The sequence below is a fragment of the Burkholderia sp. MSMB1459WGS genome (assembly GCF_001534535.1).
Classification (GTDB): Bacteria; Pseudomonadota; Gammaproteobacteria; order Burkholderiales; family Burkholderiaceae; genus Burkholderia.
The window spans coordinates 57188-114131 of record NZ_LPMU01000070.1; the positions used below are offsets into that span (position 1 = coordinate 57188).

Genomic DNA, 56944 nt, shown 5'->3' on the forward strand with positions numbered 1-56944 from the left:
GGTGACCGGATTGCCGCCCGTCGATGCGAGCAGGGCGCCGGCCTGGTTCAGCCCGTTGCCGACCGTGCCGAGCAGCGTGTTGACCGGCGCGCCGAGGCCGGTTGCCGTGCCGATCGTCTGGGTCGTCTGGCCGACCATCGTCGTGATCGGCGTGATGGCTGAGCTGACCGTTTGCGTGACCTGCTGAATCGGACCCGTCGACAGTGCGTTGGTGAGCGTGGTGCCGCCGTTCGACACGGCGCCGCCGAGCGTCGATACAAGGCCGCCGACCGCGCCCGTGACCGGCGCGAGCGGCGACAGCGGGCCGCTGCCGAGGCTCGTGACGAGGTTGCCCGTTTGCGTGACTGCGCCGCCGAGCTGATTGACCACGCCGCCCGTGCTGGCGACCGTGGTGCCGACCGGATCCTTCGTCGCGCCGAGTTGGCCGAGCCCGCTGCCGAGGCCGTTGCCCAGCGCGGTGACCGCGCCGCCTACGCTTTGCACGATGCCGCCCGCGGCTTGCGTGGTGGCCGGATTGACGCCCGGCAGCGTCTGGCTGCCGATGACGGAGCCGAGACCGGAGACGGTGCTGCCGGCATTCGTGATGATGTTGCTGCCGCTTGCGAGGACATTTCCCACCGGGTTCGCCGACACACCGGAGGTGCCGGACGTACCGCTCGTGCCCGAGGTTCCGCTGGTACCGGAGGTGCCGCTCGTGCCCGAGGTGCCGCTGGTGCCGCTGGTGCCGCTCGTGCCCGAGGACCCGCTCGTGCCGGAGGTGCCGCTCGTACCCGAGGTGCCGCTCGAGCCGTTGCCGCCGGACGTGGAGATCGTGTCACCGCCGCCCGAGCTGGAGCCGCCGCCGCCGAGACCCTGGCTGATGGAGCCGGAGCCGCCGCACGCGGAGAGGGAAAGCATGGCTGCAACGGTGGCCGCGATCAGAGTCGTCCGGAACACGCCATGAGGGATAACCTTAATGTCCATTTCTTCCTCGCATTAAAAATGTGTTGTGAGCTGCATTGTGTTGAGTGGTGCGAGGACTACTCTGCAACTGTCGTGCCATTTCGATACCCGATGGGGCGGCAGCGGGTTTTAAACGAGGCAATTCCTTGTCGGAGAAGGAAATTAGGGGGATCGAAAGATTGTTGAATCTGTTTAAGTGCGGGTGAATGAGAACGGTTTCGGCCGTTTCGTAACGTAACGTCACAACATTGGCGTTACGCGTGCGGCGTAACGTGGGGCTCACCCAGGCTTGGTGGACGAGGCAACGGTTTTACTGGTGGATTAGGTGTGCACATCTAACCTATCGTAAATCCTATGTGTAAGTCGTACCGAAACGCCGTACAAATATGTTGCGCTTCGGTCATTTTTTCGATCCAGGTTGGTAAAAAAGGAGTTGGAAGTTAAATCGGATCAGATATAGAATCCGGAGCAGATGTAAGCAAATGTACGGTTCGGTACACTACGTTCGAGGAGGGCCACTATCGCGAATGTTAACTTGCATCAAATCGTGAGCAATGCCCTTCGGGGCGACCTATAAAGAAAGCGCACCCGGTTGTCGTTGCAGCAGATGTGGCGAACGGCTGGGGCAAACGGCCAGATATGCGGGGACGTATACGTATAAAAGGCCAGAAAACGTAAATACAGGCACGAGGAATAAAATGAAAGCAATCATCAAGCGTTTCCTTAAGGAAGAAGACGGGGTTACTGCAGTCGAGTACGGACTCATCGCCGGACTTATCGCCGTCGCTCTCGTCAGTGCCATGAGCACGTTGACGGGTGGCATCTCGGGGGCGTTCAACTACATCGCCAGCAAACTGCCGGCGGCATAACGAACGAGCTTTGCTCATTTCCCTGTTGTTAGGGGCGCGGATTGCTTCGGCAATCCGCGCGGTAAGTTTTGCCGTTCGGGGTGTAAATGATCCTGCTAACTGGCGTCGGGGTTTTCCTCGCGTGGGCAATGCTTGTCGCGCTCGAGGACATCCGTCATAGGCGTATACCGAATTCACTGGTGATCGGTGGATTCGCATCTGCATTTGTACTCGCCGGGCATAATCCGTTCGGCATATCCGTGAATCAGGCGCTCATTGGCGTACTGGTCGGTTTTCTGAGCCTTTTCCCCTTTTTCGTGCTGCGCGTAATGGGTGCTGCGGATGTCAAGGTATTCGCGGTGCTGGGCGCGTGGTGCGGCCCGCATGCGCTGCTGTGGCTCTGGATCATTGCGAGCCTGCTGGCATTCGCGCATGCCGGCACGCTGATCTTCGCCACCCGTACGCCCGTGTCGGCGTTGTGGCAGCGGCGTTCCCCGACGATGCAGATCGCCGGTTTCCGGGCGTCGCCGTATGCCGCGTTCCTCGTGATCCCCGCAGCGCTGTGGTGCCTGTATCGGATCGTGACCGGGGGGATGCAATGACGGTCGTTTGTCCGGTATCCGGCATGCGACGTCGCGAGCGCGGTGCGACGGCGATCGAATTTGCGCTGATGCTGCCGGTGTTCTTCCTGATCCTGTACGCGATCATCACGTACGGGATGATCTTCGCGGCCCAGCAGAACCTGACGCTTGCCGCAACGGAAGGCGCTCGCGCCGCGCTGAACTATCAGCAGGTCGGTGCGGCCGCGTCGGTGCAGGCAGCGCAGCAAGCCGCGTTGGCGGCGCGAGCCCAGGCCGCATGCACGGCCGCGACGAACCTGACCACGTGGCTGAAAGGGTCGACATGCTCGCCCACGCAGCAAGGCAACTGTTCGTACGACCCGACGATGCTGTGCGTGCAGATCACGCTGACCTACCCATACTCGCAGAGTCCGCTGATCCCATCGTTCCCGCTGCTCGGTTCGCTGTTGCCGGTGCCGTCGACACTCACCGGAACCGCGATGGTCCAGATCAGCCCGGTCAACATCATATAGACGACAGCTACGGTGTCGTGCCGGGTCGAGGGCGCCCCGGTCGGCAACGTTGCGCGGAGAATTCAATCGTGAGTAGCGGGGAAACATAACAACATCATGGCCAACAACCTGACGAAGATCATTGCGGGTTTGCTGATCGCGATCGCGATTCTGCTCGGCGTCTATGCATGGATGCTCGGTCGCAAGCCGGCCGATGTCGCGCCGGTTGCCTCGACGGTCGCGACGCAGAGCGTGCCGGTCGTCGTGACGACTCGGCCGTTGCAAGCCGGCCAACCGATTCCGGCCGATGCGCTGAAGGTCCAGCAGTCGACCGCCGCGCCGCAGGGGGCGTTCGCCGATCCGTTGCAGCTGGTCGGTCGCACCCCGGCAGCCGACATTCCCGCACATGCGGCCGTCGTCGCGAGCGCATTGTCGTCCGGTCTCGCCGAGCAGATCGCACCGGGAGAGCGCGCCGTCGCGATCAAGGTCGACGAGACCAACGCGGTGGGTAATCGCGTGCGCCCCGGCAACTATGTCGACGTGTTCGTGAATCTGAAGCGGGACGGGACCGGCGTGGCGATCGGCGGGACGTCGACGGCGGAGATCGTGAATACTCAGGCGCGGCTGCTGATGTCGAAGGTCCGCGTGCTGTCGTTTGGCGATGCAACGACCGAGCGAGACAGTTCGAACGGCTCGGTGGTCGGGATGCGGACCGCGGTGCTGGCCGTGCCCACTGCACAGGTCGACGCGCTGGCGCTTGCCGAACAGAGCGGTCGGCTCCTGCTCGCGCTGCGTAACCCGCGCGACGACGATGTCGCGGCGCAAACCGTCGCGGTTCGCGTCGGCGACGACAAGAGCCCGTCGGCGGTTGCCGCTGCCGGCATGGTGCTGGCCGAGTTGTCGAAGAGTGCGATGGCGCCGGCTCCGCGTGTGGCGCCGCGGGCGGTCGCGCGGCATCCGAGCGGTGGCAGCATCGAAGTGATTCGGGGTGGGCGGACCGAAACGGTCGCTTATTGAGCGGGACGAAGACGGCAAAACAATGAAAAAGAAACTGATTGGTTTGGCTATTGCATTGAGCGCGCTGGCGATGCCGCCGCTGTCGGACGCGGCCGACACGAGCGGGACGATCAGCCTTGCAGTCGGCGCGCAACGGCAGCTTGCGACGGGGCGTGCGCTGCAGCGGGTCGCGGTCGGCGATCCGTCGGTGGCCGACGTGCTCGTCGTGAAGGGTGGGCGCGGCGGCGTGCTGCTGGTGGCGAAGAATGCCGGCGCGACGAACGTGATGATATGGGAGCGCGGCCGCGACGAGCCGACCGTCTACAACGTGAACGTCACGAGCGGCGCGGCGCGGGCTCTCCTCGACAGCGCGTCGCCGAGCGTGAACACGTACGGCGGCACGACGGTGATCGGCGGTACGTCCGGAGCGCTCGACGGGCATCAGCGGGCAGTGCATGCGGCAAGGACAGTCGGCGGCAAGGACGGGACGACGCTGGATGCGTCGACGATCTCCGGCAAGAATGTCGTGCAGGTCGACGTGCGGGTCGTCGAATTCAGCCGCTCGGTGCTGAAGCAGGCGGGGCTCAACTTCTTCAAGCAGAGCAACGGCTTTGCGTTCGGGGCCTTCGCGCCGACGGGGCTGACATCGATTACCGGCTCGCCGAACAGCTCGCTCACCTACAACACGAACGTGCCGATTTCGTCGGCGTTCAACCTCGTCATCCATTCGATGTCCCGCGGGTTGTTCGCTGACCTGTCGATTCTCGAGGCGAACAACCTGGCCCGGGTGCTCGCGCAGCCGACGCTCGTCGCGTTGTCAGGTCAGAGCGCGAACTTCCTCGCGGGCGGCGAAATTCCGGTGCCGGTGCCGCAATCGCTCGGCACGATCTCGATCGAGTGGAAACCCTACGGCGTCGGGCTCACGGTCACGCCGACCGTGCTGAACCCACGACGGATCGCGCTGAAGGTCGCGCCTGAATCGAGCCAGCTCGACTTCGTGCATTCGATCACGATCAACGGCGTGCAGGTGCCCGCGCTGACGACGCGGCGCGCGGACACGACGGTCGAGCTCGGCGACGGCGAAAGCTTCGTGATCGGCGGCTTGATCGACCGCGAGACCACGTCCAACGTCAACAAGGTGCCGTTCCTGGGTGATCTGCCCATCATTGGCGCGTTTTTCAAGAATCTGAGCTACCAGCAGAACGACAAGGAGCTCGTGATCATCGTGACGCCGCATCTCGTTGCACCGATCGCGCAGGGCGCACCGCTGCCGGCGACGCCGGGCGAGCTGTCCGAGCAGCGCGACGGTCCGGTGTGGCGTTCGTACCTGGGCGGCATGGCATCGCCGGACGCAGGGCCGGGGTTCTCGAAATGAGCGCGCCGAATCGTTACCGGACCGCGCAGGCCGTCGCGCATGATGCGATGCCTTGCTTCATTGGGAGTATTCAAGATGAATGCGAGAACCTATTCCTTGGCTGAGCCCGCCGTCACCGACCACTTCGTCTGCGCATCCTCCCTTGCCGAGCATGTGCATTGGCTGTCGCAATCGCTGGTGTCCGCCGGCGCGGTCGAAGGGGTACCGCTCGACGGTGCCGCGCTGTCGCAGCGTATCGGCGTGTTGAATCCGGCGCTGGTGTTCATCGATTTTTCCGGTGATTGCGCGGCTGCAAGCACGGTGGTATCCGCGGTACGCGCGGCGCATCCGGGCGTGCCGGTCGTCGCACTGGGCTCGCTCGCGCAACCCGAAGGAGCACTCGCCGCGCTGCGCGCGGGGGTGCGCGATTTCGTCGATTTTTCCGCACCGGCCGACGAGGCGCTGCGGATCACGCGGGTGTTGCTCGACAACGTCGGCGAGCCGGCGAATCGCCACGGGAAGGTCACCGCATTGCTCGGCGCGCGCGCCGGGATGGGTGTGAGCACGCTCGCCGCGAACCTGTCGGTGCTGATGCAGCGACGGCAGGCCGCCCCCGCACACACGGCGGCGCTCCTCGATCTCGGGCTGCCGGCCGGCGACGGCGCGTTGTTTCTGAACACGCGCTGCGAATTTCATTTCGTCGAGGCGGTGCGCAACCTGCGCCGGATCGACCGCACGTTCGTGACGACTGCGCTCGCGCGCCACTCGAGCGGCGTCGCCCTGACGACGCTGCCGCCGAATCTCGCCGAGCTGCGCGACGTGGCGACGGCGTCGTGCGCGGCGTTGCTGAACCGGCTACGGGCGTTTTTCGATCACCAGATCGTCGATCTAGGCGGCTTTCCGAATCGCGAATTCATCGCGCAGGTCGTGAACCTGGCGGACGAAGCATGGCTGGTTTGCGATCAGGGCGTGGCGTCGGTCGTGTCTGCCGTCGAGATGCTGGACGGGTTGCGCGAGGCCGGTGCCGCGATCGACCGGATCCGGCTCGTCGTCAACCAGTTCGACGCTGAGCTCGGGTTGATGCCCGCGCAGATTGCCGAACGGCTCGAACTGTCGCTGGTTGCGACGCTGCCGTCGCGGCGCGTGTCGATCGGGCATGCGGCGAACCAGGGCAAGTTGATCGCCGAGGTCGCTGAACGCGATCCGTACGTCCGTGCGCTCGGGCCGCTGGTCGAGCGCCTCGCGGGCGCGCCGGCGCCCGGAGCGACCCTGCGTGCGGCCGGCGGCCTCTCGGCGCTCAGGCGCATCATTCAATCCTCAACGAAGCGGTCGTAAGCGATGGCACACGACATTCAATTTGCCGACGGCGCAGCGCCGTTCTCGCAAACGCAACAGTTCCACGACATCAAGAATGCCGCGCACGAGCATCTGCTCACGCGGATCGAGGAACTGGGTGCCGAATTCGGCCGTTGGTCGCGACAGGCGATCAATCAGTTCGTCGATCTCGAAATCGACAGCTTCGTGCGGCTGCGGCGCATCCCGCTCAACGAGAGCGAGGTACGCGCGGTGGCCGAAGCGCTGACGAAGGAGCTCGCCGGCTTCGGGCCGATCGAAGACCTGTTGGCGGACCCGCATGTCGAGGACATCCTGATCAACGGCTACAACGACATCTACGTGTCTCGCCACGGGATCCTGTCGAAGCTGCCGATCCGCTTTACCGACAACGCGCATCTGCTGCGGATCGTGCGGCGGATTCTCGCGCCGGTCGGCCGGCGGCTCGACGAATCGAATCCGATGGTCGATGCGCGGCTGCCCGACGGCGGGCGGGTCAACGTCGTGATCGAACCGCTGTCGATCGACGGCCCGGTCGTATCGATCCGGAAATTCCGCAAGGATCCGCTGAAACCCGAGGACCTGCTGGGCAACGGCACCTACAACGAGGAAATCGGCCGGCTGCTCGAAGCCGCGGTCGACGCGCGCTGCAACGTCCTCGTGTCGGGCGGCACCAGTTCGGGCAAGACGTCGCTGCTGAACGCGCTGGCGTTTCACATCCCGATGGCGGAACGCGTGGTGACGATCGAGGATACGGCCGAACTGTCGTTGAATCACCCGCACGTCGTGCGGCTCGAGAGCCGTCCCGGCGGGTTCGACGGCAGCGGCATCGTGACGATTCGCGACCTGCTGCGAAACACGCTGCGGATGCGGCCGGACCGGATCATCGTCGGCGAAGTGCGCGGCGGCGAAGTGCTCGAAATGCTGCAGGCGATGAATACCGGCCATGACGGATCGATGGGTACCGTGCACGCCAGCTCGCCGCGCGAATGCCTGTACCGGCTCGAGATGCTGGCCGGTTTTGCCGGTTTTCAGGGCACCGAAGCAAGCCTGCGGCGGCAGATCGCCAACGCGATCGACTTCATCGTGCAGATTGGGCGGTTGTCCAACGGCCGCCGCCGCATCCTGTCGATCACCGAAGTCACCGGCATGTCGGACAACATCGTATCGACGCAAGAGCTGTATCGCTACGAGGCGCGTGTTACGCCGGAGGGCGAAGAGATCGATCATTGGGAGTCGCTCGGCATTCATCCGCATTCGCCGAAGTTGGCACGTTTCCGCAGCACGCTGGTGTCCGCGGGCGGCGGCGGGTTCGGTGGCAACTTCGGGCGAGGCGGAGGCTTCAATGTCTAGCGCCGCCTTGCTCGCGCTGATGTTCGCGCTGATCTGCGCGGCGGCCGGATTGCTGCTGTGGCGTGGAAGTCAGGTGCGGGAAGGGCGTGCGCATACGCAGCGGTTCTTCGACAGCCGGGTAGGACAGGGCGCCCGACCGTCGGTTCCGTCTGGCGATACGCGTACAGCGCGCACGCCGGCAGCCGGTACGGCGAATGCGCAGGAGTTCGAACAAGGGTTCGCACGCTGGCGCGCGTCGGCGTTCGACGCGTGGACCGTGCTGTCCGACCGTGCGGGCCTCGATGAAGCGCGCACCGGCCTCGCGATGGTGCTTGCAGTCATCGTGCTGCTCGCGTTGTGGGCCGGCATGGCCGGCGGCGTGCTCGCCGCGGCGGCGGCGGCCGTGGCGGGCGGTGTGCTCGTCGTTCTGTGGGTCACGTCGCGCATCAGCCGGCGCCGCCTGAAGATCGTCCGTCAGTTGCCGTCGTTTCTCGACGGGATCGTGCGGCTCGTGACGCTCGGGAACAGCGTGCCGGCGGCGTTCCAGTCGGCGCTGCAGACGGCCGAGATGCCGCTGCGCCGCTGCCTCGACGACGTGTCGCAGATGCTGCGCTCCGGTGTCGAGATCGATCGTGCGATGCTGCACATCGCGCATACCTATCGCATCCGCGAATTCGAACTGGTCGGCGCGGTGCTGCGCCTGTCGGTCCGCTACGGCGGGCGGGCGGACGTGATGCTCGACCGGATGTCGACCTTCATGCGCGATCTTGAGCAGGCGGAACGCGAACTGTCCGCGATGTCGGCCGAGACCCGGCTGTCCGCCTGGGTGCTGGCGCTTTTGCCGATCGCAGTCGGCAGCTTCGTCATCGCTACGAGCCCACGCTACTTCACGGCGATGTGGAGCGACGATAACGGACGTCAGCTGATTTACCTGGCGTTCGCGCTGCAGGCGATCGGCGGTCTCTGGCTGTTCCGGCTTGCGCGGCTGAGGTGAATCGATGGATGCAAACCGTTTAGTCGCACTTGCGCTGGCGCTCGGATCGATCGGCGTGCTGCTGCTTGCCGCGCTCGCGATCGTTCGCGTCGTGCTCGTGCAGCGTGCCGAGCGCGCGCTGGCACATGCGCTCGACCGCCGGGCCGCCGCAGTCGAAGCGGCTGCCGCGCGCGCAGGCTCCGCCGAAGCGGCACGCGAGGCGGTGACGCCGCCCGCGCCGCGTGTCCGTTTCGCGGGGTTGCGCGAACGTTTCGAAAACGTCGGGATGCGATGGCTCGATACCGGCTTCAGCAGATATCTGATCGCCGACGAAGATCGCCAACTGCTCGAACAGTGCGGTTTCGTCGACGTGCGTGCCAGAGCGCTGTTCGTCGGCGCGCGCATCGTCTGCGCGATCCTGCTGCCGGCGCTCGCGGTGCTGGTATTGATCGGGCGCGGGCAACAGACGCGCTGGCCGCTGTGGATATCTGTCGCGCTCGTGACCGGATACATGCTACCGAAGATCTATGTGCGCCGGCGCGCCGCCGCGCGCCGACAGAGCATTGCAGCCGAACTGCCGCTGCTCGTCGACATGTTGCGGTTGCTGCAGGGCGTCGGCCTGTCGCTCGACCAGAGCATCCAGGTCGTCACGCACGATTTTCAGACGATGTTGCCGGTGCTGTCGTGGGAACTCGGCGTCGCGCAGCGGCAGTTCGCGGCAGGGCGCACGCGCGAGCAATCGTTGCAACGCCTGACGAACAGTTTCGACAACGAAGATTTGCGCGCGATCGTGCGCTTGCTGATCCAGGTCGACAAGCATGGCGGCGCGGTGCAGGAGCCGCTGAAACAATTCGGCGACCGTCTGCGCGAAGGGCGGCGCGCGACGCTGCGCGAGCAGATCGGTCGCCTGACGGTGAAGATGACGGGCGTGATGATCGTCACGCTGTTGCCGGCACTGTTGATCGTGACCGCGGGGCCGGGGATCATGACTGTGCTGTCCGCGCTCGCCGCGATTCAGCGTTGATGCGGCATGAGGGGAAGGAGCGACACAAGATGAATCGATTGGGGTGGGTTCGCACGCTCGCAGGCGCGACGGCGTGCGCGTTGCTTGCCAGCGGGTGCGCGATGTTCAAGGAATCCGGATACGGCGTCGGAGCGCAGGCCGAACGCGGCGCACTGATGCAGGCCGCCGCCGACAAGAATGCACCGCCCGATACGCCGGGCATGTATCTGGGCCTGATCGAACGGATGCAGGGGCAGGGGCTGTATTTCGCGTCGCTGGCCCACATCGACCAGTACGAGAAGCAATATGGCGCATCGCCGGACACGATCCTGCTGCGTGCCGACGCGTTGCGCGCGACCGGCCAGTACGACGCCGGCGTGGCCGCCTATACCAAGTTGCTGACGACGCCGCTCGCTGCGCGCGGCTATCGCGGGCTGGGCCTGACCGCCGGCGCCCGCGGCGATTTTGCGCTGGCCGCGCAGCAACTCGAACAGGCGACGGTGCTTGCGCCGACCGATGCGGCGACGTTGTCCGACCTCGCGTATTCGAAGATGCGTGAAGGCGATCTGGCAGGGGCGCGGGTACCGCTGCTGAAGGCGGCCGAACTCGAGCAGAAGAACCCGAAGATCCTCAGCAACTTCGTGCTGTATCTGCTCGCGACCGGCCATGCGAAAGATGCGCGGCGGCTGATGGATCAGCAGAAGCTGTCGCCCGCGGTGCGCGGCCAGATTCGTGACGACGAGACGAAGGTTGCGGCGGCGATGCGCGCGAAGCAGCGCGCCATCGCATATGCGCCGGCCAGCGTGTCCGTGCCGTCGGTGGCGAGCAGCGACAATTTCGATCTTGCCGTGCCGCTGCTGCAGCGTTTCGCGCGATAACGACGATATTCACGGAGGCCATCATGTTTCACCTTTCCTCAATCCGCGTGCGGGCCGTGGGCATCGCGTTCGCGTGCTCGCTGGGCGCGGGCGTCGCGCATGCGCAAAGCGACACGCCGGCGTCCGAAATCGGTCATGCGACCAGCGCGCTGCTCGACCTGCAGCGCTCCAATCGGGCGGCCGCTACGCCGCAACCGATCGACGGCACGGCCGGGACGTATGCGTATCAGCGCTATATCGACTCGTTCAAGACGCCGATTCCGCAGTGGTTCGGCACGATGTCCGCGTCGGGCGGCGGCAGCAGCGGCGGCAGCGGCAGCGGCGGGCTGTCCGGCGGCGATCTTGCGCGCTGACGGAGCAAAACGGTGACTACCCGGCACAGTGGCGGCACGATCCGCCGCGCGTCACGACAGCGCGGCGCGTTCTCGGTGATGGCGATCATCGCGATGCTGATCGCCGTCACCACGCTTGGCGCCATTGGCGTCGGTAATCTTTTTTACCAGCGTCGAGACGTGCAGCGAATTGCCGACATGGCTGCGCTCGCGGCCGTGCAGCGGATGGACGACGCCTGTTCGCAGCCGACTGCCACCGCGACCAGCAATGCGCAGTCGAACGGGCTCAATGCGTCGAACGGCGACACGCTCAACATCGAATGCGGCCGCTGGGATACGTCTGCCAATCCGGCACCCAGCTACTACGCCGCCGCGACATCCGGGACCACGCAGTTGAACGCCGCCAAGGTGGTCGTCACGCGCCAGGTGCCGTTCTTCTTCGTCGGACCGCCGCAGACGGTGTCCGCGGTATCGACCGCGCGTTCGACGAACATCGATACGTTCTCGGTGGGCGCGACCCTTGCCGCGCTCGGCGGGGTTGGCTGCTCGGGAGGATCGGCACCGACGTCCGGCAATCCGGGGCTCGTCAACGGGCTGATCGGCGCGCTGCTCGGCGCCAACCTGAACCTGAACATCGCGTCGTATCAAGCGCTTGCGTGCACCAACGTGACGGTCGGTGACCTCGTCGTGGCGGCGGGCGTCGGCACGGTCGATCAACTGCTCGCGCTGAAGCTCACGCTGCCGCAACTGATCCAGTTGATGGTGAAGGCGGCCACGCAGACGTCCGTCGTAAACGCAAGCCTGCAGGCGAGCCTGGCCACGCTGCAGGCGATCCTGAACGCCAACGTTCCGGGGACGTCGATCGGTCTCGGCGGCGCGGGCGGGTTGCTGAACGTCGCGCTCGCGGATACGCAGGCGGCCCTCAACGCGCAGGTCGATCTGCTCGACCTGCTGATGGTCGGCGCGGAGATTGCGGCAACCGGCAAGCCGGCGGTCACGGTCAATGTGCCGTCGGTGAATCTCGGCGGGCTGACGGGAACGCAGCTGCAGGTGCAGATCATCAGCCCGCCGTCGATCGGCGTTGGCGAGGGCGGGATCGATCCGGCGACGGGGACGTGGCGTACGAAGGCGTCGACGGCGGCAGTGGGCGTGTATCTGAATGTCTATCTTGGTACGGCGCAGTTGCCGTTGGTCGGGCCGTTGCTGGGCGCGCTCAACGTGGGCGTCGATGTCAATCTGCCGATTTATCTGCAAGCCGGCACCGGTACCGCGTGGCTGAACTCGACGCAATGTGCTGCCACACAGGCAGCGAGCACTGTCGTTATTACCGCACAGCCGGGTGTTGCCAATCTGTGTATCGGCCAGCCACCGCTTGATTCGTCAGGCAAGATCAGTTTGTCGTCGGCATACAGCTGCACGTCACCCGCGCAGGTGATCAATGCGACTGTCCGTGGCCTTGCCGGACTAAAAGTGTCAATGTCCAACGTATCGGTGCAGGTGCAGGGAGCGGCGCAACAGCACACGTTCAATGGCGTGCCCGGAATCGACGCCAACTACTGGACGGTCAATTCGAATGCGCTCGGCTCGTCGCTCAGTTCAGCGCTCGCGCAACTCGCGGCTGCGAAGATCACCGCTACGCTCAGTTTGCTCGGCGCCGATCTGCTGTCGATCCCCTCGACCTTCGTGTCGACTTTGCTAGGTTTCCTGACCAGTCTGCTCGGCCCGCTCCTGTCGAGCCTTGACGCAGTCCTCGTTCCGCTGCTGAATCTGCTCGGCGTCCAGGTTGGCGCGGCGACGGTCCATCAGATCTCGCTTAATTGCGGGGTCGCCCAAACGGTTTACTGAAGAAGCAGATCAGATGAGAAATACGCCCGCAATCGAAGAGCTCGACCTGTACGTCTGGGAAGGCAAGGCGGACATCGTCGACCGCGTCGCCCGATGCATGGCGAGCTTCGACGTCGAAGTGATCCGCGCCGACAACGCGGCGGTCTCGCCCGAGCGCGCCGCGATGCGGCGGTCGCTGGCGATCATCAGCGTGACGATGATCGAAGGCGGCGCGGCATTCCTGCGCGACTGGCAGGCCAACATCGGCATGCCGGTGGTGTGGGTCGGCGCGGCGCGCGACCACGACGCGTCGCAGTACCCGCCCGAGTATTCGCACATCCTGCCGCTCGATTTCACGTGTGCGGAATTGCGCGGCATGATCGGCAAGCTCGTCACGCAACTGCGTGCGCACGCAGCCGAAACGTTGCAGCCATCCGAACTCGTCGCGCACTCCGAATCGATGCAGGCGCTGCTGCACGAAGTCGATACATTCGCCGACTGCGACACCAACGTGCTGCTGCACGGCGAAACCGGCGTCGGCAAGGAGCGCATCGCGCAACTGCTGCACGAAAAGCATTCGCGCTACCGGCACGGTGAATTCGTGCCGGTGAACTGCGGCGCGATTCCGGACGGCCTGTTCGAATCGCTGTTCTTCGGCCATGCGAAAGGATCGTTCACGGGCGCGGTTGTTGCGCATAAAGGCTATTTCGAGCAGGCGGCCGGCGGCACGCTGTTCCTCGACGAAGTCGGCGATCTGCCGCTGTATCAGCAGGTCAAGCTGCTGCGGGTGCTCGAGGACGGCGCGGTGCTGCGGGTCGGCGCGACGGCGCCGGTGAAGGTGGATTTCCGTCTGGTCGCGGCGAGCAACAAGAAGCTGCCGCAGCTCGTGAAGGACGGGCTGTTCCGGGCCGATCTCTACTACCGGCTCGCGGTGATCGAGCTGAACATCCCGTCGCTGGAGGAGCGCGGCGCGGTGGACAAGATCGCGCTGTTCAAGTCGTTCGTCGCCGAGGTGGTCGGCGAGGAGCGGCTCGCCGAGCTCTCCGATCTGCCGTACTGGCTCACGGATTCGGTCGCGGACAGCTATTTCCCCGGCAACGTGCGCGAACTGCGCAACCTCGCCGAGCGCGTCGGCGTGACGGTGCGGCAGACGGGCGGCTGGGATGCCGCGCGGCTGCAGCGGCTGATCGCGCATGCACGCAGCTCGGCCCAGCCGGTGCCGGCGGAGAGCGCGGCCGAGGTGTTCGTCGATCGCAGCAAGTGGGACATGAACGAGCGCAGCCGCGTGATCGCGGCGCTCGACGCAAACGGTTGGCGTCGTCAGGACACGGCCCAGCAGCTCGGTATCAGCCGCAAGGTATTGTGGGAAAAAATGCGCAAATATCAGATCTTCGACGAAGAGCCCGAGACCCGCGAAAGCGAGTAATTAATGAGATAAAATCGCGGTGAATTACAACGACTCGGGCGGGAATAAAATTTCATGAGCCATATGACGGGGTTGGGGCGGGTGAGCGTGTTGCTCGCCATGATGGGAGGTATGCAAGGCGCGTTCGCGCAGGGGCTGGCAGGCAGCGATTCGTCGACGGTGCAGCAGGCGCCGGCGGTGCAGCAGGCGTCGGCGCCGGTGGCCGCGATTCCGGTGATCGATTCGCAGGCGCAGACGTCGGTGCAGCCGCAGGCCGGCGAGACGACGGGGCCGAGCACGGTCGACGATTTGCAGCGTCAGATCCAGGCGCATTCGCTCACGGAAATGCGCACGAGCTACAACGGCAGCTACGGCGCCAGCCTGCTGTTCAACGTCAAGGACGGTGCGTACTTCATCGCGTTGTTCCAGCAGAAGGCGTTCTGGCGCGTGATCAAGACTTACGACGAAACGCGAGCGGAAGCGATCTATCGCGATTTCTCGCATCAGGCGGAGCGGCTGGCCGTCAACGAACTGCGGGCGGCGAAGCTGGAATCGCAGAAGGCGCAGATGGACAAGCAGATCGAAGTTACGCAGGACCGCGCGCGGCGTTTGCAGGCGGATATCTCGATCGCCCGCCAGCAGCAGGCAGCGGTGGCGGATCGGCAGAAGAGCGTGCGGAGCGAAACGGCGGCGCTGCAGGCGCAACAGGCTCAGCTGCAGTCGCAACTGCGGGCGTTGCAGCAGCAGGTGCGTTCGCTGCAGCGCGAGGCCGACGCGGGCCTGCCGACGACGGCCCGCTGAACCCGGTGACGGCGGCGCGGCGACGCGCCGCATCGGTCGTACCAGTGAAAAGGGCAACGGATGGCTTGCCCTTTTTGTTTTACTGGCCGTCCGGCACGATTCGCCGGCGGCGCGTCACGATGACTGGCCCGTTGCCGCCGCGGGAATCCGACGGCGCGGCGTTGCCGGAGGCATCGCCGGTGTCGCGCGGCGCGCCGTAGCTTTCACGCGGCTCGCGCGGTGCGCCGTAGCCTTCGCGCGGCTCACGCGAACCGTAGCCTTCACGCGGCTCGCGGGAGCCGTAGCCGCCGTCGCCGCGCGATTCGCGCGGGCCGCCATGCGAGCCGTACGGGCTGTGACCGCCGCCTTCGCGGCCGCCGGGGCGACCACCGGTGCGCGGGCCGCGGGGGCCGCCGCCGGGGCGCGAGCCGCCGGTGTCGAGCTGGATCGTGGAAATCGCACGCTTGTAGATGCCTTGCAGACCCACGGGGGTGCGCAGCATCACCAGATACTGGTCGAACGACTCGATACACCCCGTCAGACGAATGCCGTTGACGAGATAGATTTCAACACGCTTACGTTCCTTGCGTGCCGAATTGATGAAGTCGTTTTGTGGATGGGATTCTGCGGGATTGGCCATTGAGGTGCGGCAGGAGCCTGCGTCAGAGAATATGTTGTGCGTGTGTGTGGCGTGTTCGTCCACAAGGCGTTTGGCGGAATTCTACCTTGTTCGATAGGGAAGCGCGCAGTCGTGATTGTGTCGAACCGTAACCCACTATAGACGTTCCGGCGCATTTTCGCGATTAGGCCGAACGGCCAAAGTCGTTTCGTTACGTCGCGTTACGACTCTCGCAGCCCCGTATCACCTCGCTGCAGGCGCCGCGCTTACATTAATCGCGCGAGCCGGGCGGGCCGGCTTATCAGGGATCCGGAGCATGAACAAGAGGCAAGTGGCAGGGATGATCGGGAGCATGGCGTTGCTCGTTTCCGGTAGTGCAATGGCGGGGCACGTGGATCTGTCGGTCGGCATCGGTGTACCGGTCGCGCCGGTCTATGTCGAGCCGGCGCCGGTCTATGTGGCGCCGCAGCCCGCCGTCGTCGCCTATCCGGGCTACGGATACGGCTATTACGGCGATGACGACGACGATCGCTACCGCAAGTGGCGCAAGCACTATTACAAGCACTGGCATCGGCACCACGGCGACGACGATGACGATTGAGCCCGTGCTGGCCCCCGCCGGCGCGTATCAGAACGCGTAGTCGGGGTTTTTCGGGTCGAATGCAGTGTCGTCGAGCGGCGTCGGTGCGATTTTCTCGATGACGATCCGCTCGAAGATCCTGCCGTCGTTGTCATAGGATTCGACGGTCCGAAAATAGGGTGCGTGCAGGTCGAGCCCCAGCACCTCCTTTTTCGCATAGAACTGCGGCCGGCCGGTCGGCGTTTCGTAGGTCAGCGCGACGACGCGCACGCCGCCGATCGTTCTGGCTTCCACGTCGGTCGGCCGCTGCACGCCGGCTTCCAGGTATTTCTTCCCTTCGGTCAGGTACAGGTTCGCGATGAACTCGGTGCCGAGATCCTTCACCTGGTGATTCGACTGGGCGCGCGCGAGCGCGCCGTCGATCGCCGTCCATAACGGAATCTTGCCGAGCAGGCCGCCGAGATGGCCGTACATCTCGTCCTTGCGCTGCGTCGTGTCGTAGATCGTCTCCTGTCCGGCATGTGCGCCGCCCGGCAGCCATTTCGCATACACGCGCAGCGGCTCGCGGGTCGTCTTCACGAGCATGCGGTCGGGCGTGTCGGACCATTTCCCGTTGATGCGCTCCTGGCGCACCATCGTGAACTGGTAAGACGGATAACCGCTGGGGCCGTTACGGATATAGAGCGGCACGGCCAGCGGATCGAGCGCCTTGAAGAGCGCCGTGAGCGTCGCATTGTCGAGTTGCGCGAGCGTGCCGCGCTGGGCCGCCGTGCGCAGCCAGCGCGCCTGCTGCGCGGGCGGCTCGTGCGTGACCTTCGCGAGATCCGCGGGGAGCGCGGCGGCCGGTGCCGCGCTCGCGGCGGCGGCCTGTTCCTGTGCATGCAAGCCCGCCTGCGCGAGCGACAGCACGCATGCGACGGCTGCCGCGGCGGCATGCCGCGCGCGGCGCTTCGTTCCTTCTTTCATCGATGGCGTCTCCCGGAGCGAGGGGGCGTTCAGTCTTGCTTCGCCGCCTGGATTTTGGCGAGTTCCTCGTCGCGCAGCGCTCGGCGCAGGATCTTGCCGACGTTCGTCTGCGGCAGTGCGTCGCGGAACTCGACGAATTTCGGCATCTTGTAGCCGGTCAGGTTCTTGCGGCAGTGCGCGAGTACATCCTCGGCCGTCAACGACGGGTCGCGACGCACGACGAACACCTTGATCCGTTCGCCCTGCACCTCGTCCGGAATGCCGATCGCCGCGGCTTCGCTGATGCCGGGATGCATCACGAGCACTTCCTCGATCTCGTTCGGATACACGTTGAAGCCCGACACGAGGATCATGTCCTTCTTGCGATCGATGAGGCGGATGAAGCCGCGCTCGTCCATCACGCCGATGTCGCCGGTGGCGAGCCAGCCGTCGGCGTCGATCACCTTGGCCGTCTCGTCGGGGCGCTGCCAGTAGCCGCGCATCACCTGCGGGCCGCGCACGCACAGCTCGCCGGGCTCGCCGATCGCGGCCCAGGTGCCGTCCTCGCGACGAAAGCGCACTACGGTCGACGGCGCGGGCAGGCCGATCGAACCGCTGAACGCGGCCATGTCGTTCAGGTCCACGGGATTCATCGTGACGATCGGCGAACACTCGGTGAGGCCGTAGCCTTCGACCACCGGGCGGCCCGTCACCTGCTGGAAGCGCTCGGCGACCGCGCGCTGCATCGCCATCCCGCCCGCCATCGCGAGCTTGAGCTTCGAGAAGTCGCGCTTGCGGAATTCGTCGTTGTCGAGGAACGCGTTGTACAGCGTGTTGATGCCGGTGATCCCCGTGAACGTCTCGTGGCGGATGATCTTCATCACCATCTTCATGTCGCGCGGGTTCGCGATCAGGATGTTGCGCCCGCCGAGCCCCATGAAGATGAACGCGTTCACCGTCAGCGAATAGATGTGATAGAGCGGCAGCGGCGTGAGCACGGTTTCGACGTCGCCCGACACCTGATCGGCGATCCAGGCCTTCGCCTGCAGCAGGTTCGCGATCAGGTTGCCGTGCGTGAGCATCGCGCCTTTCGCGACGCCGGTCGTGCCGCCCGTGTACTGCAGGAACGCGAGATCGTCGCGCGTGGTCTGCACCGGTTGCGGCTTGCCGCGCGCGCCGAGCGCGAGGGCGGAGCGCAGCCGGATCGCCTGCGGCAGGTGATAGGCCGGCACGAGCTTCTTCACATGCTTCAGCACGAAATTGATCAGGCGTCCTTTCGCGTTGAAACCGTCGGAGAGCAAATCGCCGAGCGCGGTGACGACGATGTGTTTCACCTGCGTTTCCGGCAGCGCGTCCTGCAGCGTGCGCGCGAAGTTCTCGAACACGACGATCGTCTGCGCGCCGCTGTCCTTCAACTGGTGCGCGAGTTCGCGCACGGTGTAGAGCGGATTCACGTTGACGACGATCGCGCCGGCCTTCAGCGTGCCGAACAGCGCGACCGGATACTGGAACGTGTTCGGCAGCATGATCGCGACGCGGTCGCCGGGCTTCACGCCGAGGCTTTGCAGATACGACGCGAACGCGTCGACTTTGCGCGCGAGCGTGCGGTAGGTCATCGACGCGCCGGCGCTCACGTAGGCGACGCGGTCGGCGAAGCGGGTCGTGCATTCGTCGAAGAACTGCACGAGCGACGCGTATTGCGTGACGTCGATCTCGTGCGGGACGCCGGGCGGGTACGACGCGTACCAGATGGCATCGGTGTTCGGCGGAATGTGGGCCGAGGTGGGTGCTGCGGAAGATGACATGACGTGTCTCCGGTCTTGGCGCTCGGCGAGGGTCGGCGCGCCAGCGCCAGCCCATGCCCCGTGCTTCGCGGCCGGTTGACGCGGGCGCCTCGACGCCGCGCACGACCGCGCGTATCAATCAAATCGTGAACAGGAAGCCGCGCGTGGCCTCGCGCGCTCAGTTCGTGGAATGCAGCGGCGCCGTCTCGGCGGCGGTCGGGCCCGACTGCGGCAGTCCGAATGCTTCGCTTGCGCCGGCGTCGTCGAGCACCGCCGCGAAGATCGACAGTTGCGCGCTGTCGGGCATCGGCGCCTTCAGCGCGGCGACGATCAGCGACGACAGCCGCGCGATCATCTGCACGTCGTTCATCGTGCGGCCTTGCGAGAATTCGTCGATCAGGCTTTCCGTTTCGGCGCCCGCGAGCGCGCCGGACAGCGCGCCGATCGCGAAGTGCAGCCGCCAGCCGAGCTCAGTGCGCGGCAGGTGCGGCAGCGCGCGCTGAAAGGCGTCGAAGAAGCGGCCCGCGACGCTCGCGTAGTGCGCGGTCAGGAAGTTGCGCACGAACGGCGAAGGATCGGTGTAGGCGCGGCCGATCAGCCGCAGAAACCCCGGCCCGCCGCGTTCGGGATCGCGCGATGCTTTGAGCGCCGGAATGAACATCGCGCCGAGCACGTGCTCGCAGGTAATGTGCGTGCCGAGCTGCGCATCGAAGCGGTCGAGGATGCCGAGACGCTCCTGGTTCAACTGGTCGAGCCGGCGCGACAGCATCGCGTGGATGAGCGCTTCCTTGCTGCCGAAGTGGTAGTTGACCGCGGCGAGATTGACCGCCGCGCGCGAGGTGATCTGCCGCATCGACATCGCTTCGAAGCCATGTTCGATGAACAGATCCTCGGCCGCATCGAGAATGCGCGCCTTCGTCCCGCCGGTCTGCCGCGTGCCGGATGACCGCGCCCCGGACGACCGTCCCGCAGATGGCCGCCCCTCCTGACTTACTGCCATGTTCCGCCTCCCATGCCGGTTGCCCGGCCGCGAACAGGTGATTTGATTATCTGATTCAAACAGTCGTTTTCATTAAGATAAAAAAACGCGGGCGGACCGGGCAAGCGCGGAATCTGGACCAATTCCTCTAGTTCGATGTGCAGGTGCGGAAAGCGCTGCACTCGCTCCCGGCAGGGCGGGGCGCGCGCGATGATGCGATGCCGCAACGTGCGGGTTCACACGGCGGTGGTACGCGTATTGACCGATTGCGTCATGTCGATACCGCGCCGCTCGCGGCTGAACAGGATCAGCACGGCGATCGCGACGGCGACGATGCCGGCCACGAGCGCGAGCGCGAAGCCGTAATCGTTGTGGTTCGACACGGCGAGCGACGCCTGCATCGTCGCGTTGCCCGACGCGAGCAGGTTGCCGAGCTGGTAGACGACGCCGGGGAAGGTCGCGCGGATCTCGTCGGGCGAGATCTCGTTCAGGTGAACCGGTATCACGCCCCACGCGCCCTGTACCGAGATCTGCATCAGGAACGCGCCGGCGGCGAGCGCGATCGCGCCGCTCGAGAACGCCCACAGCGGCAGCACGGGCAGCGCGATCAGCGCGGCGATGAAGATCGCGCGGCGTCGGCCGATCCGCTCCGAGATCGCGCCGAACGACAGGCCGCCAACGATCGCGCCGATGTTCAGCACGATCGTGATCCACGATACGGTATGCGGATCGAAGCGATGCTGCTCGCGCAGGAACGTCGGATAGAGATCCTGCGTGCCGTGCGAGAAGAAGTTGAACGCGGTCATCAGCACGATCGCGTAGATCGTGAGCTTCCAGTTCTGCTTCAGCGTGGCGCCGAGGCTCGGGCGCGGGCGCTTCTCCATCTGTTTCCATGCCGGCGATTCGGGCACGTGCGCCCGCACGTACAGCACGAGCAGCGCGGGCAGCACGCCGACCATGAACATCCCGCGCCAGCCGATGTATTGGTAGAACAGGCCGAACACGACGGATGCGAGTAGATAGCCGCTCGGATAGCCGGCCTGCAGCAGCCCCGACACGAAGCCGCGCGCGTGGGTCGGCACGGTTTCCATCGTCAGCGCTGAGCCGACGCCCCATTCGCCGCCCATCGCGATGCCGAACAGCGCGCGCAGCACGAGCAGCGCGGTCAGGCTCGGCGCGAAACCCGACGCCAGTTCGAGCAGCGAATAGCACGCGATGTTGACCATCAGCGTCGGGCGGCGACCGAAGCGGTCGGCAAGTCGGCCGAAGATCAATGCGCCGAGCGGGCGCATCGCGAGCGTCAGCGTGAGCGCGAACGCGACGGCGGGAATCGTCGACGAGAATTCCGCGGCGATGTCCTTCAGCACGAAAACCATCAGGAAAAAATCGAATGCATCGAGCGTCCAGCCCAGGTAGGCGGCGATCGTGACGTTGCGTTGCTCGCGGGTCCAGCTCATGTCCGGGGTCTCCTCGTTGGCTTGCGCGCTCGCGATTTGCATGCGGATGCCGGCCCGGCTCGCGCGCGGCGCGGGGGCACTGATCGAGTGTAGGCTTGCGCGCTGCGCGATGTGGAGCGCGATAACCGCGAATCGGGAATAATCCCTACGAAATGCACTGTTTCGGAAACGGAAACGCGCGACGCACGCTACAGGTATCTGTATCCTTTCGGAAGGATTTTTGTATCAGTTCTGTAATGCGCTCGATGCGCAACGCCACCGCATCAGGAGTCCCGATGAATGACCGTTCCGCCGACACGTTGCCCGTGCTCGAAACCGCGAGGCTGTGGCTGCGGCCGCGCGTGCTGGCCGATCTCGATGCATGCATCGAGATGGATCGCGATCCCGAGGTCACGCGCCACATCGCGGGCCCGTGGCATGACCCCGACGAGCATCGGCGCTTCGTCACGCACCGGATCACGCGCGACTATCCGCCGGGCCTCGGCTACTGGTCGATCTTCGAGAAGGCCGCGCCCGAGGCGTTCATCGGCTGGATCCTGCTGATTCCCGACTATCAGGACGAGGCGCGCGACGTCGAAATCGGCTGGCGGCTCGTGCGGGCGACGTGGGGCCGCGGCTTCGCGAGCGAGGCCGCGGCGGCCGTCGTGCGGCATGCGTTCGACACCGTGCGTCTGCCGCGCGTGATCGCCGATATCGCGCAGGCCAATCATGGCTCGCTGAACGTGGCGCGCAAGCTCGGCATGCGGCGTGTCAGCGTCGTGCACGACGGCATTCCTTACATTCGTCATCGTCTCGAACGCAACGATTTGCGCGCGTAGTGCGACGTCGTGCGGCGTCGTGCGCGCGGGCAGGTGTCGGAGATCGTCAACCGGACGCACGTCGCGTGCCATGAGGGATTAACGGCTTGCGCGATCAGGAGTATCGTTGCCGGAAATTCGCAACATGGGGTACGACCATGGCATTCGGCAACGACGTTCATCTCATTCCCGTCAGGCTCGACGCGCTGCGTCCGACCCAGATGACGGTCGGCTATCGCGAAGTCAAGGCAAAGCGCAAACACTGGAAGGCGCTGAACAAGCGCGCGCGCAAGGCCGCGATCGAATCGCACTGGTTCCCGGCCGTCCTCGGCCCGGACGGGCTGCACTACATCACCGATCACCACCATCTCGGCCTCGCGCTGATCGAGGAGGGCGAGGCGCGCGTGAACGCGATGCTGCTGAAGGATCTGTCGTGGCTCGACGACACGATCTTCTGGCGGATGATGGAACACAACCAGTGGGTGCATCCGTTCGGCCCGGACGGTTCGCGGCGCGGCTATGCGCATTTGCCGAAGGCACTGACGGGGCTCGAGGACGATCCGTACCGCAGCCTCGCCGGCGAGCTGCGCACGGCGGGCGGCTATGCGAAGGACGCGACGCCGTTCAGCGAATTCCTGTGGGCCGACTATCTGCGCCAGCACGTATCGCTCGACCAGATCCGCAAGAACTTCGCGAAGGCGCTCGATATCGCGCTGCAGCGTGCGCACGACCAGGACGCGCGCTATCTGCCCGGCTGGTCGGGCGTGATCGCCGTCAAACCCTGACCGGCGCCGACCGCCTCATGACGACCGCCCCGATCCGCCCCGACGCCGGCCCGCAGCGTCCGGACCATTTCGCGGCGCTCGACGCGCCGCCCGCACCGCGCATGCGGCGCGTCGGCCTCGATGCGCTGGCCGGCCTGTCGATTGCCGGCCTGCTGATTCCCGAGGCGGTCGCGTATGCGGGGCTCGCCAACCTGCCGCCGCAGGCCGGCCTCATCGCGCTGCTATCGGGGCTCGTCGTCTATGCGCTGACGGGCAGCAGCCGCTTTGCGATCGTGTCGTCGACGTCGTCGTCGGCCGCGGTGCTCGCCGCGACCGTGCTCGCCGAATCGGGAATGGCGCTGGACGCGCAGCTTGCGCTCGCGGCGGCGCTCGTCGCGATGACGGGCGTGCTGTTCGTCCTGGCCGGCGTCGCGCGGCTCGGCGGCATGTCGGATTTCGTCGCGCGGCCCGTGCTGCGCGGCTTCACGTTCGGTCTCGCGCTGACGATCGTCATCAAGCAGCTCCCGAAGATTCTCGCGATTGCCGTGCAGCACGGCGATGCGCCGCACGTCGCGCTCGACCTGCTCGCCGGCGCGCCGCACGCGAATCTCGCGAGCGCGGTGCTCGGCGCGACGGCGCTCGCGTTGCTGTTCGTCCTCGGCCGCGGCTCGCGCGTGCCTGCGACGCTCGTCGTGATCGTGCTGTCGATCGCGGCGGGTTACGCGATCGACTGGCAGCGGTACGGAATCGCGGTCGTCGGCCATATCGATTTCCGGCACCTCGAATTCGGCTTGCCGTATCTCGACCGCAACGCATGGATGCAGACGGTCGAGCTCGCATTCGCGCTGATGCTGATCCTGTATGCGGAGTCGTACGGATCGATCCGCAACTTCGCGCTGAAGCACGGCGATACCGTGTCGCCGAACCGCGACCTCGTCGCGCTCGGCTGTGCGAACCTCGTGTCGGGCCTGCTGCACGGGATGCCGGTCGGCGCAGGCTATTCGGCGACCTCGGCGAACGAGGCGGCCGGTGCGCAGTCGCGTGTGGCCGGCCTGTGCGCGGCTGCCGTGGTCGCGCTGATCGTCTGGCTGCTGCTGCCCCAGCTCGCGCGTACGCCCGAGCCCGTGCTCGCGGCGATCGTGATCTTCGCGGTCAGCCACTCGCTGCATCCGTCCGTGTTCCGGCCGTACTGGGCCTGGCATCGCGACCGGCTCGTCGTGATCGCGTCGCTGCTCGCGGTGCTCGCGCTCGGCGTGCTGCACGGGCTGCTCGCGGCCATCGGCGTGAGCCTGCTGCTGACGCTGCGCAAGCTGTCCGAACCGAACGTCAGCGTGCTCGGCCGGCTGCGCGACAGCCACGATTTCGTCGACGTCGCGAGCCATGCCGACGCGAAGCCGGTGCCGGGCGTGCTGATCGTGCGGCCCGAGGCGCAGTTGTTCTTCGCGAATGCGGACCGGATGCTCAATCGCGTGCGTGCCCTGATGAAGGCCGCGCCGGACACACGGACCGTGATGTTGAGTCTCGAGGAAACACCGGATGTCGACGGCACGACGATCGAATCGTTGCGCACGTTCGCGGCCGAATGCGCAGCGCGCGGGCTGCGGCTCGCGCTCGTGCGGCTCAAGGTGCACGCGCTGCATGCGCTGCGCCGTGCGGCGGACGACACGCTGCACGACGTTGCGATGTCGGAACTGAGCGTCGACGAGAGCCTGCAACTGCTGCAGGCCGGCAGTCCGCCGAACGGCAGCGACGGCACGCCTGCCGCGTGACGGCGCGGCGCGTCGGCGCCGTCTATCGCGAAAGCGCGGCGCCGGCGGCGGTGCGCTCGATCATGTCGGTCACTTCCGCGGCCGTCGGCGCATAGGCGCCCGCATGCGCACAGGCGACGGCCGCGCACGCGGCCGCGTAGCGCAGATGCTCGGCTGCCGACGCTTCGGGCCGTGCAAGCTGGCTCGCGAGCCAGCCGCCGATGCTCGCGTCGCCGCAGCCGACCGTGTCGGCAACTTCGGTCGGGAACGCGGGCTGGAACAGCACGGTATCGCGATGCAGCAGTTGCATGCCGGCTGCGCCGCGCGTGACGAGCATCGTCGCGTCGGGCGCCCACGCGCACAGCTGCGCGAGCGCGGCCGCTTCGTCGAGTTCCGGAAACAGCCCGCGCAGATCCTCGTCGGATACCTTGATCCAGTCGGCGAGCGCGGTCAGCCGGCGTAGCGTGTCGCGATACGACGGCGCGGCCATCGGCGCGCGGAAGTTCGGGTCGAACGAGATTCGCTTGCCGGCCGCGCGCGCGGCCTGCGCGAGCGCGATCAGGCGCGACGCGAGCGGCTCGCGCACGACACCGAGCGAGCCGACGTGCACGATGTCGGCCGCGTCGAAGGCGCCGGCGGGCAAGTCGGCCGGATCGAACGCGAGATCGGCGCTGTTTTCGCCGATGAAGAAATAGTGGGGCGGCTGCTTCGATACGACCATCGCGAGCAGCGGTGCGCGGTCGACCTGCCGGATGAAACGCATGTCGAGCCCGGCGTCGGCGCTCTTGCGCATCAGTTCGTCGCCGAAGATGTCGCGGCTCACCGTGCCGGCGAAGGCCGTCGGCGCGCCGAGTCGCGCCGCGACGCGCGCGACGTTCCAGCACGAGCCGCCGGCGATGCTGTGCCAGTGCCGTGCGTCGTCGCGGATGAAATCGGTCAGCGCTTCGCCGAAAACGATCAGGCGGGGAAACGTCGTCGTCATGTTGAAACCTCGTGCCGCGGCGTCGCGTGCGGCCGTACGGCAGTTGATCTGAATCCGAACAGGCGGGCAGTGCCGGCGCGTCGCGCGGCGACGCGGCCCGGCCCGGCACCGCCCGGCCTCGCGGGCGGGTCGCCGCGATCAGCGCGGGGAACTCCAGCCCTTGTAGGTCTTCACGTTGTCGCGCGTGATGAGCGTCGGCTCGATCAGGATCATCGGGTTGGCCGGTTTCTGGCCGTTCATGATTCCGTAGCCGACGTTGACGGCCTGCTGCGCCATCGCCCACGGATCCTGGCTCGACGACGCCTGCACGAGCGTGTTCGACTTCAGCGCCGCCTCGATGTCGGGCGCGCCGTCGACCGACGTGATCACGATGTTCGGGCGGTTCAGCTGTTTCGCCGCGAGATCGCTGCCGATCGCCTGCGGGTCGTTGATCGTGAACACGCCGTCGAGCTTCGGAAAGCGCGTCAGGTAGCCCTGCATCGCGTTCATCCCGCCTTCGCGCGAGCCCTTGCCGTCCTGGTCGCTCGACAGCAGCTTGATGCCGGGATTCTTCGCGAGCACGGCCTTGCAGCCGTTCACGCGATCGATCACGGCCGACACCTGCGGGCCATTCTCGATGATCACGTTGCCCTTGCCGTTCAGCTTCTTCGCGAGGTAGTCGCACGCGAGTTCGCCGGCCTTCACGTTGTTGGTCTGCACGGTCGCGTTCGCGCCGGCCGCCGCGACGTCCACCGCGACGACCGTGATGCCGGCTGCCTGCGCCTTCTTCACCGCCGGCTCGATCGCCTTCGGATCGGTCGCGTTGAGCAGGATCATGTCGACGTGCGCGGAGATGAAGTTGTCGATCTGCGTGAACTGCTTGTTCAGGTCGTAGTCGGCCGATACGGCCGTGATCTTCGCATTGGGGTTGAGCTGCTTCGCGCGCGCTTCGGCGCCCTTCACGATCGTGACGAAGTACGGGTTGCCGAGCGACCCGACCGTGACGCCGATCGATTTCAGCGGCTTGTCGGCTGCATGGGCGGCGCCGGCGCCGAAGGCGAGTGCGCAGGCGGCGGCGGTCAGGGCGGCGGTGTGCTTGAACATGTCGTTGTGTCTCCGTGAGGTCTGTTGGCGAACGGGCGCAGGAGCACCTGCCTGCGCGCCGATGGTTGAGCGATGAGGAAAGGGTTGTCAGGTCCGGGCCGAGTCGCGCTGGCGATAGCGGTCGAGCGCGACCGCACCGATGATCACCAGCCCCTTGATGATGTACTGCCAGATGTCGGACACGCCGAGCAGCACGAGGCCGTTGGTCAGCACCGCGATGATCAGCGCGCCGATCAGCGTGCCGACGATCGAACCGACGCCGCCGACGAAGCTCGTGCCGCCGAGGATCACCGCGGCGATCGCGTCGAGCTCGTACGACTGGCCGAGCTGCAGGCCGTTGGCCGCATACAGGCGCGCGGCCGACATCACCGCGCCGAGGCCCGCGAGCAGGCCCGACGCCGCATACACGAACATCTGGATCGCCCGCACGTTGATGCCGGACAGGCGTGCGGCTTCCGGGTTGCCGCCGACCGAATAGATCCGCATCCCGAGCACCGTGCGGCGCAGGATGAACCACGAGATCGCGATCACCGCGCATGCGATCACGACGAGCCACGGCACGCCGAGGATCGAGCCGTTGCCGATGAACGCGAACGGCAGTTGCGGATTGAACACCGTCGTGTCGTTGCCGATCAGGCGCGCGACGCCGCGCACGGCCGTCATCGCGCCGAGCGTGACGATGAACGGCGGCAGGCGCAGGAACGAGATCAGCCCGCCGTTGATCGCGCCGAACACGAGGCCGACGGCGAGCGCGAACGGCACGCCGAGCCACCCCCAGCCGGGAATGGTCGACGCGAGCAGCGCCGCGACGGCCGCGGCGGCGAGCACCGAGCCGACCGACAGATCGATGCCGCCCGTCAGGATCACGAAGGTCATGCCGGCGGCGAGCACGATGTTGATCGACGCCTGCTGCGTGACGATCGACAGGTTCTGCAGCGTGAAGAAGCCGTCGGTCAGGAAGCCGAAGCCGACGCACAGGACCAGCAGCACCGGCAGCATGCCGGCCGTGCGGATCAGCGATTGCATACGGGCGCGATGATCGGCGCCGCGCATCAGGGGCGTGCGGTTGGCGACCGGATGGGCGGTCGCGGAAGCGAGGTTCCGCTGCTTGGTCGGGTTGATCATTTCGGTACCTTGAAAGAAGAGGGAAATGAAGGGGCCGTGGTCAATGCGCGTCGGCCAGTTCGGCCTGCGAGCCCGTGGCGAGCGCGATGATCGCTTCCTGCGTGATCGGCGTCTGCGTGTGGCCGCCGAGTTCGCCCGCGATCTCGCCTTCGCGCATCACGAGCACGCGATCGGCGACGCCGATGATTTCCGGCAGCTCGCTCGAAATCACGATCACGCCCACACCGGCACGGGCCAGTTCGTTGATGATCCGGTAGATCTCGGATTTCGCGCCGATGTCGACGCCGCGCGTCGGTTCGTCGAGGATCAGCACGCGCGGCTTCGTTTCGAGCAGGCGCGACAGCAGCACTTTCTGCTGGTTGCCGCCCGACAGCGCGCCGACGTTGACGTTCGCGTGCGGTACGCGGATCGACAGCGATGCGATCGCGTCGCGCGCGCGTTCGGCGCCGCGGGCGAGATCGAGCGCGCCGAGCCGGGCATCGCGGTTGCACACCGAGATGTTGATGTTGTCGCGCACGCTCATGTCGAGGAACAGGCCCTGGCGTTTGCGGTCCTCGGTCAGGTAGACGAGGCCCGCGTCGATCGCGTCGCGCGGCGAGTGCGCGCCGAACGTGCGCTCGCCCAGCTTCACGTCGCCGCGCACGCGCGGCTCGGCGCCGAAGATCAGCCGCGCGAGCTCGGTGCGGCCCGCGCCGACGAGGCCCGCAATGCCGAGCACCTCGCCCGCATGCAGGTCGAGGCTGCAGCCGCGCACGCGCGTGCCGTCGGCGATGTCGCGGACCGACAGCAGCAGGTGGCCGGGGTCGTAGGGCGCATGTTCCTTCTTGTAGAAGCCGGAGATGTCGCGGCCGACCATCATCGCGACGAGCCGCTCGGCCGACAGCGCCGCGCGCTCCAGCGTGCCGACGTACGCGCCGTCGCGCAGCACCGACACGCGGTCGGACAGTTCGTAGATCTCCGCCATCCGGTGGCTGATGTAGATGATCGCGAGGCCTTCCTCACGCAACTGGCGGATCAGGCGGAACAGGTGTTCGGTTTCGCGCGACGACAACGGCGTGGTCGGCTCGTCCATCACGAGGATGCGGGCGCGGGTGTGCACGGCGCGTGCGATTTCGACGAGCTGCTGTTCGGCGATCGACAGCGTGTCGACGAGCGTGTCGGGCCCAAACGGGGCGCCCAGGCGCGCGAGCACGTCCTGGCAGCCGCGCGCCATCGCCGCGCGGTCGATGGTGCCCCAGCGCCGGTTGCCGCGGCGCAGTTCGCGGCCGACGTAGATGTTTTCCGCGACGGTCAGGTTCGGCGACAGGCACAGCTCCTGGTAGATCACCGCGACGCCGGCATCGCGCGCGGCGAGCGGGCCGTCGATGTCGATGCGTTGGCCGTCGATCAGGATTTCGCCGCCGGCGTCGGCTCGATAGGCGCCCGACAGGATCTTCATCAGCGTCGATTTGCCCGCGCCGTTCTCGCCCATCAGCGAATGGATCTCGCCCGGATAGACGGTCAGGCTGACGTTGTCGAGCGCGCGCACGGCCGGGAACGTCTTGCTGATTCCGCGCATCTCGAGCAACGGACGGGGCGACTCAGATCGCGACATGGTTGACCTCCTGCGAGTCGGTGCGGGCGCCCTTGAGGATGCCGGCCCGCGGGGAGAAGTTGAAAAACATCGGCAGCGTGGCGGCGCCGATCGCGCCGGCGTCGGCGCCGAACGTGCCGCGCACGAGCACGGGTGTACCGCGTGCCTCGGGCGCGGTGGCCACGAGTGCCGCGCGCAGGCGGGTCGTGACTGCGTCGAGCAGGCCCGCGTCGGTGTCGGCGTCGATCACGACCACCGGCGCGTCGATCACGCACAGCACCGCGCGCAACGCCGGCGCGAGCGCGTCGACGCAATCGTCGATCCATTCGTCGACGGCCGGCAGGCCACGGGCGATGCATGCTTCGAGATCGGCGCGGTTCTCGACCGTCTCGCCGCGATGGCGCAGGTGGCGCACGAGCGCATGCAGCGAGGCGCGCGCGAGCAGGATGTCCCATTGGCCGCGCGGCGGCGGCGCGGACGCCAGCCGGCTCGGCGGCACCGGAATCACCGCGATGTCCCCCGCGTTGCCGGTCACGCCGCGCAGGCAGTCGCCGTCGATCGCGATCCCGCCGCCGATCGCCGGCCCGATGAACAGGTAGACGAAGTCGTCGCACTGCCGGCCGTACCCGTAGAACAGTTCGGCGATCGCCGCTGCGTTGCCGTCGTTTTCGCCGAAGACGGGCAGCGACAGCGTGCGACCGAGGTCGGCCGCGAAATCGACGTCTTCCCACGCGCGGAACGTGTCGGGCGCGAGGCCGAGCTCGCGCATCCACGCGCCGAGGTTGTACGGTTGCGCGACGCCGATGCCGGTCAGGCGGGCGCGTTCATGGTCGGGGAGCAGGGCCTGCATCGCATCGATGTCGTGACGCACGATCTCGAGCACGTCGGCGGGCGGGGGAAGCAGCGTGTCGTGCGAGCGGCGGCCGAGCACGTCGCCCGCGAAATTGACGAGCGCCGTCTCGATGCGCATCCGGTCGAGATGGACGCCGATGCCGAACGCGCCGCGCGGATCGAGCCGGATCAGCGAAGCCGGCTGGCCGCGCTGGCCTTCGGTGCGGCCGGCGAATTCGATCAGCTTCGCGTCGGCGAGCGACGCGATGATGCTGCCGACCGCCGTACCCGTCATGCTCGCGAGACGGGCGAGATCGGCCTTCGATGCGCTGCCCGCGCGGCGCAGCGTCTTTAGCAACAGGCGCTCGTTGTAACGGCGCACGTTGGCCGAATTGCTTCCCTGGCCGAAGTGCGGGCTTCTCATGGCGTCTCCTTCCATGTCGCACCGCTCGGCGGTGCATTAAATAAATCACGTTGATTTATTTAACCGCGAGAGCGAGGACCTGTCAGCCTAGGGAAATCCCGGTTCTGTTTCGTGAAGGGCGAGGGAAAGGGGGCGGGCGCGGACACCCGAAATCGGGGAGGGATTGCAGATGGCCTGCGATGATTCCGGGGCCGGAAATGAAAAAAGGCCGGCTAAAAGCCGACCTTTTCAAAAACAGATGGTGCCCAGGAGAGGACTCGAACCTCCACGGTGTTGCCACCGCTAGGACCTGAACCTAGTGCGTCTACCAATTCCGCCACCTGGGCACGTTTCGCTTGCTGCGATGCGAAGACCGCTATTGTAGCGTGTCTTCACGGGCTGTCAACATAATTTTAGGACGCGAACCAAAATAACGGGCATCTTGGTAGATGCCGAAGCCCGTGCCGAACATGCGCATCGATTCGGAGGCTCGAAATGAAAAAAGGTCGGCTGAGAGCCGACCTTTTTAAAAAACAGATGGTGCCCAGGAGAGGACTCGAACCTCCACGATGTTGCCACCGCTAGGACCTGAACCTAGTGCGTCTACCAATTCCGCCACCTGGGCACGTTCGCTTGCTGCGATGCGAAGACCGCTATTGTAGCGTGCCGGGAAAGTCTGTCAATACAATTTCATCCGGCCACATAAAAATATTTTGCCGCCCTGGCGGGGCGGCCCGGCCTCTCACACGCCGACCGGCTCCGCGCGATTCGCCGTGAAATTCCAGCGCTGCGCTTCTTTCGTGTCGACCCGGGTCGGCAATACCCCGGCCGCGAAGAACGTGTCGGCGATCTGCTGCTGTTCGCCGAAGTTTTGCACGATCACCGGCCGCACGAGGTAGCTGCGTCGCGCATTCGCACTTGCGATCGTCGCGGCGTCGAGGCCCCAGATCGGCGCAAGCGTGTTCGCGGCTTCCTGCTGGTGATCGCGCAGCCACGTGCCCGTCTGCGACAACCGGTCGAACAGGATCCGCACGGCGTCCGGGTGGGCGGCAGCGAAGCCGCTCGATGCGAGGTAGTAGCGCTGATACGATGCGAGTCCGCTGCCGTCGGCGAGAATCCGCACATCGGGATGCTGGTCGACCGACGCGATATAGGGATCCCACGTGATCCAGGCGTCCACGCTGTCGCGCTCGAACGCCGCGCGGCCGTCCGCGGGCGTCAGGTAATGGATCGCCGTATCGGCGGGCGCGAGCCGCGCGCGTGCGAGCGCGACGAGCAACAGATAGTGGCTGCCGGCGGCCTTGGTGACCGCGATACGCTTGCCCTTCAGGTCGGCGAGGGTGCGCAGTGCGCCGTCCTTCTTCACGATGATCGCCTGTGCCTTCGGCGACGGCGCTTCCTGCGCGACATACACGAAACGCGCATGGGCGGCCTGCGCGAAGACCGGGACCGTGTCGGCGACGTCGGCGCTGAAATCGACGGCGCCGACGTTGAGCGCCTCGGTCAGCGGCAATCCGCTCGCGAATTCATGCCACGACACGCGCAGCCCGAGCGGCGCAAGCGCCTGCTCGAGCGTGCCGTGCGCCTTGAGCAGCGTGATCAGCGTCGACGATTTCTGGTAGCCGATGCGCAGCGCGGCAGGCGTGTTCTCCGCATGCGTGCGGATGCCCGCGGCAGCGAGGCCCGCAGCCAGTATCGTGCGCGCAAACGCGCGGCGGTTCATCGACGTCATCAAGCGTGTTCCTCGGTGGGTGGGTTGCGGTGAGGCGAGCCGGCTAACGTACCAACGCCGAGGGCGGCCGATAACCGATAAATTCTGCTATCGATCCAACCAGCCGGCATAAGCGGGGCGCTCACTGATTCGGATGCGTTCGCTTGGTGTCGGGGAGTCCTGATTTTCGGCGGCGCACGGTGCGATCCGGATTGTGCGGAGCAGTCGCCGCGCGCGGTGCGCGCTTCGAGGTGCACTGGGCACGCCCGTTGCTCGAAAAAGTGCGTACGCCTTTATCAAGGAGAGTGATCATGCCCGAACAGAGAGCGATCCAGCGAGCCCGCGCCGACAAACGCAGCGGCAAGTCGCCGAGCACCCAGGCAGGCGAGTTCGTCAAGGAAGAGATCGACCGCGTACGCAGCGGCAAGCATGGCGTACGTTCCGCCAAGCAGGCAATCGCCATCGGTCTGTCGCAGGCGCGGCGTGCGGGTGTCGATCTCAAGCCGCCCGCGAAGGGCAAGACGAGCGAAGCGACCCGCAAGAAGGCGGCGCAGGACACCGCTGCGGGACAAGGCAGGAAAAAGGCGAGCCCGAGCACCGAATCGAAAGCGAAACGCTCGCGCACCACGACTGCCGTGTTGAAGCGCGAGAGTAAGGAGGGGGCGTCGTCGACCGCGATGTCGAGGCAGGCGAAGAGCGCTGCCGCGCGCCGTCCGGCCGCGAGCCGTTCCGCGGCGGCCAAGAAGGCGGCGCAGACCAAAGGCGCGGCAGGCCGCTCGGCAGCGGCCAAGAAGGCAGCACAGACGCGGGTGGCCCGTTCGCATCATCACTAACGCGTTGGCCGATCGGCAACGCGCGCTCGGATCGCGGAGCCGGCGAAATGTCGGCAGCACGGGCAGAACCCCGCGCGCTCGCGCGGAAGGGGCCGCTGCGCGGGTGCCTGCTGCCGCAGCCGTTGCGGCGACTATGCCGGGCCCGATACGGCGTGGCCGGCACCGGTCTCTATCGAGGTGGAGACAGCCGCCTGAAGCGCTTCCATAACTTTTTCATTTGAGCGTAATCGGCGGCCACGCGCGAAGCCCAGAACCCTCGAACGAAAGCTGCGCCCGACGCGGTATCGGCGTGGGTGCGGGGAAGCGAATCCAGCAGACGGTCCGCGACCACTGCGTCGTTGCGCCAGCCCAGATCGTCCTGAAGCGTACTCAATGTCGCCACATAATGCTTCACGGCCGACTTCCGAAACAACGAAGCAAAGAATTCCGTCGCATACCGAAGTTTCTTCGCGGCGATCCGCGCCCGATGCCGGCGGCGATCATCGAGCCCGGCCAGCCCGCGGCCGCGCTTGAGCAACTTGTTGTGCCTGCGACGCAATATGTCGGATGCAAGCCGCTTCGCCGGATTTCGTATGGCTTCGGACGCCTTCGTCGACATGCCGTCACGCCAGCGTGCACCGTTTAGCCATCGCGTCAGTTGCAGCATCAGACGCGTGTAACGGACGGACTCCGCGGCAGCGGCTGCGTTGGCGCGCTTTTCCGTTGCCACCCGCTGGCACGCGCGTTCCACTGCCCGGCGTTCCAGCTTCTTCTCCGTCTGCTCGAGTGCCTGGCCGAGTGTCGAGCGAACGAGTACCTCCCAGTCGCGCGCCTCTCCGAGCTCCGATGCGATCCAGCGCAATTCGTCCTGAAGCCCCGGATAGGCGGGAATGACCTTGTCGAACAGATCGAGCGCCGAGCGCAGACGCCGCAGGCCGACGCGCATCTGATGCACGCTCGATGGGTCGTGACCGGACACGACGCCGCGTTCGTTCGCGTGAATGTGCTCGAGGCAATTGTGTGCGATCTGGCGGAATGCGTCTTCGATGCTGTCCCGTTTGTGAAGCGTCACCGGTTTCGCTTTCACGGGCGTCTGATGTTGTTGCAGAAGCATTTCATAACCGCGATCGGCCTTGCTCAGGCGGTCGAAGCGAAGCGGAACCGTCGCGAGCAGATCGAGCGCAATCTGATAGAGACGGTCGGGCCGGCCGCGCTTCAATTCCATCTCGACTGCGACGATGGGAGTCGAAGCCGCGTCGGTTTCGATGGTGCCTTCATCGATCGCAAACTCGACTTCTTCGTCGGACGGCAGGTGTAATGGCAGCACCGTGCGGCGAATCCTGGTGACGAAGCGCGCTTCGAGATTCGCCGCGGTGTGTTTATCGCGAATCAGCTTTCCTAGACTGCCGTCGGCGGGGATCGAATCGGTGAACAAGCTCAGATCGGGTGCGCGGCCGTCGACCGGCATTTCGAATTCGTCGCGCTCGTACACGCCTGCCTGCGCCGAGCCGTCGAGCTTGATGGTCTGGACCGTCTTGTCGCCGTGATCGCGCACGCGCAGCGACGCATTGCACCGGCGAAATGCGAGTTCCGGTGTGTCGTAGTAGGTGCTGACGAGCGTTGTGTCAGACGACACTGTGTTCTTGCTTTCCGCGAACAGCGGCGACTCGCGGATTCTACCCACGTGCTCGCGGTCTACCAGCAGTTTCAGTTCCCTTTCCATTGCACTCCTTTGCTCTCGTCATCGGCCGGTCAGCTCGCGCGCCGTTCGGCGGCGAAGCTTCGCCGTCTGATGCAGGCGAGCATTTTTTGCACCCTCCGGCGGCCGCTTCGAGTGTCACGCTGGTCGCGCCCGACATGCCGACATACCCGACGGGCTCCCATCCATCTGCCTCTTCCCCGTCATGCGCCGCGGTCCGGACACGGAATTTGCGCGAGCCAGGTAAAACGTACAAAGCGACTGCTCGTAATCGAGAAGGGGCCATACGAATCGAAGCGGTTCAACCGGTTGCGTGCCGGTGCCAGGTACGCGGCTTGCTGCGAACGGGCACCCGGACCGACGCGTGGCGTTTCCGTTGCGCCGCCTGACGCGTCGGAACAGGCGCAGTGCAATGGATCCGAAGGCGTTGCGCAAACGCCGACGTTCGCGGCAGCCTGCAGACAGCGTCGACCGGGCTTGTCACGACAGCGGCAGTGTGCCGCCCGCGCCGGTGGACGGTTGGGAGAGGGCTCGTCATGGAACCGCGCGATCCGAAAGTTCATGACCCGGCCAAGACACGCGGGAGCGACACGTGTGGTCAGCGATAGCATCGTACGAGGATTGAAGGAAATCGCCCGCCGCGTGCCCGGTATCGCGTGGCTCAGCACATACCGGATGGCCTGGCTGCCGGGTGACGCCACCGCAGGCGTGACGCTGAGCGCCGTGCTGGTGCCCGCCGGCATGGCCTACGCGATCGCGTCCGGCCTGTCCGCCGCGTCGGGGCTCTATGCGTCGATTGCCGCGCTGGTCACCTATGCGGCGGTCGGGCCGAGCCGCATCCTCGTGCTCGGGCCCGATTCGGCGCTCATTGCGCTGATCGCGGCAAGCATCGTGCCGCTCGCGCACGGCAACCTCGCGCATGCGGCGGCGCTCGCGGGCGCGCTTGCGTTGCTGTCCGGCGCCCTTTGTCTGGCGGTCGGCCTGTTCCGGCTGGGCTTCATCACCGATCTGCTGTCCACGCCGATCCGCTACGGCTATCTGAACGGCATCATCGTCACGATCATCGTCAGTCAGTTACCGAAGCTGCTCGGTCTGACCGTGCACGAAGCGTCGATTCTGCAACAGTTGCGCGCGCTGGCGAGCGCCATTGCCGCCGGAAAAACGAACCTCGCGGCCTTGTCGATCGGTGTGCTGTCGCTCGCCGTTATCCTGGCGTTCAGACGCTGGGCACCGAAACTGCCGGGGGTGCTGGTGGCCGTGGCCGTCGCCACCGTCGGGACTGCATATTTCGATCTGGCGGCCCGGACGGGCATCAGCGTAGTGGGCACGTTGCCTCGCGGCCTACCGCTGCCGGACTTTCCGGCGCTTGCGCCGAGCGAATGGCTCGCACTATCGGCAAGTGCCGCCGCGATCGCACTGGTGTCGTTTACGGACATCAGCATGCTGTCGCAGATTTACGGGCTGCGCAGCGGGGACGGTGTCGACCGCAATCGCGAATTCGTCGCGCTCGGGATCGCAAATATTGCAGCAGGGCTGTTCCAGGGCTTTTCGGTCGCGGCCAGCGGATCGCGCACGCCGGTCGCCGAGGGGGCCGGTGCGAAGAGCCAGGCCTGCGGCCTGATTGCCGCACTCATCGTGGCGGCGTTGCTGGTTTTTGCCCCGCAGGCGCTCCGTGATACGCCGCAAGCCACCCTCGGGGCCGTGGTCGTCGCCGCATCGTTTTCGTTGATCGAAATCGCCGGCCTGCGGCGGCTTTATCGGTTGCGCCGTCTGGAATTCGTGCAGTCCCTCGCATGCTTTGCCGGGGTCGTGCTGTCGGGCGTGGTGGCCGGCGTCGGTATCGCCCTCGGGCTTGCCGTGCTGGCTTTCCTCTGGCGGGCGTGGCGCCCGTATTCGGCCGTGCTCGGCCGGCGCGACGGCGTGAAGGGCTATCACGATATCGCGCGTCATCCGGACGCGCGGCGCATCCCCGGGCTGGTTCTGCTGCGCTGGGATGCGCCGCTGTTCTTCGCCAACGCGGAAATCTTTCACGAGCGCGTGATGACCGCGGCGCGCGATGCGCCCACCCGTACCCATTGGGTCGCCATCGCAGCCGAGCCCGTGACGGATATCGACGTCACAGCCGCCGACATGCTGGCGAGGCTCGACGACGAACTCGACGATGCGGACATGCAGCTATGCTTCGCGGAACTCAAGGGGCCGGTCAAGGACAGCCTGAAGCGATACGGATTGTACGAGCGGATCGGCGAAGACCACTTCATGCCGACGGTCGGCGAAACCGTGTCGGCGTATCTGAAATCCCATTCGGTCGAGTGGCACGATTGGGAAGGCGAAGGATGATGTACCGCGTCTGGGCGACGACGACGTAGTGGAGGCAGCGCGACGCGCGTCGCGAAAGCCGTCCCTCGCGAAGTGCGCGTAGCCAGTACTGTTCGCACGCAGCCCGCGCTGGCGGGGCGGGCTCACCGCGAGGGTGGCAACGAGATCGTCACGGTCGCCGCGGCCCGCAATGCACAGTACCGACGGCGCGCGGTATCGGTCGGTTCCTGCCTCGCCGCTGAGTCAGGCCGGGCGATCGCCGCTCCAGCCGCCTCGTTGCGGCAGCCGGCAATGGGCGGCATCGAATTCCCCCAACGCGCGAAGCTCGTGCCCGGCGACGGATCGTCAGCCGTTCCGCGTTCGGGCGGAACGATCGCCGGTACAACGACGAGAGTCAGCGAGTTGTCTTGGGCAACGGCATGCCGAGGACGGAGGAATGAGTCGCGTCCCCGACCGGCGTGCCCGGCGGCAGGCGCAGCCCTTTGGCCTTCTTGCGTTGGCCCGGCGGCGGCGCGGTCGGTTGCTGCGACTGCATCGCCGCGATCAGTTGCCGGCACGGCAGTGGTTTGTGGTTGCTCGGCGCGATCAACGGAATCAGCGCGGCGAACGGATTGACGATGCCGAGGCCGACCATCGCGCCGCCGCGTAGCGCGAGCGCGGTCGGATTCACGCCGACGCGCGGATTCTTGAAGGTACCCCTGACGTAGAGCGGCGAGCGCAGTGTGAAAATGCGGAAGCCCTTCGTGTGCGGGTGTACGCCGAGATCCATCGTTTCGTTCTTCATGTTCACCTTGCCGTCGATGTTGATGACGGCGTCGTCCGTGTCGAGTGCGAACGCATGCGAATCGAGCACGCCATCGGTGACCACGAAATCGGCGGCCGCGCAGTTGATGTGCACGGTGCGATCTCCATACAGCTTTTCGTAGACGACGTTCGCGACGTTCAGGCCCGCGGCTTCCATGAGCAGTCGGCTCAGCACGCCGTCGGTGACGAGCAGCTTCACCTCGCCGTTGGAGCTGGCTGCGAGCGCCGCCGGCGTGTTGCCGGTCGCGGACAACTGCGCGTCGCCATTGACTTCACCGAGCGCGCTCTGCATCGTCTTCACGGTCGGCAGCAGCTGCTTCAGCTTGAGATGGCGCACGCGCGTCGACGCGCGTGCCTTGAGCGGCCGCTCGCGGCCGTCGAGATGAAGGTCCGACGCGATCGAGCCACCCGCGACGCCGAACTTGAGCGGCTCCAGCGACAGCACGCCATCGATCATCACGATGTGCGTGTACAGATCGGTAATGGGCAGCGCCGGATCCTTGATGATGCGGCGGCCCGTGAATTTCACGTCGGCATCGATCGCCTTCCAGCGCTCGGTCCGGAAGCCTTCGACAGGCAGGGCCTTGTTCGGCGGCTGACGCGCGCTGTCGCCGCGCCTGGCTTTGCTCGCGTTGCTGTCCGCGCCGACCACCGGTGCCAGATCCTTGAACTGCAGCAGATTCGAGACCACCTCGCCCGTGAGCAGCGGCCGCGGTGCGCGTTGCGTATAGATCAGCGTGCCGTCGAGATCGCTGCCGCCCACGCGGCTTGAAAATTTTTCATAACGGAACACGCTGCCGCCGGGTTTGATGTTGCCCGTCAGATGACCCTCCGTGGCGTAGGGCGGGGTCTTGGGAAGCGTGATGCCCGTCAATTGATACAGGCGATCGAGGCTCGAGCCTTGCAGCCACAGGCGCAAATCGACGGCAGCCAGATGGGCGGGGTCGGTGACGGTACCGACCAGTGAAACATGCAGGTCGCCGGCCTTGACGTCGGCCTGTACCGGGACGGGCCGCGACGCATCCTGCAGCGCGAGCACGCCGCCGAGCTTGCCGTTACCCGACAACGCCGAATGCTTGTAGCTGCCTGTCGCTGTCCAGCCGATGCCGTATTGCGGCTCGCCCGTCTGTTGCGTGACGGCGGCAGCCGTTCCGCTTGCGGGCGGCTGGGCAGCCGAAGCGGGGCTTCCGGGCGTGGTCGGCGCTGCCGATACACCGGATGCTGCCGACGCCGCAGATGCCGCCGCTTGCGCTTGCGTGCTCAGCTTTTGCGCGCCTCGCTTGCCGACCACCTCGGCCGACGCACTGCGCGACTTGTTTTCCTGCTGTTTCAGGACTTCGCCGATCGGGATCGCATGGCCGAGCGTGTTGACCGTTGCCTGCATCGCCACGTCTTTTTGCTGGTCGGACAGCGTGATGTTGCCCTGGTCGAGCCGGATGTCGTGCAGGTCGAGTTTCCACTCGAGCGGGTGCGCGGAGGACTTGAGCTTGAAGGTCCAGTTGTTTCGTCCGTCGGCGACGCGTTCGAGGTCGATGGAAGGACTCACCAGATGGATGACCGGAATGACGATGTCGTGCGTGATCAGCGGAAGCAGCTTCACCTGGAAGTCGATTTCGTCGAGCGTGGCGAAGTACCGCTGTTTCGTCCAGTCCGGGTTCGCGATCGTGATGTTTCGCGCCGCAAAGGTAGGCCAGAGGACCCACGCACGCCAGCCGGTTTCGCCGCTGGCGCGATGCCAGCTCACGGTCAGGTCGCCGTTGATCGTGAACGTACGACCGATCGCGGCGCTCACCTTGTCGTCGACCATGGGCCGTGCCCGATTCCAGTCGAACGTGAAAATGAACAGCGCGATCGCCGCGATCAGAATGATCAGTACTGCGACGAGCCATGCAACGACTTTGCCTGCCATTCTGGCGATCGTCATTCCGGACGCGTTCGGTAAGGCCATGGCGAAGGTCTTGAGATTTGCGGTCCGGCCCCCTCACGGGCCGGCCTTCGGCAGGAAGGCAGCAATTGCCGTACCGCGGGCGGGCCTGTCCGCTGCGGGATGGTCGAGCAGTACCGGGCAGGTATCGATTTTGCTGTCCAAGGCGGGCAGCAGATTTTCTTACCGGATAAAGGAGCAGATCGATGACGAAATCACCTGCAACCCATGACGCGGTACCTGAATCCAGCGACCCGTTCGTGCTGGACCTCAAGAAAATTCGCGAAGACGCGCGCAAGCACATGTCGGACGGCCCGGTCACGCAAACGTACGGCGCGGACCGCACCAAGGTGCTGAAGCTGCTCAACGACGCGCTGGCGACCGAGATCGTCTGCACGCTGCGTTACAAGCGGCATTACTTCATGGCCAGGGGCATCAATTCCGAAGCCGTGGCGCAGGAATTCGCGCAGCATGCGACCGAAGAGCAGGAGCACGCCGACCGGATCGCCGAGCGCATCGTGCAGCTCGGCGGCGAACCCGATTTCGCGCCGGACGGCCTGAAAACGCGTGCGCATTCGGAGTACCGGGAAGGCACGGACCTGACCAGCATGATCGGCGAGAATCTGGTCGCCGAGCGGATCGCCATCGACACGTATCGGGAGATCATCCGCTACCTCGGCGAGAAGGATGTCACGACGCGTCGGCTGTTCGAGGAGATTCTCGCGGTCGAGGAAGAACATGCCGACGATATGGCCGATCTGCTCCAGGGGCGCGGATAGTCCGTTGAAGGCGTAATGGCGGAGAAGTCGGGCAACGCCTGCGAGGCCGGACGGTAGCGCGGGAAAGGCGTCCGGCCGGGCCGTGCGTTCCGGGAGAATGCTTCAGCCCACGGACGCGCCGGGAAGCGCGAGGCCTGCGCGCCCTCGTACAAGTATGCGGGCGCGGTGTTTCTCGAGCTTGAAACGAAAAAAGGTCGGCTGAAAGCCGACCTTTTTAAAAACAGATGGTGCCCAGGAGAGGACTCGAACCTCCACGATGTTGCCACCGCTAGGACCTGAACCTAGTGCGTCTACCAATTCCGCCACCTGGGCACGTTTTGCAGTAGCTGCTTGCTGCAAAGAAGCGAAATTATAGCGCCCCAATTATTCCTGTCAACATCTTTTTGCGGCGCATCGCAAACCGGCTGCCACCGTGCGCGGCCGCGGCATTCCCCGTCATTTGGCGACACGGGCGGGTGATAGAATGACCCGCCGCCGTCAATATAGAACTGTCTCGGACGGACACCTCTATGTTGATGCCGTGCACCATCGGTCAACGCAACGAGAACAATCATCGACAAACCCTTGAGCAAATATCCGTACCCCATTCCGAGCCGTGAAGAGATTCTCGGCGTGCTGCGTACGAGCGACGCGCCGCTGGCCGCCAACGACATCGCCGAAGCCCTGTCGATCAAGCGTCAGGAGCGCGAGGGGTTCTTCCGGCGTGTCGCCGCGATGGAGCGCGACGGCCAGATCCGCCTCGACAAGCGCGGCCACTACCAGTTGACTCATCCGTCGAATTTCGTCGCGGGGCGTGTGCAGGGGCATCGCGACGGCTACGGGTTCGTGATCCGCGACGACGGCCAGGACGATCTGTTTCTGCCGAACGGCGAAATGCAGAAGGTGATGCACAACGACCGCGTGCTCGCGCGGATCGTCGGCTACGATCGCCGCGGCCGGCCGGAAGGGCATGTCGTCGAAGTCACCGAGCGCGCGAACAAGCGCGTCATCGGCCGCCTGCTGAACGAGAACGGCGCACTGATCGTCGCGCCGGAAGACAAGCGTATCGGCCACGACATCCTGATCACGCAGAACGTGAAGAAGGCGAAGGTCGGGCAGGTCGTCGTCGTCGAACTGACCGATTTCCCGAGCCGCCATTCGCAGCCGCTCGGCCGTGTCGTCGAAGTGCTCGGCGATATCGACGATCCGGGCATGGAAATCGAAATCGCGGTGCGCAAGTACGGCGTGCCGCACGAATTCAGCCAGCCGGCGCTCGACGAAGCCGCCGCGCTGCCCGACAAGGTGCGGCCGGCCGACCTGCGCTTCCGCGTCGACCTGCGCGACGTGCCGCTCGTGACGATCGACGGCGAGGACGCCCGCGACTTCGACGATGCCGTCTACTGCGAGCCGGTCAAGGTCGGCCGCGGCGACGGCTTCCGGCTGATCGTCGCGATCGCCGACGTGTCGCACTACGTCCAGCCGGGTAGCGGGCTCGATGCCGACGCGCTCGAGCGCAGCACGTCGGTCTACTTCCCGCGCCGCGTGATCCCGATGCTGCCGGAGAAGCTGTCGAACGGCCTCTGTTCGCTGAATCCGCAGGTCGACCGCTGCGTGCTCGCGTGCGACATGGTGATCACCGCGCGCGGCGAGATCAAGGCATACCAGTTCTATCCGGCCGTGATCCATTCGGCGGCGCGCCTGACGTACACCGAAGTCGCGGCCGTGCTGTCGAACACGAAGGGGCCGGAGGCTGCGCGCCGCGCTGATCTGCTGCCGCACCTGCAGGATCTGTACGGCGTCTACAAGTCGCTGTTCGCCGCGCGGCAAAAGCGCGGGGCGATCGACTTCGACACGACCGAGACCTACATCGTCTGCAACTCGCAGGGCAAGATCGAGCAGATCGTGCCGCGTCAGCGCAACGACGCGCACAAGCTGATCGAGGAATGCATGCTGGCCGCGAACGTCTGCGCGGCCGATTTCCTGAAGCGCAACAAGCATCCGGGCCTGTACCGCGTGCACGCGGGGCCGACGCCGGAAAAGCTCGAGAACCTGCGCGCGTTCCTGCGCGGCATGGGTCTGTCGCTCGGCGGCGGCGACAAGCCGCATGCGAGCGATTACGCGGCGCTGATGGCGCAGATCCGCGACCGGCCGGACGCGCAGATGCTGCAGCCGATGCTGCTGCGCTCGATGCAGCAGGCCGTCTACAGCCCGGACAACATCGGCCACTTCGGTCTCGCGTACGAGGCATACGCGCACTTCACGAGCCCGATCCGCCGCTATCCCGACCTGCTCACGCACCGCGCGATCTACGCGATCCTGTCGGGCAAGAAGTACGTGCCGAAGGCGCCGGAAGGCTTCGAGCTGAACACCGCGCTGTCGCCGCGCGCCCGCGCGATGCAGCAGGCCGACGACGAAGCGCGCGGCCGCTCGCGTTCGAACACGGCGATCTGGGAAGAGCTCGGCCTGCACTGCTCGGCGAACGAACGCCGTGCGGACGAAGCGTCGCGCGACGTCGAAGCGTGGCTCAAGTGCTACTTCATGCGCGACAAGCTCGGCGAGGAGTACGGCGGGATGGTGAACGGCGTGACGTCGTTCGGCATCTTCGTGCAGCTCGACACGCTGTTCATCGAAGGGCTCGTGCACGTGACGGAGCTCGGCTCGGACTACTTCCAGTACGACGAGATCAAGAACGAGCTGCGCGGCGAACGCACGGGCATCCGCTATCGCCTGTCGGATCGCGTGCGCGTCCAGGTGAGCCGCGTCGATCTCGATGCGCGCAAGATCGATTTCCGGCTCGTGCGCGATACGCCGGTGAAGGCGCCGCGTCCGTCGCCCGCGCCGGCCGCCGGCGTCGATCGCAACGGCAGCGGCCCGCGCGTGCGCGCGCTGCCGCCGACGGAGGAAACCGTGCCGCGCCGCAAGACGGCCGCGAGCGCGCCGAGCGTCGCGGTGAAGGAAGCGCGCGCCGCGCGTGGCGCCGCGAAGAAGAAGGGCGGTGGCGGCGGTGCGTCGGCGAAGCCGGCCGCGAAGAAGGCCCGCGCCCGCAAGAAGTATTGAGCGTTCGGGGCGGCGCAAGCGCACGCCCTGCAGTATCGAGAGACGCCGCGTCACCGGTCATCGGCCGGCCACGCGGCGCTTTCCTTTTCCATGGATCGCGGCTGCGCATGTCGCGCGGCCGCACGTTTGATCGAAGGTTGTTCCAGTCATGTCACGTCTGAAGGTTCTTTACGGTTTTCATGCGGTGACCGCACGTATGCGGCACGATGCATCGACGGTGGCGGAGGTGCTGTACGACCAGACGCGCCGCGACCGCCGCATGCAGGAGTTCCTGCACGCCGCGAAAGAAGCGGGCGTGCGGCTGATCGCGGCCGACGAAACGCGCCTGTGGGGCCTCGCGCATACCGAGCGCCACCAGGGCGTCGTCGCGCGCGTCGAGGACATGCCGCTCGCGCAGAACCTGTCCGAGCTGCTCGACGGCATCAACGGGCCCGCGCTGCTGCTCGTGCTCGACGGCGTCACCGATCCGCACAACCTCGGCGCGTGCCTGCGGGTCGCCGATTCGGCCGGCGCGCATGCGGTGATCGCGCCGCGCGACCGGGCGGTCGGCCTGAACGCGACCGCGGCCAAGGTGGCGAGCGGCGCGGCCGATACGGTGCCGTACATCACGGTGACGAACCTGGCCCGCGCGCTGCGCGAGCTGAAGGAAGCCGGCGTGTGGATCATCGGCACGTCGGACGAGGCGCCGGCGACGCTCTACGAGACGAAGCTCGACGGCCCGGTCGCGCTCGTGATGGGCGCGGAAGGCGAAGGCATGCGCCGACTTACGCGCGACACCTGCGACGAAGTGATGAGCATCCCGATGGCCGGCAGCGTGGAAAGCCTGAACGTGTCGGTCGCCAGCGGCGTGTGCCTGTACGAAGCCGTGCGCCAGCGACGCGCGAAGGGCTGACCCCGAAGCTGACCCGACCGAGGGCCGGCCCGTCCCGCGCGCGACGCGCGGGCATCGAATGACCCGAACGACGCGTGCCCCGATGCAAGCTCTCCGGAATCCGAGACCGATGACCCCGTTCCGTGTCGGCGTTTCCTGCGCCGTGCTCGGCCTGCTGGCTGCCTGCACGTCGCCGACGCTCGTCGATCGCGGCGCCTACTATGCCGACACGAGCCTGCATGCGCGCGGCGCCGATTCGCGGATCCGCTTTCTCGTGATGCATTACACCGAAAGCGACGAGGCGAAATCGCTGCGCACGCTGACCGGCGAGTCGGTCAGCGTGCATTACGTCATCCCGCCGCAGCCGCGCACCGAGCGCGGGATGCCCGTCGTCTACCAGCTCGTTCCGGAAGCGCGGCGCGCGTGGCACGCGGGTATCAGCGAATGGCAGGGCACGACCGAGCTGAACGCGGTGTCGATCGGCATCGAGAACGTGAACCGCGGCCCGCTCGATCCGCAGCAACGCACCTGGCAGCCGTATCCGCCCGAACAGGTCGACGCGCTGATCCGCCTGTCGAAGGACATCGTCGCGCGCTACGGGATTGCGCCGACGCGCGTGGTCGGGCACAGCGACATCGCGCCGCAACGCAAGATCGATCCCGGGCCGCTGTTCCCGTGGCATGCGCTCGCGCAAGCCGGCGTCGGCGCATGGCCGGACGACGCGACCGTCGCGGCACGGCTCGGCGGCCGTGATCCGCACGCGCCGGTCGACGTGCGGGAACTGCAGCTCAAGCTCGCACGCTACGGCTACGACGTGCCGACCGACGGCGTGCTCGACACGCGCACGCGGCGCGTGTTCGCCGCGTTCCAGATGCATTTCCGGCCGTCCGACTACGCGGGCAACCCGGACGCGGAAAGCGACGCGATCGCGCAGGCGCTGCTCGACAAGTACTTCCCCGGCACGCAAGCGGCGGACCCCGCGCCGGCCGCCGACACGCACTGAATACGCGGCGCATCGGCCGCCGAAAAACGCAGGGCGGTCCGCCGACTCCGGTAAACTGGCGGTTTTCCGCAATCCCGCAGCATTACCACGCCATGACTCAAGACGAACTCAAACGCCTCGTCGGCCAGGCCGCCGCCGATTACGTGATCCAGAACGTGCCCGAAGGTGCGGTGATCGGTGTCGGCACCGGCTCGACCGCCAACTGCTTCATCGACGCGCTCGCCGCCGTCAAATCGCGCTATCGCGGCGCCGTGTCGAGCTCGGTCGCCACGACCGAACGCCTGAAATCGCACGGCATCAAGGTGTTCGACCTGAACGAGATCGAGTCGCTTCAGGTGTACGTCGACGGCGCCGACGAGATCGACGCGAGCGGTGCGATGATCAAGGGCGGCGGCGGCGCGCTGACGCGCGAGAAGATCGTCGCGTCGGTGGCCGACACGTTCGTGTGCATCGCGGACGCCAGCAAGCGCGTGCCGGTGCTCGGCGCCTTCCCGCTGCCGATCGAAGTCGTGCCGATGGCGCGCACGGCCATCGGCCGGCGCGTGACCGCGCTCGGCGGCGTGCCCGTGCTGCGCGTGACGAAGGACGGCGCGCCCTACATCACGGACAACGGTAACGAGATCATCGACGTGAAGGGCCTGCAGATCGCCGATCCGCGCGGTTTCGAAGCGCAGGTGAACGCCTGGCCGGGCGTCGTGACGGTCGGCCTGTTCGCCGAGCGCGGCGCGAATCTGTGCTTGCTCGGCACGGAAAACGGCGTTGAAACGATCGTTTATCCGGCTGGCTGAAACTGAATGAGAAGCAGTCCGTAACGGCGCGCTATCTGCCGTCATGGATTGGATGGTTAAATCTTGTGGAAACCGGGGTCCGGCAGGCGCGGCGCGCTTCCCGGGCCTTTTTTTTAGCCGTATAAATCACCTCGTTCAAAAGAGGGATAACCCTGTCAGGTGTTTACCAGATAGCGAAATATCGTCGAACTCATCAACTTATAGATCATAAGAACAGTAGTAACCAGGGCCGGCGGAACTGCGGAGCAGGTGTTCGCAAATCGACGCACGGGGAGGTGTCATGGAGCAGGGCAAAGACCGGTCACTGGTCGCCAAAGTGATGGATGGGCTTGTCGCGGGTATCGTCGAAGACAAGTACGGCGGCATCTTGCCGCCACAGGACGTGCTGTCGAAAGAGTTCGACGTGAGCCGCACGGTGATGCGGGAAGCGTTGTCGATGTTGCTTGCGCGCGACATGCTCGACGTGCGTCCGAAAGTCGGTACGCGCGTGCGGCCGATGCGCGACTGGCGGATGATCGACGAAGACGTCGTGAGTTGGCGATTCCGGGCAAAGCCCGATCCGCAGTTCATGCGCGACGTCATCGAATTCCGGATGCTGATCGAACCACGCGCGACCGCGCAGGCGGCGGTGCGTGCGACGGCGGCCGACATCGCGGGCATTCGCGAAGCGTTCGATGCGTTCAAGGTGCTGCAGCCGGGCGACCCCGGCTACGACACGGCGGACGAGCTGCTGCATACGCGGATCGTCCAGGCGAGCGGCAATCAGTTCTTCCAGCAGATGGCGGCGATCGTGCGCGGGGCAGTGCGTCTCGTGAATCCGCGCGTCGTGCAGAAGGAAGGCGCGCACGACATCGCGGTGAAGGCGCATGCGCGCGTCGTCGATGCGATCGAACGGCGCGACCCGCGCGAAGCCGAAGCGGCCTCGCTCGCGCTGATCGATTTCAGCGCGGACGAGATTTCGCGCGATTTCTCGGTCGACGTGCCGGTGCGTGCCTGACGTTGCGCGTATCGCTCATCCGTGTGCCGGGCCGTTTATCATGACGGCCGGCCGGCAGCGTGCCGGCAACCGTCATACGACCGACACGGAAGATCAGGATGAACGACAACGACCATCGCCCGATGCGCTTCGGCATCGTCGGTGCAGGCAGCATTGCGCGCCGCTTCGCGCAAAGCCTCGCGCATGTGCCGGGCGCCACGCTCGCTGGCGTCTGGGCCCGCCGCGCCGATGCAGCGGCCGCCTTCTGCGAGACTTACGGCGGCGCGCCTGCCGCGCGCCTCAATGCGCTCCTCGCGAGCGATATCGACGCGGTCTACATCGCGACGCTCCATGACAGTCACGCGCAGTACACGCTGGCCGCATTGGCTGCCGGCAAGGCCGTGCTGTGCGAGAAACCCGCGGCGCTGAACGCCGTGCAACTCGACACGGTGCTGCACGCGGCGCGCGATGCCGGGCTGCTCTTCATGGAGGCGATGAAGCCGCCGTTCTTCCCGCTGTACCGTCAGTTGCGCGCGCACCTGCGTGACGATCCGATCGGCGAGATCCGGCTCGTGCGAGCCGGCTGCGCGTCGTCGTCGGTGCCGGGGGACCATTCCGTCTATCGGCTCGATTGCGCGGGCGGCGCGCTGCTCGATATCGGCATCTACGAGGCGTTCCTTGCCGTCGACTGGCTCGGCGCGGCGCGCGACGTGCAGACGCTCGGCCGCGTCGGCGCGACGGGTGTCGACCTGTTCGCGAGCCTGAACAGCGTGCATGAGAACGGCGGGATCGCGCAGCTCTTTTGCGGCCTCGACGTGATGGGGCGCGGCGACGCGCTCATTGCCGCGGCGGGCGGCCACGTGACGATTCACGAGAAGTGGTGGAACCCCGCGCGTGCGACGATCCGCTACGCGGACGGGCGCACCGTCGAACTCGACGCGCCGGTCGACGGCGGCGGGCTGAACTACGAAACCGCGCATTTCTGCGACCTGCTGCGCGCGGGCGAGATCGAAAGCCCGATCATGACGCACGACCATTCGCGGCAGATGATCGCGATGACCGACGCGGCGCGCGCCGTGCTCGGCGTGCGTTATTCGGGCGAGTAAGCGGGAAGAAGGGTGCCGGGCCCGCGAGCGTGGCCCGGCGCAACTGCGCGGCTCAGTGCCGCGACGGCAGCGACAGGCGCTTTTCGTACCAGCGCTGCACCCATTCGAGGATCTGGCACAGGATCCAGTACACGGCCGCGGCGGCGAGATAGAGCGGCAGCGGCTGATAGGTGGCCGCGATCACTTCCTGCGCGCTGCGCAGCAGTTCGGTCACGGTGATCACCGATACGAGCGACGTGTCCTTGATCAGGCTGATCAGGCTGTTCGACAGGCTCGGCACCGCGATGCGCAGCGCCTGCGGGCCGATCACGTAGCGCAGCGTCTGCCCCCACGACAGCCCGAGGCTGTACGCGGCGAGCCACTGGCCGCGCGCGATCCCGTTGATCGCGCCGCGCATGCTTTCCGACATGTAGGCTGCAACGTTCGCGGACAGCGCGATCACGCCGGCCGGCGTCGGGTCGAGCGAGATGCCGAGGCTCGGCAGCCCGTAATAGATGACGAAGATCTGCACGAGCAGCGGCGTGCCGCGCATCAGGCTCACGTACGCGCGCGCCAGCCACGCGAGCGCGTTGACCCAGATGCGCTCGAAGCCGTCGAGCGCTTCGCTTTGCCGGATGCCCATCATCGCGAGCACGACGGCGCCAAGCAGGCCGAACACCATCGACAGTACGGCGAACTTGACGGTCAGAACGGCACCCTGGGCGAGCACCGGCAGCGATTGGACGAGCAGGGACGTTGTCGACATGGAATACGAAGCGAATGCGTGCGCGAAAGCGCAATCATAAACCGGACCGATAAAACAAAGGGCGGCATCGTTGCGGATGCCGCCCTTTCCGGCCCGCCGTCGGGCGGGAAATGCAGGCCTGCTTACTTGATCGGTTTCGTCACGTCGATGCCGAACCACTTGTCGGAAATCTTCGTGAACGTGCCGTCGGCCTCGAGTTGCGCCATCGCGTCGTCGATCGCCTTCTGGAACTTCGGGTTGCCCTTCTTGAACGGGATGCCCGACGGATTCGCCGAGCCGACGTTCGCGCCGGGGCGCAACGGCAGATCGGAATTCTTCGTCAGGTACGCGAGCATCAGGCGGTCGTTGAGCGCCGCGTCGAGGCGGCCGGCCGCGAGATCGCGCAGGTACTCGGGCGCGCCCGGGTACGTCTTCACGTCGATGCCCGGCACCGATTTCGCCATGTCCATGTAGTTCGTGCCGAGCGCGACGCCGAGCTTCTTGCCCTTCAGGTCTTCCAGCGACTTGAACTGGCGCGTGTCGTCCTTGCGCTGGATCAGCTGCGCGGACGAGTACGTGTACGCCGGCGAGAAGTCGAGCGTTTCCTTGCGCTTGTCGGTGATGCCGACCTGGTTGGCGATCACGTCGAACTTGCCGGCCTGCAGGCCCGCGATGATGCCGCTCCATTCGGTCGTCACGAATTCGGCCTTCACGCCGAGCTTCGCCGCGACGGCTTTCGCGATGTCGACGTCGAAGCCGACGAGTTCGCCTTGCGGGCTCTTCGAGTTGAACGGCGGGAACGTGCCTTCGAGACCGACGCGCAGCGTGCCGCGTTGCTTGACCTGATCGAGGAGGTCGGCCGCATGCGCGGTTGCCGTAGCGAACGACGTGCCGATCACGCCGGCCACCAGCAGCTTCTTCAGCAGCGAAAATTTCATCGTGTGTGTCCTTGCCCTGTCCGGGTCAATGAGTCGGATAGTGAGGCCGATGATAGCAAAAATGCTATCGATATCTAAATATCGTTTGCTTATGACTATATTACGCGCTGCGTTCGCGGGCAATCGCCTTCACGCACTCCGACACGAGTGCCGGGCCGCGATAGATGAAGCCGGTATAGAGCTGGACGAGCGCCGCGCCGGCCGCCAGCTTCGCGCGCGCGTCCTCGCCCGAGAAAATGCCGCCGACGCCGATGATCGGCACGTCGTTGCCGACTTCCGCATGCAGCTTGCGGATCACTTCGTTCGACGCATCGAACACGGGGCGGCCCGACAGGCCACCGGCTTCGTCCGCGTGCGGCAGGCCCTGGACGGCCGCGCGCGACAGCGTCGTATTAGTGGCGATGACCGCTTCGATCTTGTGGCGCAGCAGCGTGTCGCCGATTTCCTTGACCTGTTCGTCGTCGAGATCGGGCGCGATCTTCAGCGCGAGCGGCACGAGCTTGCCGTGCAGGTCGGCGAGGCGCTGCTGCTTGTCCTTCAGCGCGGCGAGCAGCGCGTCGAGTTCGCCCGCGCCCTGCAACTGGCGCAGGTTCTTCGTGTTCGGCGACGAGATGTTGATCGTCACGTAGCTCGCGAACGGGTACACGCGCTCGAGGCAGTACAGGTAATCCTCGGCCGCGCGCTCGATCGGCGTGTCGGCGTTCTTGCCGATGTTCAGGCCGAGGATGCCGCGATAGCGGGCGGCCTGGACGTTCTTCACGAACTGGTCGACGCCGTGGTTGTTGAAGCCCATCCGGTTGATCAGCGCCTCGGCCTGCGGCAGCCGGAACATCCGCGGGCGCGGATTGCCGGGCTGCGGGCGCGGCGTGACCGTGCCGACCTCGATGAAGCCGAAACCGAGCGCCGCGAGGCCGTCGATGGCCGCGCCATCCTTGTCGAGGCCGGCCGCGAGGCCGACCGGGTTGCGGAACGTGAGCCCCATCACGGTGCGCGGCGCGTCGGGCACGCGGGCCGACAGCGCGCAGGCGAGGCCTGTGCGGCCGGCCGCGCCGAGCGCGCGCAGCGTAAGGTGGTGAGCGTCTTCCGCATCCATTTTGAACAGGGATGCGCGGGCCAGCGGGTAGAGGGAACTGAACACGGGAATGGGGCGGACAGCCGAATGAATGACAACCCGCTATTTTACCGGGAGTTGCACGGCACGGGCGAGCTTCGCTCCGTAGCCGCCGCGACGCGCGTCAGCCCGTGCCGGAATGCCCGCCCGGCAATGGCGCGCGCGCCAGCGCCGCGTCGACGGGCGGCAGGTCGAACCGTTCCGGGTCGAGCGCCTTCCAGCGGCCGTCGATCAGTCCTTCGAGCGGATGGAAGTTCGCCTTGTAGGCCATCTTCGGGCTCTCGCGGATCCAGTAGCCGAGGTACACGTAGGGCAGCCCGAGGCTCTTCGCCTGTTCGATCTGCCAAAGGATGTTGTAGGTACCGTAGCTCGTGTGCCGGTCGTCGGGCTCGAAGAACGTGTACACCGACGACAGCCCGTCGCCGAGGATGTCGATCATGCTGACCATCCGCAGCTTGCCGGGCTCGCCGCCCGGCGCGTCGAGGTCGCGGAATTCGACGAGGCGCGAATTGATCCGGCTTTGCAGCAGGAACTGTTCGTACTGGTCGCGGCTGTCGCGATCCATGCCGCCGCCCGCGTGGCGCGCGGACTGGTAGCGCATGTAGAGCGCGTAATGCTCTTCGTCGTAGTGCAGCGGCGAGACCGTCGCGACCAGCGCGCGGTGCCGCTTCCACATCCTGCGCTGCGTGCGCGTGGGCACGAACTCGCCGGCCGGCACGCGCACCGGCACGCATGCGCGGCAGCCGTCGCAGTACGGGCGGTACGTGAAGACGCCCGAGCGGCGGAAGCCGGCCTTCACGAGTTCGGTGTAGATGTCGGAATTGATCAGGTGGCTCGGCGTCGCGACTTGCGAGCGCGCGATGCGGCCGTCCAGATAGCTGCACGGATAGGGCGCCGTTGCATAGAATTGCAGCGCCGAAAGCGGTGAAAGCGGCAGCTCAGTCGGGTGAGTCATGGGCAGCTCTCGATGCAGGGAAGGAGTGCCGCGCTAGCGCTCGGTCCCGGAGGGCGCCGCCGTTTCGGCGGAGCTCGTCAGCGCGGCGAGCACGCGCTTGTCGAACTGCCACGGAATCGGCGGTTCGGCTACCGCGCGGCGCACGTGAGCGACAAAGGCCTTGCGTGCGATCTCGCGGCCGCCGAGCGACGCTAGATGCGACGTATTCTGCTGGCAGTCTATCATTTCCAGCCCCTGCTCGCGAAGGTGTGCGACGAGCGCGGCCAGCGCGATTTTCGACGCATCGGTCACGTCCGCATACATCGACTCGCCGAAAAACATCCGGCCGAACGAGACGCCGTAGAGGCCGCCGACGCGGCGCCCGCCGCGCCACGTCTCGATGCTGTGCGCGTTGCCGGTGCGGTAGAGCGACGTATAGGCGTCGATGATCTCGGCGGTGATCCAGGTGCCGCGCTGCCCGCGGCGCGGCGCCTGCGCGCACGCGCGCATCACGCCGGGAAAATCGTGATCGACGCGCACCTCCCATTCCGGCTCGCGCAGCACGCGCTTGAGCGTCTTGCGCAGCGACGGCGCGACCTTGAATTCGGCCGGCACGAGGATCATGCGCGGGTCGGGGCTCCACCACAGCACCGGCTGGCCGTCCGAGTACCACGGGAAGATGCCGCGCAGGTAGGCGTCGATGAGGCGCGACGGCAGCAGGTCGGCGCTCGCGGCGAGTAGCCCGGGGGCGCCGGTCGCGGGACCGAGCGCGCGTTCGATGGACGGAAACGGATCGTCCGGACCGAGCCAGGGAACCATGGGTGCGGGGCTCAGCCGTTGCGCAGCGAGCGGAAGATATCGCCGGTGTGCACGCCGTAGTCGCCGGCGGCGCGATCGGCGAAGAAGAAGCGCAGCGTCTGGCTGACGGTCGGGAACGCGATCTCGTCCCACGGGATGTCGGCCTCGTCGAACAGTTTGACTTCGAGGCTTTCCTCGCCGGCTTCGAAGCCCGGATCGGTGAGCCGCGCAAGGTAGAACAGGTGGACCTGGTGCACGTGCGGCACGTTGAGCAGCGTGAACAGGTTCTGCACCTCGACGCGCGCGCCGGCTTCCTCGAGCGTTTCGCGCGCAGCGGCTTCCGCGGTCGTTTCGCCCATTTCCATGAAGCCCGCCGGCAGCGTCCAGAATCCGTAGCGCGGTTCGATCGCGCGGCGGCACAGCAGGATCTGGTCGCCCCAGACCGGGACCGTACCGACGACGTTGCGCGGATTCTGATAGTGGATCGTGCCGCAGTGATCGCAGACGAAGCGCTCGCGGTTGTCGCCCGGAGGAATGCGCGCGAGGACTTCGTGACCGCAGACGGAGCAGAATTTCATGTCGAGTGGAAGGGACGAGTTGATGCGAGTGTATCACCGGGCCGCGGCATTCTCGAACGCCCGCGCATGCCGCGGCGTGTCGCGCGAAACGGCGGTCGGGTGTGCGACGAGGGGGCGGCGCCCGGACGCGCAAAAGCAAAAAGCCCGGCGTGAAGCCGGGCTTTTTGCGAAATTCTGGACGGTTGGTTGCGGGGGTAGGATTTGAACCTACGACCTTCGGGTTATGAGCCCGACGAGCTGCCAGACTGCTCCACCCCGCGTCCGTCGAAGAAATAGATTATATGGGCTAACCCGAATGCGTGCAAGTGTTTTCTGATGACCGGATCGCGGGCCCCGGTGGGGCCGGTACGGGGAAGCACGTGCGCTAGAATCGAGCGGTTTGTGTCGTCATTCCGGCAGCGGCCCTGCGCGATCGCCTCGGCGCCGTTGCGACTTTCACTACTGCATCGACGGATTCATGGACATCGCTCACGATCTGCAATCGATCGGCGCGCAGGAACAGGCGCTCGTGTTTCCCCATTTCGACCCGGCCCGCGCATGGGCGCTCGGCAACCGCATGCATGCGCTCGCGACGTCGCGCGGTCATGCGATCGCGATCGACATCGTCACGTTCGGCCAGCCGCTGTTTTACGCGGCGCTCGCGGGCGCGACGCCCGACAACGCCGACTGGGTGCGCCGCAAGCGCAACGTCGTCGCGCATTTTCGCCGCAGCTCGTACGCGATCGGCCTGCGCATGCAGCAGGCCGGCGCGACGCTCGCGGACAAGCACGGGTTGCCGGTCGCCGAGTATGCGTCGCACGGCGGTTCGTTTCCGCTGACCGTCGCCGGCGCCGGCGTGATCGGCTCGATCACGGCGTCCGGGCTGCCGCAGCGCGCGGACCACGAGTTCGTCGTCGAGGCGCTGTGCGCCGAGCTCGGTCACGACTATGCGGTACTGGCTCTCGCAAGGAGCTGAGCGATGCAACTGCCCGGTTACGCATGGCTCGCGATCGCGATCGTCGCGGAAGTGATCGGCACGTCCGCGCTGCGCGCGGCGGACGGTTTCACGCGCTTGTGGCCGTCGGTGCTCGTCGTCGCCGGTTACGGCGTCGCGTTCTACTGCCTGTCGCTCACGTTGCGCACGATGCCCGTCGGCATCATCTATGCAGTCTGGTCGGGCGCCGGCATCGTGCTGATCACGCTCGTCGCGATGCTGCTCTATCGCCAGGTGCCGGACCTGCCGGCGGTGATCGGCCTCGGGCTGATCATCTCGGGCGTCGTCGTGCTGAACCTGTTTTCGAAGATGCAGGCGCACTGAGCGTGCGCCTGCCGTTTGCCGGATGACCTTCATGACCGATTCCACTTCCGCCGCCGTTTCCGCCGAATCCGCCCAGCCCGACGTGCGTGCGTATGTCGCGAACCGCATCGGCTTTCTCGAACTGAACCGGCCGAAGGCGTTGAACGCGCTGTCGGTCGGCATGATCCGGCTGGTGCAGCAGGCGCTCGATACGTGGCGCGACGATCCCGACGTCGTCGCGGTCGTCGTGCACAGCCCGCATCCGCGCGCATTCTGCGCGGGCGGCGACGTGCGCTTCTTTCACGACGCGTGGCAGCGCGGCGACCGCGATGCGGTCGACACGTTCTTCATCGAGGAATACACGCTCAACCATGCGATCTTCACGTATCCGAAGCCGTACATCGCGTTGATGCACGGTGTCGTGATGGGCGGCGGCATGGGGATTTCGCAGGCGGCGCGGCATACGGGCGGCCTGCGCGTCGTGACCGACTCGACGAAGATGGCGATGCCCGAAACGCGCATCGGCCTGTTCCCGGACGTCGGAATGAGCTGGTTCCTCGCGCGTACGCCCGGCGCGATCGGCCGTTATCTCGCGGTGACGGGCGCGACGCTCGACGCGGCCGGCGCGCTGTACGCGCAACTCGCCGACGTCTATCTGCCCGATGCCGCGCTGCCGGCGCTGCTCGACACGCTGCGCAGCGTGCGCGTCGACAACGGTGCGCAGGCCGTCGCCTGCGTGACCGAGGCGGCCGCCGCGCACAAGGTCGTGCCGACGCCGGACACGTCGGCGCTCGCCGACGCGCGCGCCGGGATCGACCGGCATTTCGCGCAGCCCGACCTCCACGCGATCCTCGCGTCGCTCGACGCCGAGCAGGATTGCGCGGCGGTCGACGGGTGGGTCGAGAAGGCGACCCACGCGATGCGCGAGCAGCTGTCGCCGCTGTCGATGGCCGTGTCGCTCGAAGTCGTCGAACGCGCGCGCGGCGCGACAATGGCCGATTGCCTGCGGCGCGATCTCGATCTCACACGCTCGACCTTCGCGCGCGGCGACGTGATCGAAGGCGTGCGTGCGCTGATCGTCGACAAGGATCACAAGCCCGTGTGGCGTTTCAAGTCGGCCGCCGACGTCGACCGCGCCGACGTGCTCGCGATGTTCGACAGCCCGTGGGCGCCCGACACGCATCCGCTGCGCAAACTGAAAGACTGACGTCGATCGGGCACGACCCGTGCGTTCGATCGACGCGCGAGGCAGAAACGAAAAGGCCGCGTGCATGTGCACGCGGCCTTTTTCATGGACGTCGGCCGGTCCAGGCCCGAGGGGCGTGTCGTCCGGCCCGGCGTTATTCGTCGCCCGCGTCGTCCGACATGAAGGCGCGCATGAACACGAGCGCACCGAAGCCCCACACCGCGTTCGCCGCGAAGCCGGCCGCGAGCACGGGCATCATGTTGCCCGACGGCCAGATACCGCGCAGCGGATCGATCGCGAACACGCGGGCGGCCGTCAGCACGATTCCGCCGAACACGAGCGCGCCGACCCACGATGCCTCGCGTTCCGGCGAGACGCGCAACAACCACGCCATCGGAATCGCACAGCACGCGCTGATCAGCGCATTCGCGACAAATTCAGGAATGCCGAGCGGCGCGAACGGTTGTGTCGAGAAGCCGGTCGCGGCGATCAGGTCGGCCGTGTGAAGGAGGGCGAGGGTGGCCTCGCGGAAGAACAGGGCGGCCAGGAAGCCGGACAGGAAGGGCAGGATGACTTTCTGCATCGATGAGCGCATCGCAGGCGCGCACGGCTGGGGCCGGGCGCGCGGAGTTATTCGGATAGGTGCGTCATTATAGGGCCCCGCCGCGGCGATATTCGCTCCAGCGTCGTGCTAATCACGAAAGCGGAAAACCTAAGCTCAAAAAAATCGTTCCAAAGCCCTGTACCGATCCCTAGACTGATTTCCCGGAAACAGCCGTGCGATCGCGTCCTCGTCCGCTGCACGGCCTGACCGGCGAGCCATCCCGATT

The 56944-nt window shown here is 66.2% G+C and carries 52 protein-coding genes and 4 tRNA genes (1 of these 56 only partly in view); 31 read left to right on the top strand and 25 right to left on the bottom strand.

Going from position 1 to position 56944, the window contains the following annotated elements; translation table 11 throughout:
* A protein-coding gene (locus WT97_RS27585) for a collagen-like triple helix repeat-containing protein (RefSeq protein WP_060354782.1) crosses the window boundary here: on the bottom strand, positions 1-963 show its 5' portion. The gene continues 642 nt to the left of window position 1, outside the view; the window shows 963 of its 1605 coding nt (coding positions 1-963); its start codon is at positions 961-963; the stop codon falls past the left edge of the window.
* A gap of 677 nt (positions 964-1640) precedes the next feature.
* On the opposite strand from WT97_RS27585, the gene WT97_RS27590 reads away from it, so the two are divergent.
* From WT97_RS27590 to WT97_RS27655, 14 genes are all read left to right on the top strand, one after another.
* Positions 1641-1811 (top strand): Flp family type IVb pilin, encoded by a 171-nt coding sequence (locus tag WT97_RS27590; protein ID WP_060354783.1) that lies wholly within the window; start codon positions 1641-1643, stop codon positions 1809-1811.
* Between the two features lie 86 nt (positions 1812-1897).
* Complete coding sequence (locus WT97_RS27595) at positions 1898-2392, top strand: prepilin peptidase (RefSeq protein ID WP_060354784.1); 495 nt, start codon at positions 1898-1900, stop codon at positions 2390-2392.
* Positions 2389-2883: a TadE/TadG family type IV pilus assembly protein gene (locus WT97_RS27600; protein WP_027784290.1), complete on the top strand. Its 495-nt coding sequence runs from the start codon at positions 2389-2391 to the stop codon at positions 2881-2883. Before WT97_RS27595 ends, WT97_RS27600 begins: the two co-directional genes overlap by 4 nt.
* A gap of 96 nt (positions 2884-2979) precedes the next feature.
* Positions 2980-3879, top strand: coding sequence for a Flp pilus assembly protein CpaB (cpaB, locus tag WT97_RS27605; protein WP_060354785.1), 900 nt, complete (start codon positions 2980-2982; stop codon positions 3877-3879).
* 22 nt (positions 3880-3901) lie between these two features.
* Complete coding sequence (locus tag WT97_RS27610) at positions 3902-5233, top strand: type II and III secretion system protein family protein (RefSeq protein ID WP_060354786.1); 1332 nt, start codon at positions 3902-3904, stop codon at positions 5231-5233.
* A 75-nt stretch (positions 5234-5308) separates the two neighbouring features.
* A complete protein-coding gene (locus WT97_RS27615) occupies positions 5309-6547 on the top strand; it encodes a fimbrial protein (RefSeq protein WP_060354787.1) in 1239 nt (412 codons plus the stop codon).
* A gap of 3 nt (positions 6548-6550) precedes the next feature.
* Positions 6551-7897 carry a CpaF family protein gene (locus WT97_RS27620; RefSeq protein WP_060354788.1) on the top strand — a complete coding sequence of 449 codons (1347 nt, stop codon included), beginning with the start codon at positions 6551-6553 and terminating at the stop codon, positions 7895-7897.
* A complete protein-coding gene (locus tag WT97_RS27625; protein WP_060354789.1) occupies positions 7890-8870 on the top strand; it encodes a type II secretion system F family protein in 981 nt (326 codons plus the stop codon). The genes WT97_RS27620 and WT97_RS27625 overlap by 8 nt, the downstream gene beginning before the upstream one ends.
* A 4-nt stretch (positions 8871-8874) precedes the next feature.
* Positions 8875-9873, top strand: coding sequence for a type II secretion system F family protein (locus WT97_RS27630; RefSeq protein WP_060354790.1), 999 nt, complete (start codon positions 8875-8877; stop codon positions 9871-9873).
* 29 nt (positions 9874-9902) lie between these two features.
* Positions 9903-10730 carry a hypothetical protein gene (locus WT97_RS27635; RefSeq protein WP_060354807.1) on the top strand — a complete coding sequence of 276 codons (828 nt, stop codon included), beginning with the start codon at positions 9903-9905 and terminating at the stop codon, positions 10728-10730.
* A gap of 23 nt (positions 10731-10753) precedes the next feature.
* Positions 10754-11083 carry a DUF3613 domain-containing protein gene (locus tag WT97_RS27640; protein WP_060354791.1) on the top strand — a complete coding sequence of 110 codons (330 nt, stop codon included), beginning with the start codon at positions 10754-10756 and terminating at the stop codon, positions 11081-11083.
* A gap of 12 nt (positions 11084-11095) precedes the next feature.
* Positions 11096-12907 carry a TadG family pilus assembly protein gene (locus tag WT97_RS27645; RefSeq protein WP_060354792.1) on the top strand — a complete coding sequence of 604 codons (1812 nt, stop codon included), beginning with the start codon at positions 11096-11098 and terminating at the stop codon, positions 12905-12907.
* A gap of 13 nt (positions 12908-12920) precedes the next feature.
* On the top strand, positions 12921-14312 hold the full coding sequence (locus WT97_RS27650) for a sigma 54-interacting transcriptional regulator (RefSeq protein ID WP_060354793.1): 1392 nt from the start codon (positions 12921-12923) through the stop codon (positions 14310-14312).
* A gap of 54 nt (positions 14313-14366) precedes the next feature.
* The gene (locus WT97_RS27655) at positions 14367-15092 is read left to right on the top strand and encodes a DUF2968 domain-containing protein (protein ID WP_059789775.1); all 726 of its coding nucleotides are present in this window, start codon (positions 14367-14369) and stop codon (positions 15090-15092) included.
* Positions 15093-15171: 79 nt separating this feature from the next.
* On the opposite strand, the gene hfq is transcribed toward WT97_RS27655, so the two are convergent.
* On the bottom strand, positions 15172-15711 hold the full coding sequence (gene hfq / locus WT97_RS27660) for an RNA chaperone Hfq (protein ID WP_059499030.1): 540 nt from the start codon (positions 15709-15711) through the stop codon (positions 15172-15174).
* A 295-nt stretch (positions 15712-16006) separates the two neighbouring features.
* On the opposite strand from hfq, the gene WT97_RS27665 reads away from it, so the two are divergent.
* Positions 16007-16291 carry a hypothetical protein gene (locus WT97_RS27665; protein WP_059789776.1) on the top strand — a complete coding sequence of 95 codons (285 nt, stop codon included), beginning with the start codon at positions 16007-16009 and terminating at the stop codon, positions 16289-16291.
* Between the two features lie 27 nt (positions 16292-16318).
* Here the strand turns inward: WT97_RS27665 and WT97_RS27670 are convergent, their stop codons facing one another.
* The 4 genes from WT97_RS27670 to WT97_RS27685 all read right to left on the bottom strand — a co-directional run bounded on the left by WT97_RS27670 (position 16319) and on the right by WT97_RS27685 (position 21435).
* A complete protein-coding gene (locus tag WT97_RS27670) occupies positions 16319-17236 on the bottom strand; it encodes a DUF1571 domain-containing protein (protein WP_060354794.1) in 918 nt (305 codons plus the stop codon).
* Positions 17237-17265: 29 nt separating this feature from the next.
* Positions 17266-19020, bottom strand: coding sequence for an AMP-binding protein (locus WT97_RS27675; protein WP_059789778.1), 1755 nt, complete (start codon positions 19018-19020; stop codon positions 17266-17268).
* Positions 19021-19177: 157 nt separating this feature from the next.
* The gene (locus WT97_RS27680) at positions 19178-19999 is read right to left on the bottom strand and encodes a TetR/AcrR family transcriptional regulator (protein WP_059499026.1); all 822 of its coding nucleotides are present in this window, start codon (positions 19997-19999) and stop codon (positions 19178-19180) included.
* Positions 20000-20214: 215 nt separating this feature from the next.
* The gene (locus tag WT97_RS27685) at positions 20215-21435 is read right to left on the bottom strand and encodes an MFS transporter (RefSeq protein ID WP_059789939.1); all 1221 of its coding nucleotides are present in this window, start codon (positions 21433-21435) and stop codon (positions 20215-20217) included.
* Positions 21436-21710: 275 nt separating this feature from the next.
* Here WT97_RS27685 and WT97_RS27690 point away from each other — a divergent pair, with 275 nt between their 5' ends.
* The 3 genes from WT97_RS27690 (at position 21711) to WT97_RS27700 (ending at position 24765) form a co-directional block, all read left to right on the top strand.
* Positions 21711-22253 (top strand): GNAT family N-acetyltransferase, encoded by a 543-nt coding sequence (locus tag WT97_RS27690; RefSeq protein ID WP_059789780.1) that lies wholly within the window; start codon positions 21711-21713, stop codon positions 22251-22253.
* Between the two features lie 137 nt (positions 22254-22390).
* Positions 22391-23017, top strand: coding sequence for a ParB-like protein (locus WT97_RS27695; protein ID WP_059789781.1), 627 nt, complete (start codon positions 22391-22393; stop codon positions 23015-23017).
* Between the two features lie 17 nt (positions 23018-23034).
* Positions 23035-24765 carry a SulP family inorganic anion transporter gene (locus WT97_RS27700; protein WP_060354795.1) on the top strand — a complete coding sequence of 577 codons (1731 nt, stop codon included), beginning with the start codon at positions 23035-23037 and terminating at the stop codon, positions 24763-24765.
* Positions 24766-24787: 22 nt separating this feature from the next.
* On the opposite strand, the gene WT97_RS27705 is transcribed toward WT97_RS27700, so the two are convergent.
* From WT97_RS27705 to WT97_RS27740, 8 genes are all read right to left on the bottom strand, one after another.
* Positions 24788-25726, bottom strand: coding sequence for a carbohydrate kinase (locus WT97_RS27705; protein WP_060354796.1), 939 nt, complete (start codon positions 25724-25726; stop codon positions 24788-24790).
* A gap of 138 nt (positions 25727-25864) precedes the next feature.
* Entirely contained in the window at positions 25865-26809 is a 945-nt protein-coding gene (locus tag WT97_RS27710) for an ABC transporter substrate-binding protein (protein ID WP_059499020.1), read from the bottom strand.
* 87 nt (positions 26810-26896) lie between these two features.
* The gene (locus WT97_RS27715) at positions 26897-27934 is read right to left on the bottom strand and encodes a ribose ABC transporter permease (RefSeq protein WP_034207155.1); all 1038 of its coding nucleotides are present in this window, start codon (positions 27932-27934) and stop codon (positions 26897-26899) included.
* Between the two features lie 40 nt (positions 27935-27974).
* Complete coding sequence (locus tag WT97_RS27720) at positions 27975-29528, bottom strand: sugar ABC transporter ATP-binding protein (protein ID WP_059499019.1); 1554 nt, start codon at positions 29526-29528, stop codon at positions 27975-27977.
* Positions 29515-30762: an ROK family protein gene (locus tag WT97_RS27725; protein WP_034207157.1), complete on the bottom strand. Its 1248-nt coding sequence runs from the start codon at positions 30760-30762 to the stop codon at positions 29515-29517. Before WT97_RS27725 ends, WT97_RS27720 begins: the two co-directional genes overlap by 14 nt.
* A gap of 239 nt (positions 30763-31001) precedes the next feature.
* Positions 31002-31088 (bottom strand) — tRNA-Leu (locus WT97_RS27730).
* 191 nt (positions 31089-31279) lie between these two features.
* Positions 31280-31366 (bottom strand) — tRNA-Leu (locus WT97_RS27735).
* 117 nt (positions 31367-31483) lie between these two features.
* On the bottom strand, positions 31484-32473 hold the full coding sequence (locus WT97_RS27740; RefSeq protein ID WP_060354797.1) for an aliphatic sulfonate ABC transporter substrate-binding protein: 990 nt from the start codon (positions 32471-32473) through the stop codon (positions 31484-31486).
* Between the two features lie 290 nt (positions 32474-32763).
* Between WT97_RS27740 and WT97_RS27745 the strand changes: the two genes are divergently transcribed.
* Entirely contained in the window at positions 32764-33285 is a 522-nt protein-coding gene (locus WT97_RS27745) for a DUF6496 domain-containing protein (protein ID WP_060354798.1), read from the top strand.
* A 169-nt stretch (positions 33286-33454) separates the two neighbouring features.
* On the opposite strand, the gene WT97_RS27750 is transcribed toward WT97_RS27745, so the two are convergent.
* The gene (locus WT97_RS27750) at positions 33455-34987 is read right to left on the bottom strand and encodes a CYTH and CHAD domain-containing protein (protein ID WP_060354799.1); all 1533 of its coding nucleotides are present in this window, start codon (positions 34985-34987) and stop codon (positions 33455-33457) included.
* Between the two features lie 537 nt (positions 34988-35524).
* On the opposite strand from WT97_RS27750, the gene WT97_RS27755 reads away from it, so the two are divergent.
* Positions 35525-37303, top strand: a complete 1779-nt coding sequence (locus WT97_RS27755) for a SulP family inorganic anion transporter (protein ID WP_060354800.1) — start codon at positions 35525-35527, stop codon at positions 37301-37303.
* A 373-nt stretch (positions 37304-37676) separates the two neighbouring features.
* Here the strand turns inward: WT97_RS27755 and WT97_RS27760 are convergent, their stop codons facing one another.
* Positions 37677-40034: an AsmA family protein gene (locus tag WT97_RS27760; RefSeq protein WP_060354801.1), complete on the bottom strand. Its 2358-nt coding sequence runs from the start codon at positions 40032-40034 to the stop codon at positions 37677-37679.
* Here WT97_RS27760 and WT97_RS34690 point away from each other — a divergent pair.
* A complete protein-coding gene (locus tag WT97_RS34690; RefSeq protein WP_179949374.1) occupies positions 39985-40242 on the top strand; it encodes a hypothetical protein in 258 nt (85 codons plus the stop codon). The genes WT97_RS27760 and WT97_RS34690 overlap by 50 nt on opposite strands.
* Positions 40217-40789: a bacterioferritin gene (locus WT97_RS27765; protein WP_034207163.1), complete on the top strand. Its 573-nt coding sequence runs from the start codon at positions 40217-40219 to the stop codon at positions 40787-40789. Before WT97_RS34690 ends, WT97_RS27765 begins: the two co-directional genes overlap by 26 nt.
* Before the next feature lie 225 nt (positions 40790-41014).
* Here WT97_RS27765 and WT97_RS27770 read toward each other — a convergent pair.
* Positions 41015-41101, bottom strand: a tRNA-Leu gene (locus tag WT97_RS27770).
* Between the two features lie 252 nt (positions 41102-41353).
* Between WT97_RS27770 and rnr the strand changes: the two genes are divergently transcribed.
* The 6 genes from rnr (at position 41354) to WT97_RS27800 (ending at position 48569) form a co-directional block, all read left to right on the top strand.
* Positions 41354-43825 (top strand): ribonuclease R, encoded by a 2472-nt coding sequence (gene rnr / locus WT97_RS27775; RefSeq protein WP_059789788.1) that lies wholly within the window; start codon positions 41354-41356, stop codon positions 43823-43825.
* A gap of 148 nt (positions 43826-43973) precedes the next feature.
* Positions 43974-44717 carry a 23S rRNA (guanosine(2251)-2'-O)-methyltransferase RlmB gene (rlmB, locus tag WT97_RS27780; RefSeq protein ID WP_059499012.1) on the top strand — a complete coding sequence of 248 codons (744 nt, stop codon included), beginning with the start codon at positions 43974-43976 and terminating at the stop codon, positions 44715-44717.
* 109 nt (positions 44718-44826) lie between these two features.
* Positions 44827-45699 (top strand): N-acetylmuramoyl-L-alanine amidase, encoded by an 873-nt coding sequence (locus WT97_RS27785; RefSeq protein WP_060354802.1) that lies wholly within the window; start codon positions 44827-44829, stop codon positions 45697-45699.
* A gap of 92 nt (positions 45700-45791) precedes the next feature.
* Positions 45792-46487, top strand: a complete 696-nt coding sequence (gene rpiA, locus WT97_RS27790; RefSeq protein ID WP_059499010.1) for a ribose-5-phosphate isomerase RpiA — start codon at positions 45792-45794, stop codon at positions 46485-46487.
* 280 nt (positions 46488-46767) lie between these two features.
* Entirely contained in the window at positions 46768-47484 is a 717-nt protein-coding gene (locus WT97_RS27795) for a FadR/GntR family transcriptional regulator (RefSeq protein ID WP_006476118.1), read from the top strand.
* A 98-nt stretch (positions 47485-47582) separates the two neighbouring features.
* On the top strand, positions 47583-48569 hold the full coding sequence (locus WT97_RS27800; RefSeq protein ID WP_060354803.1) for a Gfo/Idh/MocA family protein: 987 nt from the start codon (positions 47583-47585) through the stop codon (positions 48567-48569).
* 52 nt (positions 48570-48621) lie between these two features.
* Here the strand turns inward: WT97_RS27800 and WT97_RS27805 are convergent, their stop codons facing one another.
* The 7 genes from WT97_RS27805 to WT97_RS27835 form a co-directional block, all read right to left on the bottom strand.
* Positions 48622-49314, bottom strand: a complete 693-nt coding sequence (locus WT97_RS27805; protein ID WP_006484207.1) for an amino acid ABC transporter permease — start codon at positions 49312-49314, stop codon at positions 48622-48624.
* A 122-nt stretch (positions 49315-49436) separates the two neighbouring features.
* Positions 49437-50231 carry a cystine ABC transporter substrate-binding protein gene (locus WT97_RS27810; RefSeq protein ID WP_060354804.1) on the bottom strand — a complete coding sequence of 265 codons (795 nt, stop codon included), beginning with the start codon at positions 50229-50231 and terminating at the stop codon, positions 49437-49439.
* A gap of 100 nt (positions 50232-50331) precedes the next feature.
* Complete coding sequence (locus tag WT97_RS27815) at positions 50332-51369, bottom strand: quinone-dependent dihydroorotate dehydrogenase (RefSeq protein ID WP_027807358.1); 1038 nt, start codon at positions 51367-51369, stop codon at positions 50332-50334.
* A 97-nt stretch (positions 51370-51466) separates the two neighbouring features.
* Positions 51467-52297: an arginyltransferase gene (locus tag WT97_RS27820; protein WP_059789792.1), complete on the bottom strand. Its 831-nt coding sequence runs from the start codon at positions 52295-52297 to the stop codon at positions 51467-51469.
* Positions 52298-52330: 33 nt separating this feature from the next.
* A complete protein-coding gene (gene aat / locus WT97_RS27825) occupies positions 52331-53095 on the bottom strand; it encodes a leucyl/phenylalanyl-tRNA--protein transferase (RefSeq protein ID WP_059789793.1) in 765 nt (254 codons plus the stop codon).
* An 11-nt stretch (positions 53096-53106) separates the two neighbouring features.
* Positions 53107-53652, bottom strand: coding sequence for an NUDIX hydrolase (locus tag WT97_RS27830; protein ID WP_006476111.1), 546 nt, complete (start codon positions 53650-53652; stop codon positions 53107-53109).
* A 183-nt stretch (positions 53653-53835) separates the two neighbouring features.
* A tRNA-Met gene (locus WT97_RS27835) sits at positions 53836-53912 on the bottom strand.
* Between the two features lie 197 nt (positions 53913-54109).
* Between WT97_RS27835 and WT97_RS27840 the strand changes: the two genes are divergently transcribed.
* The 3 genes from WT97_RS27840 to WT97_RS27850 are packed head-to-tail and all read left to right on the top strand — an operon-like array spanning position 54110 to position 56135.
* Positions 54110-54607 (top strand): heme-degrading domain-containing protein, encoded by a 498-nt coding sequence (locus WT97_RS27840; protein WP_006476110.1) that lies wholly within the window; start codon positions 54110-54112, stop codon positions 54605-54607.
* Positions 54608-54616: 9 nt separating this feature from the next.
* A complete protein-coding gene (locus WT97_RS27845; protein ID WP_373557105.1) occupies positions 54617-54949 on the top strand; it encodes a multidrug efflux SMR transporter in 333 nt (110 codons plus the stop codon).
* Between the two features lie 31 nt (positions 54950-54980).
* Positions 54981-56135, top strand: a complete 1155-nt coding sequence (locus WT97_RS27850) for an enoyl-CoA hydratase/isomerase family protein (protein ID WP_059789942.1) — start codon at positions 54981-54983, stop codon at positions 56133-56135.
* A gap of 133 nt (positions 56136-56268) precedes the next feature.
* Here the strand turns inward: WT97_RS27850 and WT97_RS27855 are convergent, their stop codons facing one another.
* Entirely contained in the window at positions 56269-56697 is a 429-nt protein-coding gene (locus tag WT97_RS27855; RefSeq protein ID WP_034207173.1) for a hypothetical protein, read from the bottom strand.
* Positions 56698-56944: the final 247 nt, after the last annotated feature.

Bases quoted from the DNA above. Each gene is read 5' to 3' on its own strand.
- WT97_RS27590 (WP_060354783.1), top strand. From the start codon at position 1,641: ATGAAAGCAATCATCAAGCGTTTCCTTAAGGAAGAAGACGGGGTTACT.
- WT97_RS27595 (WP_060354784.1), top strand. From the start codon at position 1,898: ATGATCCTGCTAACTGGCGTCGGGGTTTTCCTCGCGTGGGCAATGCTT.
- WT97_RS27600 (WP_027784290.1), top strand. From the start codon at position 2,389: ATGACGGTCGTTTGTCCGGTATCCGGCATGCGACGTCGCGAGCGCGGT.
- cpaB (WP_060354785.1), top strand. From the start codon at position 2,980: ATGGCCAACAACCTGACGAAGATCATTGCGGGTTTGCTGATCGCGATC.
- WT97_RS27610 (WP_060354786.1), top strand. From the start codon at position 3,902: ATGAAAAAGAAACTGATTGGTTTGGCTATTGCATTGAGCGCGCTGGCG.
- WT97_RS27615 (WP_060354787.1), top strand. From the start codon at position 5,309: ATGAATGCGAGAACCTATTCCTTGGCTGAGCCCGCCGTCACCGACCAC.
- WT97_RS27620 (WP_060354788.1), top strand. From the start codon at position 6,551: ATGGCACACGACATTCAATTTGCCGACGGCGCAGCGCCGTTCTCGCAA.
- WT97_RS27625 (WP_060354789.1), top strand. From the start codon at position 7,890: ATGTCTAGCGCCGCCTTGCTCGCGCTGATGTTCGCGCTGATCTGCGCG.
- WT97_RS27630 (WP_060354790.1), top strand. From the start codon at position 8,875: ATGGATGCAAACCGTTTAGTCGCACTTGCGCTGGCGCTCGGATCGATC.
- WT97_RS27635 (WP_060354807.1), top strand. From the start codon at position 9,903: ATGAATCGATTGGGGTGGGTTCGCACGCTCGCAGGCGCGACGGCGTGC.
- WT97_RS27640 (WP_060354791.1), top strand. From the start codon at position 10,754: ATGTTTCACCTTTCCTCAATCCGCGTGCGGGCCGTGGGCATCGCGTTC.
- WT97_RS27650 (WP_060354793.1), top strand. From the start codon at position 12,921: ATGAGAAATACGCCCGCAATCGAAGAGCTCGACCTGTACGTCTGGGAA.
- WT97_RS27655 (WP_059789775.1), top strand. From the start codon at position 14,367: ATGAGCCATATGACGGGGTTGGGGCGGGTGAGCGTGTTGCTCGCCATG.
- hfq (WP_059499030.1), bottom strand. From the start codon at position 15,711: ATGGCCAATCCCGCAGAATCCCATCCACAAAACGACTTCATCAATTCG.
- WT97_RS27665 (WP_059789776.1), top strand. From the start codon at position 16,007: ATGAACAAGAGGCAAGTGGCAGGGATGATCGGGAGCATGGCGTTGCTC.
- WT97_RS27670 (WP_060354794.1), bottom strand. From the start codon at position 17,236: ATGAAAGAAGGAACGAAGCGCCGCGCGCGGCATGCCGCCGCGGCAGCC.
- WT97_RS27675 (WP_059789778.1), bottom strand. From the start codon at position 19,020: ATGTCATCTTCCGCAGCACCCACCTCGGCCCACATTCCGCCGAACACC.
- WT97_RS27680 (WP_059499026.1), bottom strand. From the start codon at position 19,999: ATGGCAGTAAGTCAGGAGGGGCGGCCATCTGCGGGACGGTCGTCCGGG.
- WT97_RS27685 (WP_059789939.1), bottom strand. From the start codon at position 21,435: ATGAGCTGGACCCGCGAGCAACGCAACGTCACGATCGCCGCCTACCTG.
- WT97_RS27690 (WP_059789780.1), top strand. From the start codon at position 21,711: ATGAATGACCGTTCCGCCGACACGTTGCCCGTGCTCGAAACCGCGAGG.
- WT97_RS27695 (WP_059789781.1), top strand. From the start codon at position 22,391: ATGGCATTCGGCAACGACGTTCATCTCATTCCCGTCAGGCTCGACGCG.
- WT97_RS27700 (WP_060354795.1), top strand. From the start codon at position 23,035: ATGACGACCGCCCCGATCCGCCCCGACGCCGGCCCGCAGCGTCCGGAC.
- WT97_RS27705 (WP_060354796.1), bottom strand. From the start codon at position 25,726: ATGACGACGACGTTTCCCCGCCTGATCGTTTTCGGCGAAGCGCTGACC.
- WT97_RS27710 (WP_059499020.1), bottom strand. From the start codon at position 26,809: ATGTTCAAGCACACCGCCGCCCTGACCGCCGCCGCCTGCGCACTCGCC.
- WT97_RS27715 (WP_034207155.1), bottom strand. From the start codon at position 27,934: ATGATCAACCCGACCAAGCAGCGGAACCTCGCTTCCGCGACCGCCCAT.
- WT97_RS27720 (WP_059499019.1), bottom strand. From the start codon at position 29,528: ATGTCGCGATCTGAGTCGCCCCGTCCGTTGCTCGAGATGCGCGGAATC.
- WT97_RS27725 (WP_034207157.1), bottom strand. From the start codon at position 30,762: ATGAGAAGCCCGCACTTCGGCCAGGGAAGCAATTCGGCCAACGTGCGC.
- WT97_RS27740 (WP_060354797.1), bottom strand. From the start codon at position 32,473: ATGACGTCGATGAACCGCCGCGCGTTTGCGCGCACGATACTGGCTGCG.
- WT97_RS27745 (WP_060354798.1), top strand. From the start codon at position 32,764: ATGCCCGAACAGAGAGCGATCCAGCGAGCCCGCGCCGACAAACGCAGC.
- WT97_RS27750 (WP_060354799.1), bottom strand. From the start codon at position 34,987: ATGGAAAGGGAACTGAAACTGCTGGTAGACCGCGAGCACGTGGGTAGA.
- WT97_RS27755 (WP_060354800.1), top strand. From the start codon at position 35,525: ATGACCCGGCCAAGACACGCGGGAGCGACACGTGTGGTCAGCGATAGC.
- WT97_RS27760 (WP_060354801.1), bottom strand. From the start codon at position 40,034: ATGGCCTTACCGAACGCGTCCGGAATGACGATCGCCAGAATGGCAGGC.
- WT97_RS27765 (WP_034207163.1), top strand. From the start codon at position 40,217: ATGACGAAATCACCTGCAACCCATGACGCGGTACCTGAATCCAGCGAC.
- rlmB (WP_059499012.1), top strand. From the start codon at position 43,974: ATGTCACGTCTGAAGGTTCTTTACGGTTTTCATGCGGTGACCGCACGT.
- WT97_RS27785 (WP_060354802.1), top strand. From the start codon at position 44,827: ATGACCCCGTTCCGTGTCGGCGTTTCCTGCGCCGTGCTCGGCCTGCTG.
- rpiA (WP_059499010.1), top strand. From the start codon at position 45,792: ATGACTCAAGACGAACTCAAACGCCTCGTCGGCCAGGCCGCCGCCGAT.
- WT97_RS27795 (WP_006476118.1), top strand. From the start codon at position 46,768: ATGGAGCAGGGCAAAGACCGGTCACTGGTCGCCAAAGTGATGGATGGG.
- WT97_RS27800 (WP_060354803.1), top strand. From the start codon at position 47,583: ATGAACGACAACGACCATCGCCCGATGCGCTTCGGCATCGTCGGTGCA.
- WT97_RS27805 (WP_006484207.1), bottom strand. From the start codon at position 49,314: ATGTCGACAACGTCCCTGCTCGTCCAATCGCTGCCGGTGCTCGCCCAG.
- WT97_RS27810 (WP_060354804.1), bottom strand. From the start codon at position 50,231: ATGAAATTTTCGCTGCTGAAGAAGCTGCTGGTGGCCGGCGTGATCGGC.
- WT97_RS27820 (WP_059789792.1), bottom strand. From the start codon at position 52,297: ATGACTCACCCGACTGAGCTGCCGCTTTCACCGCTTTCGGCGCTGCAA.
- aat (WP_059789793.1), bottom strand. From the start codon at position 53,095: ATGGTTCCCTGGCTCGGTCCGGACGATCCGTTTCCGTCCATCGAACGC.
- WT97_RS27830 (WP_006476111.1), bottom strand. From the start codon at position 53,652: ATGAAATTCTGCTCCGTCTGCGGTCACGAAGTCCTCGCGCGCATTCCT.
- WT97_RS27840 (WP_006476110.1), top strand. From the start codon at position 54,110: ATGGACATCGCTCACGATCTGCAATCGATCGGCGCGCAGGAACAGGCG.
- WT97_RS27850 (WP_059789942.1), top strand. From the start codon at position 54,981: ATGACCGATTCCACTTCCGCCGCCGTTTCCGCCGAATCCGCCCAGCCC.
- WT97_RS27855 (WP_034207173.1), bottom strand. From the start codon at position 56,697: ATGCAGAAAGTCATCCTGCCCTTCCTGTCCGGCTTCCTGGCCGCCCTG.